Origin of the sequence: Nodosilinea sp. AN01ver1 (assembly GCF_050565655.1) — a bacterium.
Classification (GTDB): Bacteria; Cyanobacteriota; Cyanobacteriia; order Phormidesmidales; family Phormidesmidaceae; genus Nodosilinea.
The window spans coordinates 1-56,480 of the sequence record NZ_JBNXVS010000034.1; the positions used below are offsets into that span (position 1 = coordinate 1).

The 56,480-nt window shown below is 58.3% G+C and carries 52 protein-coding genes, 1 tRNA gene and 1 riboswitch (1 of these 54 running past the window's edge); of the genes, 31 read left to right on the plus strand and 22 right to left on the minus strand.

Annotated features, from left to right (window positions below):
* Positions 1–186, plus strand: a 186-nt coding sequence (locus ACQ4N7_RS21290) for a hypothetical protein (RefSeq protein ID WP_430713563.1), incomplete at its 5' end; no start/stop codon positions are given.
* 232 nt (positions 187–418) lie between these two features.
* On the plus strand, positions 419–958 hold the full coding sequence (locus ACQ4N7_RS21295; RefSeq protein ID WP_430713500.1) for a RidA family protein: 540 nt from the start codon (positions 419–421) through the stop codon (positions 956–958).
* Between the two features lie 4 nt (positions 959–962).
* On the opposite strand, the gene ACQ4N7_RS21300 is transcribed toward ACQ4N7_RS21295, so the two are convergent.
* A complete protein-coding gene (locus ACQ4N7_RS21300; RefSeq protein ID WP_430713501.1) occupies positions 963–1,673 on the minus strand; it encodes a GDSL-type esterase/lipase family protein in 711 nt (236 codons plus the stop codon).
* Positions 1,674–1,978: 305 nt separating this feature from the next.
* Here ACQ4N7_RS21300 and ACQ4N7_RS21305 point away from each other — a divergent pair, with 305 nt between their 5' ends.
* Positions 1,979–3,178, plus strand: a complete 1,200-nt coding sequence (locus tag ACQ4N7_RS21305) for an AI-2E family transporter (protein WP_430713502.1) — start codon at positions 1,979–1,981, stop codon at positions 3,176–3,178.
* A 75-nt stretch (positions 3,179–3,253) separates the two neighbouring features.
* Here the strand turns inward: ACQ4N7_RS21305 and ACQ4N7_RS21310 are convergent, their stop codons facing one another.
* Positions 3,254–4,843 (minus strand): protein kinase domain-containing protein, encoded by a 1,590-nt coding sequence (locus ACQ4N7_RS21310; RefSeq protein ID WP_430713503.1) that lies wholly within the window; start codon positions 4,841–4,843, stop codon positions 3,254–3,256.
* 455 nt (positions 4,844–5,298) lie between these two features.
* On the opposite strand from ACQ4N7_RS21310, the gene pheT reads away from it, so the two are divergent.
* Complete coding sequence (pheT, locus tag ACQ4N7_RS21315) at positions 5,299–7,737, plus strand: phenylalanine--tRNA ligase subunit beta (RefSeq protein WP_430713504.1); 2,439 nt, start codon at positions 5,299–5,301, stop codon at positions 7,735–7,737.
* Positions 7,738–7,854: 117 nt separating this feature from the next.
* Here pheT and ACQ4N7_RS21320 read toward each other — a convergent pair whose 3' ends face one another.
* Positions 7,855–8,463: a HupE/UreJ family protein gene (locus tag ACQ4N7_RS21320; protein ID WP_430713505.1), complete on the minus strand. Its 609-nt coding sequence runs from the start codon at positions 8,461–8,463 to the stop codon at positions 7,855–7,857.
* 103 nt (positions 8,464–8,566) lie between these two features.
* Positions 8,567–8,741: riboswitch (cobalamin riboswitch) on the minus strand.
* 132 nt (positions 8,742–8,873) lie between these two features.
* Here ACQ4N7_RS21320 and ACQ4N7_RS21325 point away from each other — a divergent pair.
* Complete coding sequence (locus ACQ4N7_RS21325; protein WP_430713506.1) at positions 8,874–10,520, plus strand: ABC1 kinase family protein; 1,647 nt, start codon at positions 8,874–8,876, stop codon at positions 10,518–10,520.
* Positions 10,521–10,540: 20 nt separating this feature from the next.
* Here ACQ4N7_RS21325 and ACQ4N7_RS21330 read toward each other — a convergent pair whose 3' ends face one another.
* A complete protein-coding gene (locus ACQ4N7_RS21330) occupies positions 10,541–11,971 on the minus strand; it encodes an FAD-binding domain-containing protein (protein ID WP_430713507.1) in 1,431 nt (476 codons plus the stop codon).
* Between the two features lie 138 nt (positions 11,972–12,109).
* Between ACQ4N7_RS21330 and ACQ4N7_RS21335 the strand changes: the two genes are divergently transcribed.
* From ACQ4N7_RS21335 to ACQ4N7_RS21345, 3 genes are all read left to right on the plus strand, one after another.
* The gene (locus ACQ4N7_RS21335; protein WP_430713508.1) at positions 12,110–12,274 is read left to right on the plus strand and encodes a hypothetical protein; all 165 of its coding nucleotides are present in this window, start codon (positions 12,110–12,112) and stop codon (positions 12,272–12,274) included.
* 256 nt (positions 12,275–12,530) lie between these two features.
* A complete protein-coding gene (locus ACQ4N7_RS21340; RefSeq protein WP_430713509.1) occupies positions 12,531–12,716 on the plus strand; it encodes a DUF4278 domain-containing protein in 186 nt (61 codons plus the stop codon).
* Between the two features lie 337 nt (positions 12,717–13,053).
* Positions 13,054–13,353, plus strand: coding sequence for a ferredoxin (locus ACQ4N7_RS21345; protein ID WP_194051842.1), 300 nt, complete (start codon positions 13,054–13,056; stop codon positions 13,351–13,353).
* A gap of 128 nt (positions 13,354–13,481) precedes the next feature.
* Here ACQ4N7_RS21345 and ACQ4N7_RS21350 read toward each other — a convergent pair whose 3' ends face one another.
* Positions 13,482–13,991 carry an inorganic diphosphatase gene (locus ACQ4N7_RS21350; RefSeq protein WP_106920340.1) on the minus strand — a complete coding sequence of 170 codons (510 nt, stop codon included), beginning with the start codon at positions 13,989–13,991 and terminating at the stop codon, positions 13,482–13,484.
* A 793-nt stretch (positions 13,992–14,784) separates the two neighbouring features.
* On the minus strand, positions 14,785–15,201 hold the full coding sequence (locus ACQ4N7_RS21355; protein WP_430713510.1) for a resolvase: 417 nt from the start codon (positions 15,199–15,201) through the stop codon (positions 14,785–14,787).
* A 223-nt stretch (positions 15,202–15,424) separates the two neighbouring features.
* On the opposite strand from ACQ4N7_RS21355, the gene ACQ4N7_RS21360 reads away from it, so the two are divergent.
* The gene (locus ACQ4N7_RS21360) at positions 15,425–17,305 is read left to right on the plus strand and encodes an FAD-dependent oxidoreductase (protein ID WP_430713511.1); all 1,881 of its coding nucleotides are present in this window, start codon (positions 15,425–15,427) and stop codon (positions 17,303–17,305) included.
* An 89-nt stretch (positions 17,306–17,394) separates the two neighbouring features.
* Here ACQ4N7_RS21360 and ACQ4N7_RS21365 read toward each other — a convergent pair whose 3' ends face one another.
* Together ACQ4N7_RS21365 and ACQ4N7_RS21370 are read right to left on the minus strand one after the other, a co-directional pair.
* Positions 17,395–17,904 carry a hypothetical protein gene (locus tag ACQ4N7_RS21365; protein WP_430713512.1) on the minus strand — a complete coding sequence of 170 codons (510 nt, stop codon included), beginning with the start codon at positions 17,902–17,904 and terminating at the stop codon, positions 17,395–17,397.
* Between the two features lie 95 nt (positions 17,905–17,999).
* Entirely contained in the window at positions 18,000–18,566 is a 567-nt protein-coding gene (locus ACQ4N7_RS21370) for a hypothetical protein (protein WP_430713513.1), read from the minus strand.
* A gap of 519 nt (positions 18,567–19,085) precedes the next feature.
* Between ACQ4N7_RS21370 and ACQ4N7_RS21375 the strand changes: the two genes are divergently transcribed.
* Positions 19,086–20,258 (plus strand): histidine kinase, encoded by a 1,173-nt coding sequence (locus tag ACQ4N7_RS21375; protein WP_430713514.1) that lies wholly within the window; start codon positions 19,086–19,088, stop codon positions 20,256–20,258.
* Positions 20,259–20,400: 142 nt separating this feature from the next.
* Entirely contained in the window at positions 20,401–21,315 is a 915-nt protein-coding gene (locus ACQ4N7_RS21380) for a YhjD/YihY/BrkB family envelope integrity protein (protein WP_430713515.1), read from the plus strand.
* Between the two features lie 100 nt (positions 21,316–21,415).
* On the opposite strand, the gene ACQ4N7_RS21385 is transcribed toward ACQ4N7_RS21380, so the two are convergent.
* Complete coding sequence (locus ACQ4N7_RS21385; RefSeq protein WP_430713516.1) at positions 21,416–21,604, minus strand: hypothetical protein; 189 nt, start codon at positions 21,602–21,604, stop codon at positions 21,416–21,418.
* Positions 21,605–21,915: 311 nt separating this feature from the next.
* Here ACQ4N7_RS21385 and ACQ4N7_RS21390 point away from each other — a divergent pair, with 311 nt between their 5' ends.
* Positions 21,916–22,506: an SRPBCC family protein gene (locus ACQ4N7_RS21390; protein ID WP_430713517.1), complete on the plus strand. Its 591-nt coding sequence runs from the start codon at positions 21,916–21,918 to the stop codon at positions 22,504–22,506.
* Positions 22,507–22,650: 144 nt separating this feature from the next.
* Here ACQ4N7_RS21390 and ACQ4N7_RS21395 read toward each other — a convergent pair whose 3' ends face one another.
* Positions 22,651–22,842: a hypothetical protein gene (locus ACQ4N7_RS21395; RefSeq protein ID WP_035993818.1), complete on the minus strand. Its 192-nt coding sequence runs from the start codon at positions 22,840–22,842 to the stop codon at positions 22,651–22,653.
* A gap of 179 nt (positions 22,843–23,021) precedes the next feature.
* Between ACQ4N7_RS21395 and ACQ4N7_RS21400 the strand changes: the two genes are divergently transcribed.
* Positions 23,022–23,687: a class I SAM-dependent methyltransferase gene (locus tag ACQ4N7_RS21400; protein WP_430713518.1), complete on the plus strand. Its 666-nt coding sequence runs from the start codon at positions 23,022–23,024 to the stop codon at positions 23,685–23,687.
* 61 nt (positions 23,688–23,748) lie between these two features.
* On the opposite strand, the gene ACQ4N7_RS21405 is transcribed toward ACQ4N7_RS21400, so the two are convergent.
* The 3 genes from ACQ4N7_RS21405 to ACQ4N7_RS21415 are packed head-to-tail and all read right to left on the minus strand — an operon-like array spanning position 23,749 to position 30,585.
* Positions 23,749–26,316 (minus strand): C1 family peptidase, encoded by a 2,568-nt coding sequence (locus tag ACQ4N7_RS21405; protein WP_430713519.1) that lies wholly within the window; start codon positions 26,314–26,316, stop codon positions 23,749–23,751.
* A 22-nt stretch (positions 26,317–26,338) separates the two neighbouring features.
* On the minus strand, positions 26,339–30,079 hold the full coding sequence (locus ACQ4N7_RS21410; RefSeq protein WP_430713520.1) for a hypothetical protein: 3,741 nt from the start codon (positions 30,077–30,079) through the stop codon (positions 26,339–26,341).
* Positions 30,076–30,585, minus strand: coding sequence for a hypothetical protein (locus ACQ4N7_RS21415; protein ID WP_430713521.1), 510 nt, complete (start codon positions 30,583–30,585; stop codon positions 30,076–30,078). The genes ACQ4N7_RS21410 and ACQ4N7_RS21415 overlap by 4 nt, the downstream gene beginning before the upstream one ends.
* 535 nt (positions 30,586–31,120) lie before the next feature.
* Here ACQ4N7_RS21415 and ACQ4N7_RS21420 point away from each other — a divergent pair.
* Positions 31,121–31,312: a hypothetical protein gene (locus ACQ4N7_RS21420; RefSeq protein WP_430713522.1), complete on the plus strand. Its 192-nt coding sequence runs from the start codon at positions 31,121–31,123 to the stop codon at positions 31,310–31,312.
* Positions 31,313–31,391: 79 nt separating this feature from the next.
* Here the strand turns inward: ACQ4N7_RS21420 and ACQ4N7_RS21425 are convergent, their stop codons facing one another.
* Positions 31,392–32,693 carry an ATP-binding protein gene (locus ACQ4N7_RS21425; RefSeq protein WP_430713523.1) on the minus strand — a complete coding sequence of 434 codons (1,302 nt, stop codon included), beginning with the start codon at positions 32,691–32,693 and terminating at the stop codon, positions 31,392–31,394.
* Positions 32,694–32,713: 20 nt separating this feature from the next.
* Complete coding sequence (locus ACQ4N7_RS21430; protein ID WP_430713524.1) at positions 32,714–33,031, minus strand: DUF1825 family protein; 318 nt, start codon at positions 33,029–33,031, stop codon at positions 32,714–32,716.
* 245 nt (positions 33,032–33,276) lie between these two features.
* Here ACQ4N7_RS21430 and ACQ4N7_RS21435 point away from each other — a divergent pair, with 245 nt between their 5' ends.
* The 6 genes from ACQ4N7_RS21435 (at position 33,277) to ACQ4N7_RS21460 (ending at position 38,956) form a co-directional block, all read left to right on the plus strand.
* Positions 33,277–33,621 (plus strand): YbaB/EbfC family nucleoid-associated protein, encoded by a 345-nt coding sequence (locus ACQ4N7_RS21435; RefSeq protein WP_430713525.1) that lies wholly within the window; start codon positions 33,277–33,279, stop codon positions 33,619–33,621.
* Positions 33,622–33,632: 11 nt separating this feature from the next.
* Positions 33,633–34,121 (plus strand): low molecular weight protein-tyrosine-phosphatase, encoded by a 489-nt coding sequence (locus ACQ4N7_RS21440; RefSeq protein WP_430713526.1) that lies wholly within the window; start codon positions 33,633–33,635, stop codon positions 34,119–34,121.
* 48 nt (positions 34,122–34,169) lie between these two features.
* Positions 34,170–35,897, plus strand: a complete 1,728-nt coding sequence (locus ACQ4N7_RS21445; protein ID WP_430713527.1) for an alpha/beta hydrolase — start codon at positions 34,170–34,172, stop codon at positions 35,895–35,897.
* A 71-nt stretch (positions 35,898–35,968) separates the two neighbouring features.
* The gene (locus tag ACQ4N7_RS21450) at positions 35,969–36,424 is read left to right on the plus strand and encodes an ATP-dependent zinc protease family protein (RefSeq protein ID WP_430713528.1); all 456 of its coding nucleotides are present in this window, start codon (positions 35,969–35,971) and stop codon (positions 36,422–36,424) included.
* Positions 36,425–36,471: 47 nt separating this feature from the next.
* Positions 36,472–37,377 (plus strand): 30S ribosomal protein S6--L-glutamate ligase, encoded by a 906-nt coding sequence (gene rimK, locus ACQ4N7_RS21455; protein WP_430713529.1) that lies wholly within the window; start codon positions 36,472–36,474, stop codon positions 37,375–37,377.
* Between the two features lie 262 nt (positions 37,378–37,639).
* On the plus strand, positions 37,640–38,956 hold the full coding sequence (locus tag ACQ4N7_RS21460) for an HhoA/HhoB/HtrA family serine endopeptidase (protein ID WP_430713530.1): 1,317 nt from the start codon (positions 37,640–37,642) through the stop codon (positions 38,954–38,956).
* Positions 38,957–39,077: 121 nt separating this feature from the next.
* Here the strand turns inward: ACQ4N7_RS21460 and ACQ4N7_RS21465 are convergent, their stop codons facing one another.
* Both ACQ4N7_RS21465 and ACQ4N7_RS21470 read right to left on the minus strand, forming a co-directional pair.
* Positions 39,078–39,479, minus strand: coding sequence for a slr1659 superfamily regulator (locus tag ACQ4N7_RS21465; RefSeq protein ID WP_430713531.1), 402 nt, complete (start codon positions 39,477–39,479; stop codon positions 39,078–39,080).
* Between the two features lie 139 nt (positions 39,480–39,618).
* On the minus strand, positions 39,619–39,780 hold the full coding sequence (locus ACQ4N7_RS21470; protein ID WP_430713532.1) for a hypothetical protein: 162 nt from the start codon (positions 39,778–39,780) through the stop codon (positions 39,619–39,621).
* Between the two features lie 257 nt (positions 39,781–40,037).
* On the opposite strand from ACQ4N7_RS21470, the gene ACQ4N7_RS21475 reads away from it, so the two are divergent.
* On the plus strand, positions 40,038–40,700 hold the full coding sequence (locus ACQ4N7_RS21475) for a TIGR04282 family arsenosugar biosynthesis glycosyltransferase (protein ID WP_430713533.1): 663 nt from the start codon (positions 40,038–40,040) through the stop codon (positions 40,698–40,700).
* Positions 40,701–40,713: 13 nt separating this feature from the next.
* On the opposite strand, the gene ACQ4N7_RS21480 is transcribed toward ACQ4N7_RS21475, so the two are convergent.
* Complete coding sequence (locus ACQ4N7_RS21480) at positions 40,714–41,238, minus strand: rhodanese-like domain-containing protein (RefSeq protein WP_430713534.1); 525 nt, start codon at positions 41,236–41,238, stop codon at positions 40,714–40,716.
* A gap of 31 nt (positions 41,239–41,269) precedes the next feature.
* Between ACQ4N7_RS21480 and ACQ4N7_RS21485 the strand changes: the two genes are divergently transcribed.
* Complete coding sequence (locus ACQ4N7_RS21485) at positions 41,270–41,965, plus strand: DUF547 domain-containing protein (RefSeq protein ID WP_430713535.1); 696 nt, start codon at positions 41,270–41,272, stop codon at positions 41,963–41,965.
* A 121-nt stretch (positions 41,966–42,086) separates the two neighbouring features.
* On the opposite strand, the gene ACQ4N7_RS21490 is transcribed toward ACQ4N7_RS21485, so the two are convergent.
* A complete protein-coding gene (locus ACQ4N7_RS21490; RefSeq protein WP_430713536.1) occupies positions 42,087–42,830 on the minus strand; it encodes a TIGR04283 family arsenosugar biosynthesis glycosyltransferase in 744 nt (247 codons plus the stop codon).
* A 230-nt stretch (positions 42,831–43,060) separates the two neighbouring features.
* On the opposite strand from ACQ4N7_RS21490, the gene ACQ4N7_RS21495 reads away from it, so the two are divergent.
* From ACQ4N7_RS21495 to ACQ4N7_RS21515, 5 genes are all read left to right on the plus strand, one after another.
* A tRNA-His gene (locus ACQ4N7_RS21495) sits at positions 43,061–43,133 on the plus strand.
* 483 nt (positions 43,134–43,616) lie between these two features.
* The gene (locus tag ACQ4N7_RS21500) at positions 43,617–46,709 is read left to right on the plus strand and encodes an ATP-binding protein (RefSeq protein WP_430713562.1); all 3,093 of its coding nucleotides are present in this window, start codon (positions 43,617–43,619) and stop codon (positions 46,707–46,709) included.
* A gap of 118 nt (positions 46,710–46,827) precedes the next feature.
* On the plus strand, positions 46,828–47,055 hold the full coding sequence (locus ACQ4N7_RS21505) for a hypothetical protein (RefSeq protein WP_430713537.1): 228 nt from the start codon (positions 46,828–46,830) through the stop codon (positions 47,053–47,055).
* Positions 47,056–47,075: 20 nt separating this feature from the next.
* Positions 47,076–47,972: an AEC family transporter gene (locus tag ACQ4N7_RS21510; protein ID WP_430713538.1), complete on the plus strand. Its 897-nt coding sequence runs from the start codon at positions 47,076–47,078 to the stop codon at positions 47,970–47,972.
* A 236-nt stretch (positions 47,973–48,208) separates the two neighbouring features.
* The gene (locus tag ACQ4N7_RS21515; protein ID WP_430713539.1) at positions 48,209–48,586 is read left to right on the plus strand and encodes a hypothetical protein; all 378 of its coding nucleotides are present in this window, start codon (positions 48,209–48,211) and stop codon (positions 48,584–48,586) included.
* A 194-nt stretch (positions 48,587–48,780) separates the two neighbouring features.
* On the opposite strand, the gene pstA is transcribed toward ACQ4N7_RS21515, so the two are convergent.
* Together pstA and pstC are read right to left on the minus strand one after the other, a co-directional pair.
* Positions 48,781–49,764: a phosphate ABC transporter permease PstA gene (gene pstA / locus ACQ4N7_RS21520; protein WP_430713540.1), complete on the minus strand. Its 984-nt coding sequence runs from the start codon at positions 49,762–49,764 to the stop codon at positions 48,781–48,783.
* A complete protein-coding gene (pstC, locus tag ACQ4N7_RS21525) occupies positions 49,764–50,894 on the minus strand; it encodes a phosphate ABC transporter permease subunit PstC (protein ID WP_430713541.1) in 1,131 nt (376 codons plus the stop codon). Before pstC ends, pstA begins: the two co-directional genes overlap by 1 nt.
* 398 nt (positions 50,895–51,292) lie before the next feature.
* On the opposite strand from pstC, the gene ACQ4N7_RS21530 reads away from it, so the two are divergent.
* Entirely contained in the window at positions 51,293–52,069 is a 777-nt protein-coding gene (locus ACQ4N7_RS21530; RefSeq protein ID WP_430713542.1) for an SDR family oxidoreductase, read from the plus strand.
* 41 nt (positions 52,070–52,110) lie between these two features.
* On the opposite strand, the gene hpnH is transcribed toward ACQ4N7_RS21530, so the two are convergent.
* Positions 52,111–53,121 (minus strand): adenosyl-hopene transferase HpnH, encoded by a 1,011-nt coding sequence (hpnH, locus tag ACQ4N7_RS21535; RefSeq protein ID WP_430713543.1) that lies wholly within the window; start codon positions 53,119–53,121, stop codon positions 52,111–52,113.
* Between the two features lie 406 nt (positions 53,122–53,527).
* Here hpnH and ACQ4N7_RS21540 point away from each other — a divergent pair, with 406 nt between their 5' ends.
* From ACQ4N7_RS21540 to ACQ4N7_RS21550, 3 genes are all read left to right on the plus strand, one after another.
* Entirely contained in the window at positions 53,528–54,373 is an 846-nt protein-coding gene (locus tag ACQ4N7_RS21540) for a squalene/phytoene synthase family protein (protein WP_430713544.1), read from the plus strand.
* A 138-nt stretch (positions 54,374–54,511) separates the two neighbouring features.
* Entirely contained in the window at positions 54,512–55,900 is a 1,389-nt protein-coding gene (locus ACQ4N7_RS21545) for an aspartate aminotransferase family protein (RefSeq protein WP_430713545.1), read from the plus strand.
* Between the two features lie 8 nt (positions 55,901–55,908).
* Positions 55,909–56,480: the 5' portion of a sulfotransferase family protein gene (locus ACQ4N7_RS21550; RefSeq protein ID WP_430713546.1), read on the plus strand. The gene runs 520 nt beyond the window's last position; 572 of the gene's 1,092 nt are visible here — the first part of the coding sequence; its start codon is at positions 55,909–55,911; its stop codon lies beyond the right edge, outside the window.

Here is a 56,480-nt window from a genome sequence, read left to right on the forward strand (position 1 = left end):
TGGCAGACGGGTGAAGATTTCAGGCGCTCAGTGGAAGGAAGACAACGTTCCTCAAGTGCTCCGACATCGCTGCGCTTATCTCAATGGTCAGTTCTCATCCTGAGTCTTGCAAGACTGGGATGCACCCTCAGCCTTGAGGAAAGAACATCATTTTCATCATATTTAAACCTGGCCGCTGAAGCCTGATGAATGGTTTACTATCGTTTTTTGGGGGCTGACTGGCCTTTGGAAGAGTGGCTGTAGAAGTGCAGAAATTGATTTCAGGCCCAGAGCTAGACCGCGATCGCTGGCTTCAGTCCAAACGTTCTACGCATTAGGATCTAATCTGCCCAGCATCTCCTCTTCAATCGTCCCATCGGTACCTACATAATTTTAGAAATAGAGGTATGCTTGGGCTGTTTTGATTGTAGGCACAGCAATGGCGCGGCAGCGGGCGTTTTCGGGTACCCCTTGGGAAGAGAAGGTCGGCTACTGTCGAGCCCTGCGGGTGGGTCAGCAGATTTTCGTCTCCGGTACCGCCCCCAGCGATGGCGAAGGCAATACTGTTGCCCCCGGCGACCCCTACGCCCAAACCCATCGCTGCTTCGAAATCATTCAGCAGGCCCTACAGGAGTTAGGGGCAAACCTCAGCGATGTGGTGCGAACCCGCGTTTATATTACCGACATGAACCACTGGCCAGAGGTAGCCCGTGCCCACCACGAGCTGTTTGCCGCTCACCCTCCAGTCAACACTACTGTCGAAATTCCGGCTCTAATGAACCCCGATATGCTGGTCGAGGTCGAGGTCGAGGCCCTGTGCGAAGCAACCCCACCGCAAAAACCCCTCGCTCGTTCCCAGAGTCAAAGCCAGGGGCGGCCTCAGAGCCGCTCCCAGAGCATGATTTTGGGCCGCCCCATTCAACCGGCTACCCTACCGCCCGTAACCGCCTCCGACCTGGACGAAGGCTGTCTCGACTAGGGACCTAGGCCAGCCCAACCGGTAAATCCACCGCAGCCTGAAAGGCGTCCCAGCTCAAAATATCGTGCAGCAGCGTCCGATAGCCCGCCACGTTGGGGTGCAGCCCATCAGCGGAGAGCAGCGGCAGCCACCAGGGTTCGCCCCGGCCCAGCCATAGGTTTAGCACGTCTAGATAAGGAATGTTGTGGCTCATGCAGGCCAGTCGGGTGGCCTCACGGTAGTGCCACTGGTCGCTGTGGGTGTAGTAGAGCACCTCCGAGAAGGGCATGGCCTGCTCGTTTACCGGGGTCATACCCACAAACAGCACCGGGCACAGTCGCCGCGCCTGGGTTAGCAGGTCGTCTATCTGCTGCTGAAACTGGTCAAAATCGGTGCGGTTGCGGCCCAGGGTGTTGCCGACTCGCGCTGAGTCGTTGATGCCAACTGACAGCACAATTAAATCAGGCACCCGGTTGCGAATTTCACCCCGATTGCGAAACTCGTGGTCAAGGCGCTGCTTTACCTGGCCAACGCCATCGCCCCGCACCCCCAGGTTGTAGAATACGGCTCCCTCGCGACCTGGGGCCATCGTCAGGCGGCGCAGGCGCTCGACCCAGCCGCCTCCCTCGGGGTCACCAAAGCCGTATACCAGGCTGTCGCCCAGCACCAGCACCTTTTGGGGGTGGGGCTGTTTAAGGGTGATGCCAGCAGTAGGACGGGGATGGGAAGCGAGCATAGGGTGACTAGCGTAAAGAATATCTAAGCTGATACCGAACTGGGTGACTTAATGGAAGCAGGCCCAGAAGACGAGCTTTGCCGGTGGCAAGACTTTAAATTCCGAGCTGAATTGAGATAGCCGGACAAGGGTTTGTTTTAAATTGTTTACATATTACCGCCTAGGGTGACTAGTGCCAGTAGCAAACCTTGACGCTCGCTTCAAAAAAGAGCGATCGCCAAGCCTGAAATCGCTACTTTGCCGTAGGCTGTAGATGGCCATAGCGGCCTCCCTCCGATTGACCCACGTCAGCAGTAAGCAAACTTATGGAGTACGGTGTAGCCCCAGGTAACGAGCCTGTCGCCAAAAGCTGGTTAGCCCGCTGGTGGGAAAAGCTCAGCCCCATTGCCCAGTCGCTGCTGGTGCTGCTGGCTACCCCGCTGGTGGTGCTCAACGTGTGGGCGGTGTCCATTATCTTTGGCTACTTTCGCTCTATTTTGGTGACGGTGCTAATCGCTGGTTTGCTGGCATTTTTGCTCAGCTACCCGATGGGCCGACTCGAAACCCTCGGTCTCAAGCGCGGGCTGGCGGCCACCCTGGTGCTGGTGCTGGCTCTAGTCGGGTTTTCGGGGTTGGCGATAATTGTGCTGCCCTTTGTGATCGACCAGGGCCAGCAGCTGGTGGTGCGCCTGCCCGACTGGTTTGACTCTGGCAAAACCCAGCTGATGATGCTCGACGGCAAGCTGGCCGACTGGGGCCTACCGATCAACTTCGACGGCATTATTACCCTTACCAGCGATCGCCTCAAGCGCGAAATTCAGTCGATCGCAGGCGAAGCCCTCAACCTCACCATCAACGTAGCGGTGTTTACCGCCAACAAGCTGCTCGATGTCGTGCTCACCGTGGTGCTGACCTTCTACCTGCTCCAGCACGGCGAAGAGGTTTGGGGCGGAGTTGTGGGCCTGCTGCCGTCTCGACTACAGCAGCCTTTCTCAGAAACACTGCGGCAGAGCTTTCGCAACTACTTTTTAGGGCAGTTCATCGTCGCCAGCTGCTTTGGCACCGCCCTGACCATCATTTTTGGTCTACTCAACGTGCCCTTTGGTTCCCTGTTTGGCCTCACCGTGGGGCTGCTGGCCCTGGTGCCCTTTGGCGGCACGGTAGGCGTTATCATCGTCACCCTGCTGGTGGCCCTGCGCGACATCAAAATTGCCATCCCCATGCTGGTCTCTGCCGTCATCGTGCAGCAGCTGGTCGAAAACGGCATTGCCCCTCGGGTGCTGGGCAGCGTTACGGGCCTCAACCCGTTTTGGGTTTTCATTGCCATTTTGTCAGGAGCCAGGGTGGGCGGCCTGCTTGGGGTAGTCGTGGCCGTCCCAGCGGCGGTCATTATCAAAGAGGCGCTGGTCGCCCTGCGCAATGCCCCTAGCAAAGTCCTGAGTCCTAAAGTCGATGCCGCTGGCGCTGGATCCCAGACGAAAGCCCCGACCCTAGGACGTGTCATCAATTCTGGCCCCAATCCCTAACCCCACAGCGCTGCTGCGCCCGTCCTCAAAACATAGGCGAGTCTGTACCCATCACTTTTCAATTGATCACAGACCTTAGAGTACACCCCGTCGACCGTTGGGCATGACCGTCGACCAGTTGGTGCGGGCCGACGCTAGCTGATCGTCTGAGATCAACGCCCCCGTGAGGTCGGCCCCGCAGAGGTTAGCCCCCCGCAGGTTGGCATTAGACAGGCAGGCATGGGCTAGATTGGCCCCTCGCATGTCGGCCCCTTCTAGATTGGCGTAGTGGAAGTAGGCCTTGATCAGCTTGGCGTTGCGCAGGTTGGCGCGGCTGAGGTTGGCGCGGCCAAAGTTGGCGTTGCTCAGATCGGCCCCCTGGAAATTGGCGCTGGGCAATTTGGACTGGTTGAAGTTGACCTCGACCAGCAGAGTGCGCTGTAAATCGAGGTCTTTGAAGGTTTGCAGCGAGAAGTCGCGCCGCCCCTTGGTGTATTTTTGCTTGACGTCGTCTGAGGTGAGCAGGGTGGCGGGTACCACCTTAGGCCGGGGCGAAGGCGTACCGTTGCGGCTGGGCACCAGGGGAGCGATGCTCTTAGCACCAGAATGCGATCGCTCGCGTCGTGCCCGAATGGCGGCCGCCATCCGCGACGAGGGCGACCCGCCAGAATTGCTGATGCCGGGATGGCTGGCAGGTCCGCTGACGGGTCCACTGCCGTTTGTAAACCCGTTGCTTGCAGGCCCCATCGCTGAGGGAAAGGCCATATTCTGGGCCAAACTCTCCATATAGGGCTCTAGATCTAAGTCTCGGTGAATGGCCTCCACGCTCTGATAGCGGTGCCTCACCGAAATTTCCAGCATTTTTTGCAGCACCCCAGCGAAGTGGTCGCTGATATGCACCTGCTCGCGCCACAGCAGTTCCCCCGTGTTGGGGTCGTAGTTGAGATCTTTAGGAGCCTTGCCCGACAGCAGATAAATACAGGTAACGCCCAGGGCATAGATATCGCTGGCGTATACCGGGCGCATGGCCATTTGCTCAGGCGGCGCGTAGCCGGGGGTGCCGATGGCGTAGGCGGTGAGGGCCGTCTGGTCAGAATTGGCGGCCTGGGTCGGGTTGACCTTGTCTTTGACCGCGCCAAAGTCAATTAGCACCAGTTTTTTATCCTGGTCGCGGCGAATGATATTGGCCGGTTTGATGTCGCGGTGAATGACGTGATTGTCGTGGACATACTGCACCATCGACAAAATTTCGCTCAAAAATTGCTTTACCCCCGCCTCGGTAAAGGGGCCGCCGCGCTTGACCTCCTGCTGTAGGGTGAGGCCATTGATGTATTCCTGCACCAGAAAGAACTCTTGCCCGCTTTCAAAATAGTCAAGCAGGCGGGGCAGCTGAGGATGGTTGCCAATCATGCCCAAAATTTTGGCTTCCCGCTTGAACAGGTCGCGGGCCATCTCAAGGATGTGGGGAGCCTCAGCCGACGGACGCAGCTGTTTAATCACGCAGGGGGGTTTGCCCGGCAGCAGCTCATCGCGGGCCAGAAAGGTAGCACCAAAGCCACCCCGACCCAGGGCGCGAATCATTCGATAACGGCCCCGCAGCAGCAGCTCTGCCCCGCAGTTTTGACAATGGCTGAGCGTGGGGGGGTTTTTGGGTTTTGAACAGTCGGGTTGAATGCAGTAGCTCATGCGGCCCAGGATGGTGGATATCTAGACGAGGCCCGAAGACCACGCCTGGGGTTGAGTTAACCAGCAGCGGGGCAGTTTAGATGGGAAGCCACAACACCCACAAAGCAGGAGTTATGAGGGCCGGTCCCATGCGGTATTGCCACATTACCCCAATTGTTCCCTCTTTCAGAGAGGGGTTATAGCATTCACCCACAGGGATATATACTTCCGGCCAAAATAGCGGTGAAATGTAAAAAATCGATGAACCCTTGATCCCCGTACGCCTTTATGGGCCAGTGGGATGTCGGACGGGGTTGCCCCTGGGTAGATGCAATGCCCACGGGGTAGAATGTTTGGGCAATATATCAAGTCCAGCTCAGGATCTGTAGTCTTCTCACCAGCAGAACTCTACTCCTGAACTTGAATGAGATTTACACTACAGCGTTAGCTTTTTTAACGGTCAAACCAGCCCCACCATGCGCATATCTCTCAACTGGCTCAACGAATACGTCACTATCCAGCTTTCTCCCCAAGCGCTAGCCGATGCCCTGACGATGGCAGGCTTTGAGGTAGAAGACATTGAAGATAGACGCACCTGGGCCGATGGTGTGGTGGTCGGTCGAGTGGTAGATCGCACCCCGCACCCCGATGCCGATAAGCTCAGCGTTTGTGTGGTGGATATTGGCCAGGCCGATAGGTCAACTATAGTGTGCGGAGCCGCCAATGTGCGCGCCGATATCTATGTGGCGGTGGCGACGGTGGACACGCATCTGCCGGTGGTCGATCTCACCATTAAACCTCGCAAGCTGCGCGGGGTGCCCTCAGAGGGCATGATCTGCTCCCTGGCCGAGCTGGGCCTGGCGAAGGATTCGGAGGGCATTCATATTTTTGAGGTCGATGGGCTGGAGCTGGGGCAGGATGTACGCCCTCTGCTGGGTCTCGACGACGTTATTTTAGATGTCACCTCCACCGCCAACCGGGCCGATGCCCTGAGTATGGTCGGCATTGCCCGCGAAGTGGCGGCCATTACGGGGGCAACCCTGCGGCTGCCCGTTATCCAACCGCCGACGGTGCCCAAGAGTAAGGCGGCTCCGGCGATCGCGCTGACCGATGAGAAAGCCTGCCCGATCTACATCGGTACGATGCTGGAGAATATTCAGCTGGGGCCGTCTCCCCAGTGGCTGCAGCAGCGCCTGGTGGCGGCGGGCACCCGCCCGATTAATAACGTGGTGGATATCACCAACTACGTGCTGCTGGAGTGGGGGCAACCGCTGCACGCCTTCGATCGCGATCGCCTACCCACTACCGATGCTGGGCTAGCTCTAGGGGTTCGCTACGCCCAGCCCGGCGAAACCCTGGTGACGCTGGACAGCCAAAAGCGCCAGCTGCAGCCCGAAACGCTGCTGATTACCGCCAGCGATCAGCCCGTCGCCCTGGCCGGGGTGATGGGTGGTGAAGCCACCGAAGTCCACGACGGCACCCAGGCCGTTCTGCTAGAGGCCGCCTTTTTTGACGCGGCGGCGATCCGCAAATCGGCCCGCAGTCAGGGGTTGCGCACCGAGGCCTCGGCTCGCTACGAGCGCGGCGTTAACCCGGCTGAGCTGGGGCTGGCCTGCGATCGCGCCCTGCAGCTGCTTCAGGAGCTGGCCGGGGCCACCGTGGTCGCCCAAACGGTAGCTACCACGGCCCTTGGGGCCACGATTCCCGAGCGGGTGCTGACCCTGCGGCTGAGCCGGGTGACTCAGCTGCTGGGTCAGGTGGTCAATTTGGGTCAAGCGCCTCAAGACTTGCCGCCAGGAACGATTCAGCAGCTGCTGGAGACGCTGGGCTGTCAGGTGTTTCCAACCGACAACGCAGGCGTGTGGGCCGTGACGGTGCCCGCCTACCGCTACCGCGATCTGGAGCGCGAGATCGATTTAATTGAAGAGATTGCTCGCCTCTACGGCTACAACCACTTCGCCGACACCCTGCCCCAAAAGGCGGTAGGCGGCTACCTCTCGGTAGAGGCCGCCCTGCGTCGACGGCTGCGGGAGGCCTTTCGGGCGGCGGGGCTGACCGAGCTGCTGCACTACTCGTTGACCAAGCCCACCAGCGATCGCCAGGTCACCCTGGCCAACCCCCTCTTTCCTGAATATTCGGCTCTGCGGCAGGATTTAATTGACGGTCTGATCGAGGCCTACGCCTTTAACCTCAACCAGAGCAACGGCCCCCTCAACGGCTTTGAGATCGGCCACATTTTCTGGCAGGACGAGGCGGGCATTCACGAAGCCGAGGCGGTGGGCGGCATTGTTGGCGGCGACGGGCGATCGAGCCAGTGGCCTACCAGTGGACAAGAGCAGCCCCTCACCTGGTACGAAGCCAAGGGCCGGTTAGACAGCGTATTTCGTCGACTGGGGCTGGCGGTTGACTATCGCCCCGACAGCACCGACCCGCGCTTTCACCCCGGTCGCACCGCATCGCTGTGGGTGCGGGGACGGCTAGAGCTGGGCCGCTTTGGTCAGCTCCACCCCCAGCTGCGCCAGCAGCGTCAGCTGCCCGCTGAGGTGTATGTGTTTCAGCTCAACTGGTCGGCCCTGGAGACCTGCCTGGTGCCAGTGCTGCAAAAGTCGGTCAAGTATGCGGCCTACTCTACCTTTCCGGCCAGCGATCGCGACCTCGCCTTCTATGCCCCTCTAGGGGTAGCGGTAGCCGAGCTGACCAGCGCCATGACCAAAGCCGGAGGCAAACTGCTGGAGTCGGTGGATCTGTTCGACGAGTACCGGGGCACAAGCGTGCCCGAGGGCCAGCGCAGTCTTGCCTTTCGCCTGGTCTATCGCTCCCCAGAGAAAACGCTCACCGACGATGCGGTCGACCCGGTTCACCAAAAAGTGCGCGCCGCCCTAGAAAAGCAGTTCGGCGTCACCCTGCGGAGCTAGACAGCAGGGATTTGCGCCAGATCCGCATTTTGTAAGACGGCATTCTGCCTGACGAACGTTGGCTGGGGCAAACGGTGTTTGCCCCAGATGGCTAGAGATGGACCCACAGGGGGGAATCTACACGGGCAAGACGGTTTCTAGCAGCGTTGTGGCTAAAAACGCAGCGCCAATACCGCAAATTACCAGGCCAGCGCGCTGCACAAAGACGGGGTTCGTGCGCTGGGTCAGCTGTCGGCCAATCCAAAAGGCCGCGATCGCGATCGTCAGCTGAATTGTCGTGAAACCCGCTAAATAGGCCACCAGCGGCATGGTTTGAGCGCCAAAAATGGCCTCACCGTAGGCAAAGCCGTGGAACAGCCCGGCGATCGCCGCCAGTCCGGCAATTACCGCGCTCTGGGGTCGATTTTTGAGCGCCAGCAGCAGGCCAAACCCCAGCACCGAGCCAGCGATCGCCAGTTCCGCCGCCGGTAGCGTGACTTCGGCCAGGTGCAGCCCCGTGCCGACCATAGCCGTCAGCACAAAAACTACGGGGATCGCGATGCCCCAGGCGCTGACCGCCGCCAGTAAACCTAGCGCCACCACAAAAGCCAGGTGGTCAAGCCCAATCACGGGGTGCCCCAGGCCCGACAAAAAGCCCTCGGCAAAGGTGACGGGCACCCGTCCACCCAGCGGGTGGTGGGCCAGACTGGGCAGCGGCAGCAGCAGTAGGGCCGCAATTGCCCCCACAGTGCCACGACCGACCAGATTCGACCGTAAACCAGCCCCGACTGATCTCAGGGCAGCAAAGCAATAATTCATCCGTACCTCGCAGACGAAAGAAGAACGACGAAAAACAGAGATGCGATCGGCGGGCGTTCTGGCTCGGTCGTTTTTGTGTTTAACGGAATATTTCGCCAAATGCAAAAACGACCTCACAGCTGCGGGACAGCGGCAGGCTTACACTGCACTTTCCCCGTTGCCTCCGGTGGCTGATCCCCACCGGAACCGATAGCGCCCAAGCATCATAGCACCGGGGGCAGGCCGTCCTGCCGCAGGTTTATCAATAGTCACCGGAACAGGCCAGCCGGGTTAAGTCGTTAGCGACAAAGCCTTAACGTGATTGCGTTAGCATCAATCCATCTGTATCTCAGTTTGCAATGGTTTCATCGTCTCGTTTGGCTCGGCAAAGAGAGATCGTCGAAGTCGTGCTGAGCCACGGCTGGGACTACATGCGACGGCTGCTGGTAGGGGGCCAAGCCGACGAGCCCGAGCTGCCCCCCCCCGCCGTGCTGCGCAACATTTTGACAGACCTGGGGCCGGTGTACGTCAAGCTGGGTCAGCTCTTGAGCACCCGCCCCGACCTCATGCCCCCGGCCTACATTGAAGAACTCAGCAGCCTCCAGAGCACGGTTCCGGCTGTAGACCCCAAAGAAATCGAAATTCACATTCGCCAGTCCCTGGCGGCTGCTCCGGAGGAGCTGTTTGAGCGGCTGGAGTACCACGCGATCGCGGCGGGTTCGATCGCCCAAACCCACAAGGCTGTACTGAAGGATGGCCGTCAGGTGGCCCTCAAGGTGCAGCGCCCCGGCATTGAGCGCCAGGTCGAGCGCGACATGACGTTAATTCGCGACATTGCTCGACTGGTGTCGGCGACCCAGTTTGGCCAGCGCTACAACGTCGTCGAGCTGGCCGAAGAATTTGCCGACGCCCTCAACGCCGAACTCGACTTCACCACTGAGGCGACCTATACCGATCAGCTGCGGCTCAACCTCTCCAAAAGCGCCTGGTACGACGCTGGCCAGCTGATTGTGCCAGAAATCTACTGGGAACTCACCAACTCCAAAATTATGGCGATGGAGTGGCTGGAGGGTGTCCCCCTGCTCAAGGCCGACCTGCGGGCCGAAGATCTCCACAGCGACAGCGTGGGGCTGCGGGCAAAAGCCACGACACTGCTGTTTCGGGCCTTCTTTAAACAGTATTTTGTCGATGGCTTCTTTCACGCCGACCCTCACCCCGGCAACATTTTTTACCTGGTGGATGGTCGCCTGGCCCTGCTGGACTGCGGCATGATGGGCCACATGGATCCGCGCACCCGCACCACCATGACCGAGATGGTGCTGGCCATTGTCAACTGCGATGCCCAGCGCTGCGCCCAGCTCACGTTGCAGCTGGCCGAACCGCTGAAGCCGGTTAACCTGGCTCGGCTGGAGAGCGACTACACCCGGCTGCTGGGCCGCTACTACGGCCTCAGCCTGGAGCAGATTAACACCGCCGAAATTTTTGGCGAAATTTTGGCGGCGGGCATTCGCAACAACCTGCGCTGGCCCGCCAATGTGGGGCTGTTTACCAAATCGCTGGCCAACCTGGAGGGGGCGGCTCGCCAGTTCAATCCGGGCGTGAACCTGATAGACGAAGTGCGCCCGCTGATGGCCGACTTGTTTCGGCAGCAGCTAGTCGGCGACGATCCACTGCTGGCGCTGCTGCGCACGGGGCTAGAATTTCGCAACCTGTCGCTGAGTTCGCCGCGCCAGGTGGGCTTTTTGCTCGATCGCCTCAGTTCAGAGCAGCTCACCTTCAACCTCAAGATTCAGGGAGTTGACGACCTGCGCCGCAGCCTCGACGAGGCCTCTACGCGGCAGTCGTTTAGCATTGTGGTGGCCGCTTTAATCGTGGGAGCAGCGATCGTGGCCACGGGCCGTCAGTCGCCCCAGGGGCAAATTCTCAGCATTGTTTTATTCGCGGCGGCCAGCTTCTTTGGCCTGTGGCTGTTGTTTAGCATTGTGCGCCCCAGGCGGCGGCGATAGGCGATCGCCCCGGCACAGGCTCAGGCCTTTTGGGCTTTGTACTTGTCTTTGAATAGGGCCTGCTGGGTCTTGTGGTCGACAATGGGGGCCGGGTAGTCACCGCGATCGCGCTCCGCAATCTTCCCCGTCACCAGGGCTCCGGTATCCAGCGATCTGAGTTCGGGCACCCACTGGCGAATGTATTCGGCCTCCGCGTCATACTTCTGGGCCTGGCTGGCCGGGTTGAAAATTCGCAGCGGTTTAGGATCCATGCCGCTGGAGGCGCTCCACTGCCAGCCGCCGTTGTTGGCCGACAGATCGCCATCTACCAGGTGCTGCATAAAATATTTCTCGCCCCACTGCCAGTTGACAATCAGGTCTTTGGTCAAAAAGCTGGCCACAATCATGCGGCAGCGGTTGTGCATCCAGCCGATCTCGTTGAGCTGGCGCATGGCGGCATCCACAATCGGGTAGCCGGTGCGCCCCTCGCACCAGGCGGCAAAGTGGTCTTCGTTGTTGATCCAGGGAAAATCTTTGAGGGGCGCTCGGTAGGGGCCGTCAGCCAGCTCCGGAAAAAAGTACATGACGTGCTGATAAAACTCGCGCCAGGCCAGCTCCTGCTGCCAGGTGCGCACGTTGTCGCGGGTTTCGTCGCTGCGGCAGCGGCTGTAGGCGGCATCGGCGGTGGCCCACACGGTGCGAATGCCCACCGCCCCAAACTTCAGCGCCGCGCTCAGACGCGAGGTGCCATCAACAAAGGGAAAGTCGCGCTGCTCGTCGTAGGCGGCAACGGCGCGATCGTCGTCGCAAAAAGCCTCCAGCCGCTCCAGCGCCCCTTGCTCTCCCGGCTCTACCGGAAACCCGTTCTGCCAGCCAAAGCCCAGATCGGCGGCGCTGGGCAGCTCCGTACAGCCTACTTTTTGCGCCGCCTCTTTTTGCTTGGCGCTGAGGGGTTGCAGCCCTGGGGGAGCCGGCAGCGGCTCGGCCTTCGGCTGCTTGATCCAGTTGCGCCAGAAGGGCGTGTAAACGCTGTAGGGCTCGCCCGCCCCGGTGCGCACGTCTCCCGGCGCGTGCAGCAGCTGATCCCAAAAGGTGGTGTGAAATTCAATGCCCGCGTCCTTAAGCGCCTGGGCCACACAGGTGTCGCGCTGGCGCGAGTAGGGCTCTACATCGCGGTTCCAGTAGATGGCATCGACCCCCAGCGCCTGGGCTAGAGCCGGAATTTTCTGACGGGGATCGCCCTGAAGAATCAGGAGCTGTCCGCCCGCTTCGGCGTAGGCGGTTTGTAGCGCCTCCAGGCAGCCAACCATGTAGGCCACTCGCGCCGGGGCCACGTCACCATTTTGCAAAATGCCGGGGTCAAGGCAAAAGACGCCAGTGACATGGGGGGTGCGATCGCGCGCCGCACTCAAGCCCACGTTGTCGCCTAAGCGCAGGTCACGGCGGTGCCAAAACAACACTAAATCGGCCATAGCTGCAGCCCCAACATCCTTTGCAAACGGCTCCCATCAACGAATATTCAGTATAACGACATTAGCAATCGGGGTTAGGCAGCTTCTATCATGGGGCAGATTCGGTCTGCAAGCTCAGCCTTTTTGAGGAGATCAACCATGCTGCAAAACAAGCAAATCATTATGCGCACCTTCAATGGCTACCTTGATTTTTTATCGGAGAGCCAGCCTGCCCTTTCCCCCGATGCCGCCTGCCAGGTGGCGGCTCTGCTCACCCAGGCCGAGTTCAACCTGCAAGTAGCCGAAAACAGCCGTAAGTCTTAGCCTTAAGGAAAAAGCGGGAAAGGGCGGCATGGGGTTCGGGGTTGAGGCGCTTTCCTCACCCCTGAACCTGGTATCTAGCCCTGTATTGAGAACTGATAACAATCGTGTCGGGGCGATCGCAAAGCTTGAAACCCAGATCTTGGCAAACTAAACTGTAAATATAGCTACAGTTTACTCAGCGAGTTTGCTCACTATTCGCGCAACCAGGCTGGGGGTAACGCTGCTGTATCGATACCCTTAACGTGGAGTTTTTGACATGAAGCTGTCCTATCGTGGTGCTCAGTACGACGTACAACTGCCCCAGGTGCAGAGCGATGGCGTAGAAACCGCTGGCACCTACCGGGGAGCCCCGGCCACCTGGCGGCATGTTCATCGCCAGAAGAGTCATTACCATCAGGTTGAAATGACCTACCGAGGCGTCAAGTACAACCAGTCGGTGTAAGCTACGCTTTTTCTACCTACGAATGGGGCAGGCTGAGTATCAGCCTGCCCCATTTTTATAGGCCCTCTAGGTCCAATTGCTGCGTATCGCTCATGCCTATGGCCACTACCTATCGTTTAGGATCCTGAAACCCATAAGTAAACCAATCCATTACCAATCGGTTTGATTACGAATCCCGTTCAGCCAAGCCGCAAAAAGACAAGACAGGCTTCAGGTTTTCCCGTAGTATCAAGATTGTGTTAGATCTGCTCAGAGCAAATCCTGGAAACCTTATCCTAAGGCTGTTCTGTAGTTTATAGATCGACGTGGAATCTGTATTTGACGAGAGGATAGCACCATGGCAACCTTCAAGGTTACGCTGATCAACGAAGCTGAAGGGCTCAACCAAACCATCGACGTTGACGACGATACCTATATTCTTGATGCCGCCGAAGAGCAGGGCCTAGATCTGCCCTACTCCTGCCGGGCTGGGGCTTGCTCCACCTGCGCCGGTAAAATCACCGCTGGTAGCGTTGATCAATCCGATCAGTCCTTCCTGGATGATGACCAGATTGGCGCTGGGTACGTGCTGACCTGCGTTGCCTACCCCACCTCCGACTGCACCATCCTGACCCACCAAGAAGAAGAACTCTACTAAATTTGATCGGCTTATTTCTGCCGCTTTGGCGGGTGGAGATAGGCCCTCAAATGAGTTTTTTGAATTGACAAAAAGGCGCTGCTTAAAATTCTAAGCAGCGCCTTTTTGTCGTTTGAGGAAGTTTAGTGCTATTTGGCTGCGGCCACGCACTGCTCTACCAGAGCCGCGACCTTGTCCACGTTCTGCCAGCCCAAGATTTCGGTGACCTTCTTCTCCAGATTTTTGTAGGAGCGGAAGAATTCAGCGATCTCATCTAGCCGGTGGGGGGCAACATCATCTAGCGACTTTACGCTGGCATAGCGGGGGTCTTCGGCCGGTACGCAGAGAATTTTCTCGTCGCGATCGCCGCCGTCGATCATTTCCAGCATGCCGATAGGCCGCGCCGCAATTACACAGCCTGGAAACGTTGGCTCATCCATCAGCACCATGCCATCGAGGGGATCGCCATCGTCGGCCAGGGTGTTGGGCACAAAGCCGTAGTCGTAGGGATATTTGACCGACGAAAACAGCACCCGATCAAGAATAAAGGCGTTTAGATCTTTATCGAATTCATACTTATTTTTGCTGCCGCCGGTAATCTCCACCAGCACATTGATCAGTCCAGGCTCAGGCTGAGCTGGAATACGGGATAGGTCCACAACGATACTCCAATGGATAACGAATTAACATCACAGAGGCGGCAGCAAGCCTGGATCCTCGCGCTGCAAAAACAACCGCCAGGCTCCAGCAAGTGCCCTTCCGCATAGTATTCTACGGGGCGATGACTCATTTTCCGCAAGGTTTAGGTCACAGCCCCGCCGTTTATGGCGATCGCGGAGAAGAGGCTGAAGCGTTGCCTACGCTCTATATCCGCTTTATGGCAATAGATTTATCACTGGGTTACCAATAGATGAGGTGATCTCCTAACGTCCTGTCGAAGCAGGTGTCGCAAAGGCAGGAGGCCGTTCAAGATTAGCTGTAGCTGATGAGAAGTGGGCGACTATAAACAGCGGCAGCGTTAGCGTCAGTACCGCAATTAACACGCCCAACACACTGGATGAAGGACTAGGAGGTTCCCCCGCAGGGGTGTCAGGTTGACTAGCAGAATCCATACATGCATTCACAGAAATCAACAAGGGATAGCTGTCTGAGGTTGGGGCAGAGCCACAGAAGCCCAGACAATCCCAATATCCAACCGTCATCGGTGGGTCTCAGCTGAGGCCACCGCTATCGTGCGCTCTTCATGGACGAGATTATCGACGACATTGAGGTGGAAAACGGTTCCATTGCGACCATAATGCAAGGTTATAGCAATCAATCCATGACATTGATCACCCCCAAGACTTAACTTATGGCCGTCGTATCTAAATGTAACCTACAGGTTTAAACCAGCTCTAAATCTATCATTCCCGACGGTTTGCAGGAATTACGGATATTACGCTGCCTCATCCCCTATCTCCCCTGCTGCTCCAGTAGCTCACGAATCGCTCGCAGTTCTTGCAGCATCTGCCGCATCAGGTCGTGGGTGAGGGTTTCTTCGGGCGGCTGCACCTGAATGGTGGGGTGCAGGCCCAGCACTTCTTCAGCAAACCGACGCACCTCCTGGGGGCGAAACTCCAGGGGGGCGTCTTTATCGCGACGCACTTCCGGATTGAGCTTAGTTTGGTCGTAGGGAGGGTTGAGTACGTCGGGATCGGTGTTGGCGTAGCGGTACACCGAGGCCCGCGATCGATTCAGGTACTTCTGCACCGCTTCGACCGATAAGAGCGGCGTTGTCTCTGCCGCCGCTGCGCTGCCAGCGTAGGACACCGAATCGGCCGCAGAGGAAGGAGGAGCAAAGGTCGGGTCGGGGATCATAGGGCCAGCCATAGCAAATCTGTGGCTACTTTACCAGGTTCATCTAGCTCGGGCGTGGCCTGTAACAGAGCGTGCCAAAGGGCGATCGCAAGTTGAGAAGGTGTGCTAAAACCTTGGCAGTGTCAACTCGATTGGGGCAGGACTGGGCGTGAAGGGCGATCGCAGGCAGATGCAGCGACACAGTCGAGGGCAACGGCGCTACCCATGGCGCTATCTATCAGTGCTAACCGTTGCCATGTTTAGCATAGGAGCCATAGCCGGGCTCAGCGCCTCTCGCTGGTCGCCCACCCCCTCGCCAGGGGCAGGCGGCGAAATTACCCCAGCCCTCAAGCTGCGGCGTGTGCCCCAGCCCCTGGCCTTTAATGGCCGCCCTCAGATCGACCCAATGCCCCAGTTTGAGGAAGTTTGGGAATGCCAGGTCGCCGTGGTGGGAGGGTCGCTGGGAGGCGTAGCCGCCGCCGCCCACGCTATGGCCACTGGCGCTACCACCTGTCTGATTGAAGTTGCCCCCTGGTTGGGAGGCCAGATCAGCGCCCAGGGAGTGTCAGCGTTAGACGAGTCGCTGAGAATGCGCCAGGCCAACAACCTTTCTCCCAGCTGGCAGCGGTTTCGTCAGATCATTAAACAGCAGGTGGCCGAACTGCCCGCCTGGAGCCCCAGCGGTACCTCGCGATCGGTTGCCGATATCAACAGCTGCTGGGTTGGTACCCTGTGCTTTACACCCCAGGTGGGAGCTAAGGCCGCTGAGCAGTTTTTGAGCGACACCCAGCCTAGCGCTCCCGCCAGCCGCTGGGCTACCATGACCGCCTTTAAGGGGGCCGAGTTCGACGCTACAGGTCGCCGCATTACGGCGATATACGGGGTGCGGCGAGTTCCCAAAGATCCTGGTTATAGGCCCAAGGGGCGGCTGTCTGAGGAACTGGCCCACTGGTACAGCTGGTCGCCCACTCCCGAGTTCGAGCGGGTGCCGGTAAAGCTACAGGCTCCTCCCGGACAGCGCATGATTGTGATTGACGCCACCGACACTGGGGAGCTGGTGGCCTGGGCTAAGGTGCCCTACCGCTTGGGATCGGAATCGAAGGCTACCACTGGCGAACCCAATGCCGCCGCCTTCGACAACCCCGACTGCACCCAGGCCTTCACCTACCCGTTTGCGATCGGTATTCACAACGACGGGGGCGATAGCCTGGCGGCGCTGTCGCGGCTTCAGCCCACCTACGGCCGCCACGAACACCAGGCCTCGTTTGATTTAGAGGGGTTCCCGTTTTTCACGGGCAAGAGCGTGTTCAACTACCGGCGCATCGTCAGCCAGACGCGTGGCAACCCCTACACCAGCGCCCCGGCCCCCGGCGACATCACGATGGTTAACTGGAACCGGGGCAACGACTGGAACTGGATGGATCCACCCCTGGTGATGAATGCCGCTGCACTGGAGGCCTCTGGGCAATACCAGAACTGGATGGGGGGGCTGTCGCAGTCGGCCCTCAAGTTTGGCGAAGAAAATGCGCTGACCTTTGCCCACTGGCTGCTCGAAACTCAGTCTGGGCCAAACCATCCTCTAGCCTACCTCTACGGAGATGACAGCCCGATGGGTACGCTGTCGGGGCTGAGTATGGTGCCTTACTTTCGCGAAGGACGACGGATTGTGGGTCGCGCGGCCTACGGCCAAGATGAGTTTATGATTCGCGAAAACGACCTTCGCTACAACTTTCCCGGTCAGCGCAACTTTAGCCCTACGGCTGTGGGCCTCACCCACTACGCGATCGATATTCACGGCTGCCGCTACCGCAACTGGCTGCCCTCTGGAGAGGCAATCAGTGCTCCGGCCCAAGAGCCTCGCGTCAAGCCGATACAAATTCCGCTAGAGAGCCTGATTCCCCAGGGCGTTGACAACCTGATCATGGGCGGCAAGGCTATGGCCACAACCCACATCGCCAATGCGTCAACCCGCATTCACTACGGAGAGTGGCAGGCGGGGGCCGCAGCCGGGGTAACGGCTGGCTGGCTGATGTCTGCCAATACCCCCGTCAGCGACCCAGCAGAGGTAATCCCCAGCGGTTATATGGGGGTGCTGCAAGAGGCAATGAGGCTTCAGGGGCTCAAAACCAGCTGGTAGCCATGAGATGGCGGCTGATCCCCGAACCCGGCGTTGGCCACCCCAACCGACCGTCAGAAACTCAAGGTTGCAAGCCGCCGGTTGAATGGCTAGCCTACTCCTGAAGGCGAATTAAATAAGACAAAGACCTGGCGGCAGCAGCGGCGCAGTCGTTCGCGGCAGGTCGGGTCGGGGGTGACCTCGCCAGAGAAGGCCCAGTTATCGATGGTAGATAGAGTCCAGCGCTTGCCGCGATGATCGAAGCCGGCCAGATCAAGGCCAATGACGCGACGGTTCACAGAGCGCCCAGGAACTGACTCGGATCGAGTATCTCTTTGGGAGGGATCGCCTCTCTGGCAGGTTTGGCTATCCACCGCCTCTGGATCGGTGTACAGGCGAATCTGCACCAGCAAACTGCGGCACTGAAACAGCCGACTGACCCCAGGAAAATGAAACCCTAGATCGATCGAGTCAGGATCAACTAGATCGCGAGTATCGGGGTCATTGGCCCAGGGTTTGAGATCGGCCCGCAGGTCGGGCAACTCTGCCTTAAATAGACCCACCACGGCGGCTATTTTGCTGGCGAACTCGATACTGTTAGCCTGTTCTGCTGCGTTCACGCGACCTGTAACGTTAATGAAGGAGCTATAAGCATAGACTAGCGCTCCTGGCTGAACCGTCAACTGGGTAACGCCTAACCCAAGTCGGCAGGCGGCTACTGCTGTGAGGCCACGGCCGCGCGGCAGGTGTCAAGCATGCGGTGGTCGTTATCGCTGACGGTATCGATGGCAAAGAAGCCGTCTAGCCCAAAGGGAGCCATATCGCCTGTTGCGTCGGTGGTGGCCACAGCGGGGCCATCGGCTAGGGCCAGGCTGTAGGGATAGGCTTGCTGGTCGTAGCTGTTGATGATGGTCATGGCCAGCTCGGTGCCCTCTACCTCACCGTAGAAGCAGTCGAAGGATGAGCTGGGGTAATACAGAGCGCCGTAGACGCGATCGCCCGTGCGCTCAAGCACTACATAGCCCTGGCCAATTTGATCGGGCTGGGGCACCTGGCCAAATAGATAGCGACCCGCCTCGGGCAGCGCCGCAGCAGTCTGAGCTACCGCCACCTCTGGGAGTACGCTTTGGGTAGCACTTTGGGCCTGAACTGGAGCAGTGGCTCCTAGGGCCGCAGCCGCAGCCGTACCGATCAATAGGTAGGACAGGGAGTGGCGATCGCGATTTCGACCCTGGTTTGAAGATAGTTTTACCAGGGAGGAAAACAGCTTGGATTGCAACATTTTGATACCCATTCTTTACCCCCTTTCATCCAATTCTTTTGACGTCCTAAACGGTCCAAAGAAGACCATACAGCGGCAGCAACACAAGGCTGCCTCGGCATTCTTCTAGCCTTGCCTCAATGCTCTAAGAGCCTGCTCTATGGCCCTTTCAAAGCTCTCAGCCTATTTTTAAATGTAGTAGACTGCGGTAACCGAGCCCATTGTTCTGGCGTGAACCGTAACAACTCTTTTTAGTGGTGGAACCTGGGTTACTAAGTCGTTTACTAATAGGTCGGCAAGCCGCCATTCTGCGCTTAAGCTGGTAGGCAATTGCGCTTACTTAGTAGTATTTGACCGTTGTACATAGTTTCAGGCCAATGCCCAAGAACTACATCCTCCTATGGGCCAGCTTGGCAACTGGTTGCGATCGCGCCGATTTCTCCTCAGCCTCAAAAGAAGTGCTTAGATTGGGCTGTAGAGAGTCTGGTAGTCAAGGTAAAATCGAGTAGAAACTGGTTTTCAGACTTTTAGGAGACAGTAATGGAGGGTCCCTCCACTTCCCTTGATGACGTTCGGGTACCCCTCAAGCTGCTGCTATTTATCGATAAGCGGCCCAGTCTGGCGCGGCAGATGCGCCAGATCAGGCAGTATCTAAAAACCCTAGAAGATCACTTTGACTTCAACCTAGATGTGGTTGACATTGGCGAGCAGCCCTACCTGGCCGAGCACTACAAGCTGGTGGCCAGCCCCGCACTGATTAAAATTGCGCCAGCTCCGCAGCAAATGCTGGCCGGTAGCGACATCATCAACCAGCTCGAACGGTGGTGGCCCAAGTGGCAGCAAGAGCACCTCGATGCCATTAAGCTGGCCGACTCCGATCCCAACCAGTCGGCCAACCTGCTGGTCGAGCAGGACGATTCTCTCAGCTATTCTGCCGAGCTGATGAAGCTCTCTGACGAAATCTTTCGGCTCAACCAAACGCGCGAAGAACTTGAGGCCCAGCTGCGCTTCAAAGACCGCATCATCGCCATGATGGCCCACGACCTGCGCAACCCGCTGACCGCCGCCTCTATTGCGATCGAAACTCTGGAGCTGGGCTATGCCCCCAACCAGGCCCGCACCCTTACCCTTAAGCCAGAGCTGACCGGCCAGTTGCTCAAGCATGCGAAGACTCAAATTCGAGCTATCAACCGCATGATCACCGACATTCTCAAGGCGGCCCGAGGGGCCTCAATGGAGCTTCAGCTGGTGCCCCAGGAGCTCGATCTATCCGCCCTCTGTCTAGAGGTGGTAGACGCGTTTCAAAACCGGCTGCACGAGAAGCAGCAGGTGATAACGACTGAAATTCCGCAAGATTTACCGACGGTGTATGCTGACGGTACCCAGGTCAAGCGGGTGATTACCAATCTGCTCGACAACGCCATTAAGTACACGCCCCAGCGGGGTAAAGTTGCCATCGTCGCGCTCCACCGCACGACTCAAAAGGTGCAGGTCTCGGTTGCCGATACCGGCCCTGGTATTCCAGCCGAGAACTGCGACAAGATTTTTGAGGAAAGCTATCGCCTTCAGCGGGATGTGACCCAGGAGGGCTATGGGCTGGGGCTAGCCCTCTGCCAGCGCATTGTTCGCGCTCACTACGGTCAAATTTGGGTTGATTCATCCCCCGGCGAGGGCAGCTCTTTCTACTTTACCCTGCCCGTTTACCGCGCCTAGTTTATCGCTCCGGTTATCAAAACGTTTTGATGTTGCTGCATCGAAGCATAAATTTCGGCATCCCACTTCCCACCTACCCACCCACCCATCTACGCACCCACGCCCTGCACCAAACCCCAAAGGCTATGGCAAGATAAGGGCCATGAACAAGCGGTTTCTGCATCACCTTAGTCCTGCCGTTTGGGCCAGCAGGCTGGCCATTTACAGCAGCGGTCGTCTGTGGCGAGAGGTGTGGCTACAGGCGGCCCGATCGCGCTGGGCTGAGGTGGCGGCGGCGATCGCTTTCCTCTGGCTGCTGGGGCTGCTGGGGCTGAGCTTTGTCCTGCTGCACATCGAGCAACATCGAGCCCTGCCGCTGCCAATGGGGGCAGGGCAGCTGGCCTACAGTGTGCAGACCAGCCTTGCGATCGCCCCTGCAGAGGCCAACCCCAACCTTCTGGGTCGCTGGGAGCTGGGTCTATTGGGCCTAGGAGCCTGGCTGTGCCTGGTGGCCGGTAGTCACAAGCTGATGCAGCTGGTGGCCATCGTTTATGACGCTGGCTCCCCCCATCCTGCGACCTGGCGCACCCGGCTTTTGCCCTGGGGGGTTACGCTCCTGGCTCTGGCCCTAGCGGGGCTGGTGCTGGGTCTGACTGAAGGGGCGGCTGGGCCTCAGCCGGGCCTGATGGCCCAGGTTTGGCGGCTGGGTCGATGGGCGATCGCGCTGGTCAGTATCGCCATTGGGCTGGCCGTCGTCTATCGTCTTGCCCCCCGGCGCTGGGCACCGGGGCTACCCCTGTGGCCGGGCGTTCGGCTGGTCTTGCTGCTGGGGATCGCTGGGCTAGGGCTGCGGTACTGGGGAGTGACCTGGCTGGCTGGCCAAACGCTAGCCTATGGGCTGCTGCCGGCCCTGGGCCTCAATCTGGGGGCGCTATACGGGCTAATTTTGCTGGTGCCCCTGGGGGCACAGGTCAACCTCAGCGCCCTGCGTCACCGAGGCACCGTCAGCCGTTCCTGGGGAATGCCGCCCCCAACGCCCCCATCGTTCGAATCGTTTAAGATTAATCGCCGCAGTTAGGGGCTGCCGCTGGTGGCGGCAGCGGCGGCAATGGAGGGTGTGGCTCAGGGCTGCGGCTGGGTCCGACATTCAGGCCTGCAGCTGGCCCGTGGTTAACCTGCTAGCGAATTCGCTGCAGGCTGCTGACAATGCCCAAGCCAAAGCAGACCAAGATGAGCAGCCAGATCACCAGACCCGGCAAAAAAGCCAGCACCGACAAACCCCGTAAAACCCACACGATGGCCGTAAGCCCCAGAGCCCCTAAAAATAACTTGGTCAGTGGTTGCAGCGGGTAGCGACGACGACCCATGGCAGCGATGTCTCCATTTGTAAAGCTTTCACCAGGCTACGGGAGAATACTGATGCCCTTAGTAAAAGCACCGTAATGATACTACCGCTTTCCCCCGGCTCAGAACGGTCTGGCATTTAATAGAAAAACCAGCGACACAGCGGTAGCATTGGCCCACTAGCCCAGCGTTACTACGGTAGCAAGCCATGCCGCCGATGGTGTTGGGGTTGCGATCGCCTGAGGGAACCCGGCTTTCAGTCTTGTCTTCAATAGACTGGTCGTCACGGTCCCCAGCATCGAGATCAGGTCGCGTCCTTAGGAGGAGTAGAGCGGTGGTAGTCAGCAAAGCCCAGGCAATCTGCGAATTTAGACCCGTAAACGGTTTTTTGGCCCAGTTTTCTCCCGGTGACCAGGTCGCCCTACTGCGGGGGGATGTATTGCTCAAATCTCAGACTAACCGCGATGGTGGAGCGGTAACAGCCCACATCTACGTGCCCCTAGCGCGGCCGCAAATTTGGCCCCAGGTGACCAACTACAGCTGCTGGACCCAGTATTTTCCCAATATTGTTCATAGCGAAGTACTCGAAACGGTAAAAACGGCGACCCAGCGCTACCGCCGTCTCTACCAGGTCGGGCGCAAGGGGTTCATGCTGCTCACGGCCCAGGTCGAGATCTATCTCAAGGTGGTCGAGACCACCTGCGAGGCGATTCAGTTTCGCCTGGAGCAGGGCACCTTTTCTCACTTTGCCGCCGACCTGCATCTGCAAGACTTCAGCCAGGGCACCCTGCTGAGCTACTCTGTTCAGGCCGCTCCCACCATTCCAGTGCCGTCTTTTCTCATTGAGCAGGCGATGAAGACCGACCTACCCGGCAACATGAAGCAGATGAGACGGGTGCTGTGCGAGCGGTATGGTGTGGCGTGAGTGTGGCGCAACAGCGACCAGCGATCGCGCGCACAGCTGACTAGCCCTGCGGCTGAAACCGCGATCGCTGCGGGCCTGGTCAATTTGTCTACTTAAAGCTTTGCGGCTGAGTCTGCTTCTGCCTGAGTTGCGGGCGGAAGCGCACTAGCTATAGCGCTCGACAAAAGCCCGCCCCGCCGACATAGCGGCGCTGCTAGTGGTGTAAAACGTACCATCGCTCAGCACGTCTAAATCGGGATTGACGATCCAGCACTGATAACCTCGATCTTTGCTGTGGCTGACGCCAATAATCCACCCCGTCATGGCCGAAATTTGCACTACTGAGTCTGTGTCCATGGCCATATTCTCCCCTGGGCCTAAGACTTAGCCTCACCCAGGCCCCCATGCTGGCTGAGTCCAGTGGCCGAGTCAGGTTCAATTCCTGCGGTGCTATGGTAAGGCAAATCTAGTTTAACTCCGGCAAAACCGCTAACTTTCTTTCTATTTGCCTCGGCCTTCTACCTACTCTTGCGGCAATGAGCAACCAAACCCTCAACCTCGACGATCGCCTGTACCGCTACCTGGTCAGCCACTCGGTGCACGAACCAGAGGTGCTGGTCGCCCTGCGCCACGAAACCGCCCAGCACCCGATGGCGCAAATGCAGATTGCTCCTGAGCAGGGGCAGTTTATGGCGCTGCTGGTACAGCTTTTAGGCGTCACCAAAGCGTTAGAAGTCGGCGTGTTTACCGGCTATAGTGCCCTGCGGGTAGCGCTGGCGATGCCGCCCGAGGGCAGGCTGGTGGCCTGCGATGTGAGTGAAGACTATACGGCGATCGCCCGCCGCTACTGGGAAAAAGCTGGAGTCGCCCACAAAATTGACCTGCGCATTGCCCCAGCCACCGATACCCTGACCCAGCTAATCGAAGCTGGAGAAGCCAACAGCTTTGACTTTGCCTTTATCGACGCCGACAAAAGCGGTTACCCCACCTACTATGAGCAAACGCTACAGCTAGTGCGACCGGGGGGATTGATTGCCTTAGATAACGTACTTTGGTCGGGACAGGTGGCCGATCCAGCTGTAACTGATAATCGCACCAACACGCTGCGTCGCCTAAATGAGGCAATCTACAACGACGATCGCGTCGTCGCTAGCCTAGTGCCCATCGCCGACGGCCTGACGCTGGTAATGAAAAAAAGATAAGCCTTTGGCAACGTCTGCCGCCGTGTCACGCACTCATTCGATTGGTGCTTTCGCGTCTTTTTTACTTTATCTCTGTTTTATCGGGGGGAGTACCGGGATCGACTGCTCCTAGCCCAAAGGCTCCCCCATCAAACCATTCCGATTTCAGAAGTGACCACCAATCAGCGGTCAACCCATCCAAAACATAATCATAGGGCAGCCAGCCATAGCCTCCATCGCCCCAGGCGGTTCCCCAAGAATTGCGGATTAAGATTGCCCCTTTCTTGGCAGGTTCCCCATCTACACGGTCAATGGCTTTGTAGTCGTTGTAACCGACAGCTACAGCCGCATGACCACCAACGACCTGATCACGAGAGCCAGGGTAAGCAATATAGCCTCGCCGAATATTTTTTTCTTTATAGAAGGAGCTATAGACTGTGAACCCAAACATGCAGGGCATACCTGCGGCCAGCACAGCTTTGATTTGAAATAGCAACAGCTCCCGAGAGTCCATTTGTCCGTCTTGAGGAGCCAGATTGGCAGCGTCTAAACGAAAGTATTTTAGAGATTGAAAACTTTGGGCATAGGCATAGCAGAAGGCTGGAGGTTCTTCGTTAAAATCCTCTGCTTTCCAGGGCCAAACCTCTTCAGGTGGAACGCCAAACAACACTAGCACTTTCATGGTTTGACGCACAGATGCTCCTAGATCGCCAGCTCGGCTCATTAGATTACGGGATACCTTGTATAAAAAACGAGGTGAAAGGCCAATGTATCTTCCATATCGTCGTTGAGCAAAATACTCTAGCAAAGCAATGCCTGCGAAAGCCGTACAAGCATTTAATCTGCCTTGATCTTTGACCGGGGGACACCAATAGCTCAAGTCAATGCTACCCGGCAAGAAAAAGTGGAAGGTAGCTTCAGGATCACTATCATAGGGAATTTCTTTCAACAATCTGGCGTGAATTGGCAGCTGAAGAGTTACTGGCTCTAAGAAGAGAACACTGTCATCTCGGGAACTCTGTTTTGTCGAGTCCTTTTGCCTTTCACTAAAGGAACGGTTATCAATCTCAAATATTTCTTTTTTGGCAGTAATCAGAGATTCTAAATTTGATTTTTCTTTGAGATGAGAGCCTAAGCTGTGTTCGTAATCTTGAAGCGAAATACCATATTGACAGTGTAAAATATCCTCAAGAAAATCAAAGAAAGAAAAAGATTCAAAATCCTCACTCTTTCTTCTTAACGCTTCCTTCCTGGTCCGATCAATTTTTATGAGTGCCTCTAAAAACAGCTCGGAAACGCTTACCCTGAGCTCATCAAGCACCTCAATCTGGTCAGAGAGATAGTCAGGAGAGTAACTTGAGAAAAGAGTTTTATAAGCTGTTACTTTAGAGAAGTTCTCGAGCTTATGCAGTTGGGAAAAATTTTCTAATCGCATAAACCCAGCTTCGACAGCTTGTTTAAAGTTGTCAAACTTGGCCAAGGGAGACAAAATCTGTAGGAAGGCAGATGCTAAAGGCTCAATTACATAAAACCATTTTCCAAATTGTTCGATAAATTTACTGCTGGAGTTCACAATGAAACTTGACTGGAATCCTGCTTTGCCACCAGCCAGCATTTCTTTTAATCTCTTCTCATCTCCGGCCAGAGTTTCTTTTAATCTTTTCTCATCCCCGGCCAGCATCGCTTCTAATTCATCTCGCATCGGCACCGATAGGGAGGCATCAAAGTCCTCACTTTTTTGAATGAGCCTATCCTTAACAGCATCTAACGCCTCAAGGAGATTTTGATGCTCACCTTGCTTGAAGCCGAAATTTTTATCTCGCCTGATCTTAGCCAGTTCTTTTTGAGAAAAATCTTCTAGTTCAAGTTGAGCAGTCTGAATTACTTCAGATTGTATATATTGCAGCTGATTCAATCTAGACCTACAGAAGGCTTTGAAGGCTTCCTTAATGGCCAGCCTGAATTTTCCACAAATCCATAAATCAACTAAATGATCAAAGATTTCTTCTAAAACCTCATTAGGAATTAGTGTAGACGGACACAGCAGATGAACGTTGATGGACCTGTTTTTCTTGCCAGAAAGAAATAGCCTAAGCTTTGCATAGGTTTTAGGACCAACAATACCATCGTCAAGCTCATTTGCTTCCCGCTGAAAAGTTTTCACGAGTTCTTCAAGTTGATTGTCAAAGTTTGGTTCCTGAAGCCATTGAATAAACCTTACGCTCGTGGCAGCAGCACCTTCATCTCCAGAAAAACCATAGGCTTTTCTGAGCTTTTCCTTGAACTCATATTCTGCTGTTGAATAAATAAAATAAAGAGCCTGTTTAAGCTGTAGAAGTTGCTTGGAAGGTGGCACTCCTTTTCTAAGATTTTTGTAAACTCTTATTGACGGGAAAAATGTTTCACCTAGCAATTTTTGCCTAATTTTTTCAATCTGAGTAATTTGATCTTCCTTAAGCAAATCACCATTTTGAATTAAGTCAATTACGTCGTTAGTAATCTCCTCTATATGGCTGACACCCTCTTGAGTTAAAACTCGTATTTCATTGTTTAGTGCGGTCGGAAGGCTAGGATCGGTAATATCCGGCAGGTCTGGAATCCATCCAAACCCTTTCTCTTTCCAGTTTGGCTCCTGGTTCGGGATAGGCATGCCACTTCTCCAAGAAATATCTCTAAATCTTTAGGTTTTTGCAGGGATTAATCGTTTCAGTCTGATTTTGCAAGTATTGTTCTGCCCAAGCGCATCCTTCTCTCAACATGCTTGTCAAGCTGAGCAAATCAGTGTTCCACAGAATTATTTCACCATCGGCGCTACCAGATATAAGCGTAGAGTTCTTTAGGCTGAGAGCATTAATTCCTTCGCTATGACCGACTAGGGTGGCCATAAGTTGTCCATCACGCCAGACCTTGATCGTTCTATCTTCACTGGCGCTAAAGAGAAGTGAGTCGTCATTGCTGAATTGAACATCCGTGACGATATTGCTATGGCCTCTGAGGGTTTTAAGCGGTCTTCCGTCGCTACTCCACAGGTTTACGGTGCGATCGGCACTGGCCGTTGCGATCGCATTCCCTTGCCGATTAAATGCAACGCCCCATATAGGAGCCGTATGGGCGATTAACTCAGCGATCGGTTTACCCGTTTCTACATTCCAAAGAATGGCTTTGCTGTCTTCACCAACACTAATTAGCTGCTCGCCACTAGGGCTAAACTGCACTCGATTCACCGAATCTTGATGGCCCGTGAGAACCTTAGGTGCCTTGCTGAGGTTTGAGCTATCCCAAATCTTGACTAATTGATCGCCGCCCGCAGAGGCAAACAAGCTGCCCTGGGGGCTAAAGCTTACGCCATAGACACCGTCGCTGTGGGCATCAGAAATGAGCTGAGGAGGTCGCTCGGCAGATCCAGGGGTTGGGTTACCCAAGGACCAGAGGCTAATGCTGTTATCTAAATCTGCACTGACAAGGTATTGACCATCAGGACTAAAGCTGACGCTAGTGCCGTACTTGCCAAAATGCTCTAAATAGGTTGGAGCTAGTCGGTTAGAGCCGTCAAGCGGCCACAGGGCAACCTTACTATCGTATCTAGAGGCTGCTAACCAGGGCTGGGCTGCACTCACGTCTAAGTTGCTGACTCCGCTCAGATCAGCTGGCGATGGCTCAAGGACGGTAAGCCTAGAACCATAGTCAAACTGCCATAGCTTGACGGTTTGATCAGCGCTGGCGGAGGCAAGAAAACGACCATCGGGGCTAAAGTCAATGCCTTTAACCCTAGCAGTATGGCCTTTTAGCGTAGCTAATCGATCGCCGCTGGTGGCATCCCAAATCTCAACTGCGCCGCTGTCGAGGGCTGTAGCAATGTATTGACTGTCGGGGCTAAAGGCCACCCGCCAAACTCCCGCACCATCGCTGGAGGTTAGGGCTCTGACGAATTCTCCGGCGGCGGTCCACAGCCGCACGCTGCCGTCATCGCTGCCGGAAGCCAGCCATTGCCGATCAGGGCTGAACCGGACGCTGTTAACGCCAGCCTGATGCCCGGTTAAGGGACTACCTGCCTTAGCTTTGCCAAAGAGATCCCAAAGACCTACCGTGCCATCGTCACTAGCGGTGGCAATGGTGAGACCGTCAGCGCTAAAGTCTACTTCGCGGATGTCGTCTTGGTGAGCAGTAAAGAAGCGTTTGCGCTCCCCCTGAAATGTCCAAAGCTTAACCTCGCCATCTGCGCCAGCTGAAGCCAAAATATCAATGACTGGATTGAATCGCACACTATAGGCAAAGTCACCGTGGGCAGGAATCGGTGCGCCGATCGGCTGACCTTCCTTTGTCCAAAGTTTGACAACTCCATCGGCACTAGAGCTAGCTATCATCTGGCCATCATGGCTAAAGGCCACACCTAGCACGCGATCGTCGTGGCCTAGCTCTGCGGGCAAGGGCTGCCCACTGCTGCTCCACAGCTTTACGCTGCCATCGTGACTAGCGGTAGCCAGGGTGTTGTCCTCTGGGTTGAAGGCAACCGCATCTACCAAGTCTCCGTGGCCTTGTAGGCGGTTTTTTTCGCGCACCCAGTAGACGCCCTGGGCTAGGGCGGTCATGACATCGGCTTGAAGGACGGGGGGGCGCAGAAAGGCCGGTATGCGCTGTAGGCGAGTGCCAGCGTCTAACGCCGTCAAAAGCGGAGTTAGCGTATCGCGGTTGACGGTAAATTCGGCTTTGGTGGTTTGGGTCAGGGCTTTGATCTGGCCCTGCTCAGCTCGAATCCACTGGGTTAGGGCGAGAAAGGCCAGGCCGCTGACGGTAGCCAGGGCGATGCCAACCCCGGCAATGGTGCGGCGCAGGCGCTGCACTTCGCGGCGGTGCTCGCGATCGGCGAGGGCTTCGCTAGCCTGAATAAAGGCGGTTTCTTCGGCACAGAAATTGCCAAAGCGATCGCGCAACTCCTGCTTTTGAGCCATCAACCACTGCAGTTTGCTGCCCTGCCACAGTTCGGCCTCTGCCTGGGCTGAGGTTTGCTGGTGCAGATCGTGCCAGCGAATAGCGTCGTCCTTGAGCTGGTTGCGCAGGCGAATGAGAGGTTTGCTTTCTTCGATCCAGCGCTTGAGGGTATCCCAGGAGTCGATCAGGGTTTCGTGGGCCAGCTCGACTACGGCACTGCTGTCGGGGCTGGGGCGATCGCTGACCAGCAGACTCGCGTTAATCAGCTGCTGCAGCACCTTTTGCTCGGTCGGGTCGCGAAACTCGGTGAGGGTAGCGCGGCGGCTGACGGCTTTGCCCACGGCGGTGGTGCCCACATCGGCGGTGGTGGTGTCAACGAGCTGTAAAAAGATGTGCTTGGCGACCTGTTGCTCATCGACAGAAAAGCCGTTGTAAATCTCGTCAACCCGCCGCTGGAGGGCACCGCGCACGCCGCCGATCTGGCGGTAGGTGCTGGTGCGCAGAATGCGATCGCCCAGATCGCCGCTGCTCTCCCACAGCAGCTTGAGGGTGTACTGCAACAGCGGCAGCGAAATTCGCTCGGCTTCGCCAGTGGCGTTTCGCCCCTTTAACCCCTGGATAATTTCTGCTACCAGGTCAGGCTCAAAGATTACCCCGTGGTGGGCGGCGGGCTGCTCAATAGCCAGGCGCAGTTCGTCGTCGCCCAGGTCAGTAATCAGCTCCGATCGCTGCAAAATGCCGCTGAGGCTGGGGTAGGCGCTGAGGCGATCGAGGAAATCGGCCCGCATGGCCACCACGAGATCGACCGCAGGCAACCTGGCCCCGACCAAGGTCACCAGCGCGTCAATAAAGCGCTGGCGAATCAGCCCGTCGGAGCAGAGGGTAAACAGTTCCTCAAACTGGTCGATAAAAATCAGCCATTCGTCGTCGTCAGCCCTAACCGTTTGAGCGGCCTTCAGCAGGCTGTCGGGCCGACCTGCCAGTAAAAACTCCGTCTCCGACTGGCGGTAGCCAGCGCTGGTCAGGCTGGCCCGAAACGACTCGAAGGGATTGCGATCGGGGGTGCAGATCAGCTCTCGAAAGCCACCGCCCCGCTGCTGGGCCAGTTGGGGTATCAGCCCGGCTCGAATTAGCGAGGATTTGCCGCTGCCCGAGGCCCCTAGCACCAGTAAAAAGTGGTCTTGCAGGCGCTCTTGCAGGTGGGCAATGATGCGATCGCGGCCAAAGAACAGATCGCGATCGCGCACCTCAAACTTGCGCAGGCCAATGTAGGGCGATCGCGGGTTTAGGGGCCGGGCTTTGACTTGGTCAAAGGCCACCTGGGTGATGTGGGTAATCTGCGCGTGGGACTGATCGATGGTGGTCTGCGAAAAATCGACCCGGTTGCCCGCGCCATCGACCTGAAAATTGCCCCCAATCGCCACATCCTGGGCCTGGGACGAGGACGCCGGTTTGCGCTCCGGTTCGGCCTCGGGCGTGCTCACAGCAGCACCACGGCTTTGGCCACCAGACCCGCTACCCGCATGACCGGCTCAGCCAGGGTTTCTACCCCAGCCAGCCCCTTGCGCAGGGCCTCTACCGACTGATCGATCAAATCTTTGTCGGGTTTTTCTTTGTCTAGCTCGGTGGCCAGCGTGGTGATAGGCACCTTAGCGGTCGCCTTCTCAATTTGGTTTAGGTGGGCAGAATTGATGACCTGCTGTTGCAGAGCAGCTAGGGCCTGTAGCAAAGCCTGGGTAGTCTCGGCATCACCGGGGGGGGAGCCTGTGGTGCGATTGCCCACGGTCTGCTGCTGGCTCATGTCGACGGTGACGCCGCTGCCGCCCACCTGAAAGTTGCCGCCCACGGTCATCGATCGGCTTTGCTGGGTGCTGGCCACTGGCGTCGCCGTGTCTAGTACGGTACTCAGCCGCGATTTGAGGGCTGCCTTTTCTTCGACACTCAGACTGCCGACAATCTCAAGAACGTCATCAACGGTGTATTTAGGCATGGTGATCACCCCAGTTTGGGAAAGCACTTAGAGCGTTCCATTTCAGTAAACCTGCCCTTTAAGGTTGCAAACCCAGCCCGTCAGGCCCGTTGTCATACAACCTGGGCTCAAGGTTCAGCTGAAACACGTCAGTAGGAACACTCTTGGGCTGCTTTGCCGATGGAAACAAGCATAGCGGCAGTCTTAGCAAAGGGGATTAAGTCTCAGAAATACTTAATCCCCTTTGCCAATTTCTGTCCTCATCCTGGGATCTACTTGTCGATGCAGAACTATTGATACAGAACCAGCTGATGTCACCTGGTCCGAGTTGAGCGATCGCATCGCCAGTAACGCCGCTGAGAGCAGCGGCCATTTGCCAAAAATCACGGGTGCCGCTCTAGGCCTTGGTTCTGATGCCCCCTTCTGGTGCCTGAGGTAGAGGAAAAAAGAAAACGTCTGCCTTTTGGGTTAGGGCTACGCCCTTCTAGAGAGGGATTAAGAAAACCAGCGATCGCCCTAGCCTGATAAAAGCAACCTTAATGAGAGGTCAACCATTATGTCAGACGATAAAAGCAAGGCTAAGAGCAGCAGTGAAGAGCAAGATGGGTACAACACCCCCATCGACCCCATGCAGCGCCACACCGGCATGTACGAAGCTGGCGATGGTAAAGACGAAGCGCAGCCCGAAGGCGGCAGCAGCAACACTGGGGTAGAGGGTGCCCCTAACCAGGGTACCGAAAAGCGCTAAACCCCCCAGCGGCCTGAGGCTTGACTGGTAGTGGTGTTTTGAAGCGATCGCACAGGCTGCGATCGCTTTTTTAATGCCCCTACAGTGGCCTGGTAGTCAAGCCCAGTTCTGCCGTCAGCCAGTCGATAAACTGGCGCGCGGCGCGGCCCGATCGCCCGTTGTGGCGGGTGGCCCACTGCAGGGCGCGGGCGGTCAGATCCTCATCGGCCAGGGGAATGCTGGCCTGCTGGGCCAGGTGCCGCACGATGGTCAGGTAGGTGGGCTGGTCGGCGGGCTCAAAGGTAAGGGTGAGGCCAAAGCGATCGCTAAACGACAGCTTTTCCTGCATCGTATCCCAGGCCTGCACGTCGTCCTGGTCGCTGGGGCGGGGGCGATCGCTAAAGAACTCCCGCACCAGGTGGCGACGGTTGGAGGTGGCGTAGACCACCACGTTGGCGGGGCGAGCGGTGGTGCTGCCCTCCAGTACCACCTTGAGCGCTTTAAACGTGTCGTCGTCCTCCTCAAAGGAGAGGTCGTCGACGAAGATAATGAATTTCTGAGGGCGCGATCGCAAATCGCCCACAATTTCGGGCAGGGCCTGCAAGTCGCCCTTAGCTACCTCCACCAGGCGCAGGCCCTGGGGCGCATACTCATTTACCAACGCCTTCACCAGCGACGATTTGCCCGAGCCCCGACTGCCGTAGAGCAGCACGTTGAGGGCCGGGTAGCCTTTGAGTAAGGCCAGGGTGTTCTGCACCAGCTGCTGACGCGGGTGCTCGTAGGCGGTGAGCTGAGCGAGGCGGATCGGGTCGGGTTCAGCAATGCCTTGAAGTGCCCCACCGCGCCAGCTGAAGGCGCGGTACTGGGCAAACAAACCCGCACCGTGGCGGCGGTAGTGCGCGGCCAGCGCGGCGACAGTCTCAGCCCAGGCAGTCTCTGTGGACAGCGGCAGCGACGGCGATGGCGAGGATTTTTCGGCTATAGACCAGGCTACCGGGGGTTCGGGGAGGCGCGCGATCGCCTGCACCCACCCGGCCACCCGATCACCGCTGAGCTGGTAAAGGGCCTGGAGCTGCTCCAGGTCATGGGCAGCGGCGGCGACTAGGGCCGGGGGCAAATCGCCATAGTCCCAGCGCTGGGCCTGGGCCGTAAACGGATTTTCTGCGTAGGCAATTTGTCGCAGTAGGTAGGTACCCCAGCTGCCGCCCGTATCGGCCAGCGCCTGAAACCAGGCGGCGTAGCCTCTCAGGCTGAGCGCCGCATCCTCCGTTTGCAGAGCCTCCAGCAGCGCCCTAAACGCTGCGCCAACAGAGGTCTGAAACGCGCCGCCGTAGAGCAACAGGCCGTCTAAGCGCTGGCGGTAGCGCTGCACCTCGCCCTGGGCGGCGGCTATCTCTGGCATGCCATTGTTGGGCAAAATCTCTACGCCTCAATTTCAGCCTTCATGCGCTCCAGGGTCTGGTGCATCTGCTGAAACATCATATCGGGAGTCATGCCAAACTGACCCAGCTGGGTTTTGAGCTGCTCCACGGTCATTTTGGCCTGAAAGTCTTCTGAAAGCTCAAACCGCTTCATAAAAATGTGGTAGCGATCCATCATCGCTTCCATTTGGGCAATGTACATTTTCTTGCCCTCGCGGTCGAACTTGCCGTAATTGCCCCCGAGCTGCACCAGCGATTGATAATCCTGAAACAGCTGCATGGCCTCTTGCTGGACAATTTCTGAATCAAAAAATCCCATGATGTTACGCGGTCTATGCCGAGAGCTATTGTGGTTGACCTCGCCAGGCTCCGGCAGGCAGTCCGAAGCTAAGGGTGTAGCGAGTCGTCTAATATTAAAAGCGTAAGGTTCAGCTTAGCTCCCGGCCAAGGGTAGATAACCCTACTTAGTCTCTTCGATTTTGTCGCTTGGCGTTAGAATCGTATAGCTGATTGACGCCACCCGCTGGGCCGCCACCAGCACGCTGTACGTTCGAGAGAAACTCCATGTCACAAGGTCAAGGGTTTGGGTTTGGGTTAGGCAAGATGAAGGAGCTGACCGAAGCCTTCAAAAAAGCCCAGCAGATTCAAGAGGGGGCCAAGCAGCTTCAGGAAGAACTGGAGCAAATGGAGATTGAAGGCGAGTCGGGTGGTGGGCTGGTTAAAGTAACCATGAGCGGCAACCAGGAGCCCAAGGGCGTGACGATCGCCCCCGAGGCGCTGAACGAAGGGGCCGAGGTGCTCTCTGACCTGGTGGCAGCGGCGATGAAAGACGCCTACGAAAAATCGACGGCCACTATGCGCGATCGCATGGAAGTGCTCACGGGCGGCCTTAACCTGCCCGGCATGTAGGCTCCAGTTCTATGACCATCCGCCTTTTGTTTGTCTGCCTGGGCAACATCTGCCGGTCACCCTCGGCCGAAAACATCATGAACCACCTGATCGCGCAGCGGCAGCTAGGTGAGCAGGTGGTGTGCGACTCGGCAGGTACCGCTAGCTACCACGTAGGGAACGGCCCCGATCGCCGCATGACCCAGGCTGCCAAAGCCAGAGGCATCGATCTGGTCGGGCAAGCACGGCAGTTTGAGGTCGCTGACTTCGATCGCTTTGACTACATTCTGGCCATGGACCGCCAGAACTATCGCGACATTTTGGCCCTCGACCCCGCCCGGCAGCACGCCGATAAGGTGCGGCTGATGTGCGACTTTTGCCGCACCCACCCCGATCGCGAGGTGCCCGACCCCTACTACGGTGGCCCCGAAGGGTTTACCTACGTGATTGAGCTTTTGCTCGATGCCTGTGAAGGGTTTCTCGACCACATTCTCGATCACCCTGTAGCGACCCTCCGCTAGCCACCTGGTACCCCTGTGACCCTCAACGGCCCTGTCCCTAGGCACCCCTTGATACCCTCTTCAGCGCGGATCTCGCGATCCTGGCGGCGGCGCGGTTTGGCGTGGGCGCTAGGGGTGCTGGGTGCGCTGGCAGCGGCGACCCCGGCATCGGCGGCTGAAGCACTGCTGGTGTCCTACGGCATTCTGGAGCGATCGATTCCGATCGCCGACCTGGAGCGGTTTGCCACTACCGGAGAACTCACCCCCCAGCTCCGCATCTACAGTCGGCAGCTGCGGCTCTCCGATGAGCAGCTCGCTCAGGTGCGGGAAGTGCTGACGACTCCGGCGTCCATCAGCCCGGTGGGCGTGGCCCAGTTTCTCTACACCGAGCAGGGCGTGCTGCTGCTAGAGCAGATTAGCCGGGTGGTACAAACCCCGGTGCGCCAGGCCAACGTACAGGCCCTGCGGGGGGCGCTGATTTTGGCTGCCGCCAACCCCGAGTCGGGCTTTACGCTGCTCAACGTGCTCAAAACCTATCCCACCGTCGCCATCCGGATTGATTTGGCCGCAGGCCTGGCGATCGCCCGCGAGATCAACGAGGCTATTTTGCAGTCCGAGGCAGCCTTTGAGCAGGTGCAGACCCTGGCTCGGCAGGAGGCCGAAGCCAACCCGGTCGATGTCGAGGCGCTGCTACAGCTGGTGCAGAGCGAGCGTCAGTACGATCTCGATCTAATTCAAGTGATAGTGCCGGGTTTGCCCCGGCCAGTACAGCTTTACCTACCCCAGGTGCGATCGGGCCAGCGGGGGAGACCAGCCCAGGGCTTTCCGCTGGTGGTGATCTCCCACGGGCTGGGGGGCACCCGCGATAGCTATACCTACCTGGCCGAGTACCTGGCCAGCGGCGGCATTGCTGTCGCCACCCTAGAGCACCCCGGCAGCAACGATCAGCAGCTCTACGCCCTGCTGACGGGGCAGTCAGACGCGGTGGTACAAACCGAGGAGTTTTTGCGGCGTCCCCGCGATGTGTCACTAACGCTCAACACCCTCGCTCGCCTCAACCAGAGCCCTTCACCCCTGCGTCGGCAGCTCGACCTAGACCGGGTGGGGGTAGTAGGCCAGTCGTTTGGGGGCTATACGGCCCTGGCCCTGGCCGGGGCCAGCTTTGACCTGGCGGGTCTGAGCGAGGTGTGCCCTCCCGGCACGTTGTCCTTCAACCCATCGCTGCTGCTGCAGTGTCAGGCCCTGAACCTGGGCAACCCGAGCAGCCTGGTCGATCGCCGAGTGAAGTCGATATTTATCATGAACCCAGTGGGCAGCGTCCTGTTTGGGCCCGTCGGCTACGGCCAGATCGACGTGCCGGTGATGATGGTAGCGGGCACCGCCGACACCGTTGCTCCGGCCTTTCCAGAGCAGCTCGTGCCCTTTACCTGGCTCACCACGCCCGATCGCTACCTGCTGCTGATTAGCCAGGGCACTCACTTCTCCACCATTGGCGATATCGCGACGGGCAACCAGCCCCTGCCCATTCCGCCCGAGCTGATTGGGTCGCGTCCCGAGCTGGTGTGGACCTACATGCAGGTGCTGGGCCTGGCCTACTTTAAGCTCACCCTGGAGGGTGACCAGCGGTTTCAGCCCGCCCTGCAGCCCGCCTTTGCCGCCGCGCTGGGGGTAGAGCCCTACCTGCTCAGCCTGCTCAGCGCTCCCAACGCCGATATCAGTCCTGCTGCCCCCGATGCTGCCCCTGAACCGGCTCCCACCCCCGTCGAGGCCGGGCTAAATGATTCCCCGGCTCCCTAGGAGCAAACCCTCTTTCGCCCTGGTATGCTCCCTGCTATGGTGTCAGAGCCAACTGTAGTCTCAAAGATGGTATGAGTTCTGGTGCTGCATCGGCTGCGATCATCGGCTGGCGAGAATGGGTAGCCCTGCCGGGACTGGGGGTTCAGGCCATCAAGGCTAAGATTGATACTGGGGCGCGATCGTCGGCGCTTCACGCCTTTGCGGTGGAGCGGTTTGAGCAGGGCGGCAGAGCGATGGTGCGCTTTCAGGCCCATCCTCTCCAGCGTAACGACGACGTTACGGTCACCGCCGAAGCCGTGCTTTTGGAAGAGCGCGAGGTGCGCAACTCGGGGGGGCAGGCGGAGCTGCGTCCGGTAATCGAAACTCAGGTGCAGGTGGGCCGCGCCGTGTGGACCATTGAGCTGACCCTGACCAATCGCGATGAAATGGGCTTTCGTATGCTGCTGGGGCGGCAGGCGGTGCGGCGGCGCTACCTGGTCGATCCGGGGCGATCGTACCTGCAACCCCTGCCCAAACCGCCCGATTGACCCCTGATTACCGCTAAACTAACCCCCGAGGATGACTCCTGAGGCCCATGAAGATTGCGATTTTATCCAGGGATGCCACCCTCTACTCAACCCGGCGACTGGTGCAGGCAGGGGAAGAGCGTGGCCACGAGATGCAGGTGATCGACCATCTGCGCTGCTACATGAACATCACCTCCCACCAGCCTAAGGTGATGTACCAAAGCCAGCCAATAGTAGATATTGACGCGGTGATCCCTCGGATTGGGGCGTCGAACACCTTTTATGGCACGGCGGTGGTGCGCCAGTTTGAAATTATGGGGGTGTTTACGGCCAATACCTCGATGGCGATTTCCAGGTCGCGCGACAAACTCAGGTCGCTCCAGATCATGGCCCGCCGCGGCATTGGCCTGCCGGTGACGGGCTTTGCCCACTCCACCAAAGATATCGACGGCCTGGTGGATATCGTCGGCGGTGCCCCCCTGGTGATCAAGCTGCTCGAAGGCACCCAGGGCATCGGCGTGGTGCTGGCCGAAACTCAGCAGGCGGCCAAGTCGGTAATCGAGGCCTTTCGCGGCCTCGACGCCAACATTCTGGTGCAGGAGTTCATTAAAGAAGCGGGCGGCATGGACATTCGCTGCTTTGTGATTGGCGACAAGGTGGTCGCCGCTATGAAGCGCCAGGGTGCCCCCGGCGAGTTTCGCTCCAACCTGCACCGGGGCGGCTCGGCCAGCCGGGTACGCCTCACCCCCGAAGAGCGCAGCACCGCCATTCGGGCCGCCAAGGCGATGGGCCTGCGGGTGGCCGGGGTCGATCTGCTGCGCTCTAACCACGGCCCGGTGGTGATGGAGGTCAACTCGTCACCGGGGTTAGAGGGCATTGAAACGGCCACCGATATCGATGTGGCGGGCAAAATTATCGACTTTGTGGTCAAGCACGCAGCACCGGGCAAAGACCGCGATCGCATCAAATATTAGGTATTAAGAGAGCAAACTGTAGGAGACTGCCATGCAGGGTGTACGGTGCAAGATTTCGGGTTCTGAGCAAACCGTAAACCGTTCACCCTGAACCGTTCACCCTGAACGCTACACCCTGAACATTGACCGCCAGTCTGGCTATCAAATTGTCACAGCCAACGGCGGCAAAGTGTCACAGCTTTGCCATGGACCTGCCACCCTTGCGCAATACCATGACTTTATTGTTGTAAACATCATGCGAGATTCAAACGAGGTAACAGCAATGAATAGGGATGGTTCTAGACAGGGCTCTAGGCAGAATGCTGAGCGCGATTCTGGGCGCGGGTCTGGGCGCAATCTGCGGCCTGCCGCTAAGTCGCTGGCCCTGGTGCTGATGGGCGCAGGCATCGCCACTGCCGGAGGCCAGGCCCTGAATTCCCTGGGGCAGTCCACGGGTGCCAGTGCCCCTACCGCCACCGATGTCTTTTGGGACAACGGCTTCTGGAACAACAGTGAGGAGCAGGCTACCCCAGAGGCCGAGGCCCAAGCGCCCCAGCCCAGCGGCATTCAAAATAATCTGGCCGTGGCCCCCTCGGTGTCTAGCCCCAACCTGATTGCCGACATTGTGCGGGAGGTCGAGCCTTCGGTGGTGCGCATCGATGCTTCTCGCACGGTGCAGACTAGCCTGCCACCCATATTTCGCCAGTTCTTTGGCGAAAACGCGCCTGTACCCCAGCAGCAGCAGGTACAGCGGGGCGTGGGCTCAGGCTTTATCATCTCCGCCGATGGACGCATTATTACCAATGCCCACGTAGTCACCGGGGCCGACGAGGTTCAGGTGACGTTGACCGATGGTCGCAGTTTCACAGGCGAGGTCATAGGAGCCGACTCGGTGACCGATGTTGCGGTGATTAAGATCGACGCCCAAAATTTGCCCGCCGTCGCCATAAGTAACTCAGACCAGATTCAGCCCGGCGAGTGGGCGATCGCGATTGGCAACCCCCTGGGCCTCGACAGCACTGTAACCGCCGGGATCATCAGCGCCACCAGCCGCTCTAGCCGCGAGGTGGGCGTGCCCGACAAGCGGGTTGACTTCATTCAAACCGATGCCGCCATTAACCCCGGCAACTCTGGCGGGCCGCTGCTCAACCTCAACGGCGAGGTGATTGGCGTCAACACCGCCATTATTCAGGGGGCGCAGGGCTTGGGCTTTGCCATCCCGATCAACACCGTGCAGCGCATCAGCTCACAGCTCATTGAAACTGGCCGAGTTGAGCATGCCTACCTGGGCATTCAAATGGTGAATCTGACGCCGGAGCTAAAGCAGAACATCAACAGCGATCCCAACCGTCCTTTCTCGGTTGAAGCCGACTCAGGGGTGCTGATTGGTCGCGTTTTGCCCAACTCTCCAGCGGCCCAGGGGGGGCTGCGAGAGGGCGATGTGATTGTGGCCATCGAGGGCCAGCCCGTAACTGAGAGCGCTGCGGTACAGCAGGCCGTAGAGCGTTCTCGAGTAGGGCAAAACCTCTCCCTCACTCTGCAGCGCGATGGCCGCGAGCAAACCGTTACGGTGCGTCCCGGCAACGTGCCAAACCAGTAATGCATCTACCCGGTGCCCCCTCAGCGGGGGTGCTGATGCAGGGGCGCAGCCGTCCGGCTGCGCCCATTTCTTTTACCCCTCTAGTGTCAACGAGCCTGGGGTTAGACAGTAGGGGAAGAGCCTACTCACCATTGCCCTGAGGTCGCAGCATTTCGATGGGCAGGTCGGGCATGAGACGCTTCAAGTTTTTGCGCGATCGCGTTTGCCAGAGAATCGCCTCAGACCCGCGAAAGCTCAGGCGGGTGGTGCCGCGATCGCGCACTTTGACCACAAACATCGACAGCATACTGATGCCAGAGCTATTCAGAAACTCTAGCTGGTGTAGGTCAACGGTGCAGGGGTCGTGGGCCGCCGCCGTCATCAGCAAATCCATCACGGGCTGGTAGGCCTCGATGCCGTTTAGCCGCAGAAATCCCTCCATCACTACGGTGGCCGTATCTGCCGGGTAGTAAACGCGATAGTCGTCGGTTTCAATCATGGCAGAGTCAGGCGTCACGGCAGGGATCGAGATCAAGCTACGCATAGGAGGGCACGCGATAGAAACTGAGCCTAGGGCTCCTACAGCGCCTGTGGGTACCTTGGCGGGCTCGCCGGGGGTGCGCCAGAATGTGGAGGAGGTGGGCAGGTCATAGCGAGAACGAGCTCAGGAGATAAGGGAAGGGCTAGACGCGACCCTTAAGTACAACCAGAGTAATGTCATCGTGAATGGCGTGATCTGGGAGGTGCGATCGCACCTCGTCAACCACCGCTGCCTGAATCTCCTGGACGGCCCTCCCAGGCTCGCTGCACAACCGCCACCAGGCGACTGCGGACCACCATATCATCTCCTCAGGCCTAGCCGCTAATGGTGGGAGTACCCCTGTAGTAGTTAATTAGCGCTAGTGAGAGATGGCGCTCAGACCTCGTACACAGTCGATTTTAGTGGAGCACCCTGTTGATAACTTGAAGGGCCTGGGCTGAGCTAACGCTGGCGCGACTGGCCCCCAAAATCTGTAGGAAAGTCTGTAGGGTGCACCTTCGGCAGTGCCCAGGTATAGTGACACCGTCAACAACCCTCAAAAACATAAGACATGGGTTCGCCGTGAATCAATTAGAGACTGAGGCTACCGAGCAGCCAGAGGGCAACCGCTTTGGCCTGATGCTATTTACCCGCTTTCCTGAACCAGGCCGCACGAAAACTCGACTGATTCCGCACCTGGGGCCAGCGGGGGCAGCGGCTCTACAGCGACAAATGACGGAGCATGTGCTGGCTCAGGTCCAGGGGGCGGCTCAGCGACTGCCCCTGGCGCTGGAGGTGCATTTTGCGGGCGGCAGCCAGGGGCAGATGCAGGCATGGCTGGGGAATACGGTTAGCTACTATCCCCAGGCCGAGGGGGGGCTGGGCGATCGCCTGGTGGCCGCCTTTAGCCAAAGTTTTGCGCTGGGCCGACCGGGGGCGATCGCCATTGGCAGCGACTGCCCCGCCCTGACTTGCGACCATCTGGCTGCCGCCATCGCCGCGCTGCACCGAGTCGATGTGGTGCTTGGCCCCGCCACCGACGGCGGCTACTACCTGATTGGTCTGCGGCAGCTAGAGCCAGCCCTGTTTGAGGCGATCGCCTGGGGCACCGACCAGGTGCTGACCCAGACCCTTGCCACCGCCACGGCTCAGGGCCTCACCGTGGAGCTGCTGCCTCCCCTCACCGATGTCGATCGCCCCGAAGATTTGCCCCAGTGGGAATCGATTGTGGCTGGCTCTAGCTGAATTCCTTCACGTCTTAGACCTTTTCCTCGGCCGTAGGTGCAGGTTTCTCTGGCAGGCAGGCTAACCCCGGCTTGAGCAATAGCTCCCAACGAGAGTTGTAGGGATGTACATTTGTCGTGGGCTGGCCGGATTGGACGAGCGATCGCCCTTCGTTCGCCCACTGAAATATTGAGCCGGCCAGGTTATACACCTGGGTGTAGCCCGCCGCCTGCAGCTGGGCGGCCAGCCGGGCCGATCGATACCCCACCGAGCAGTAGGCCACAATGGGCTGATCGGGGTCTAGCCCCAGCGCCAGCGCCGCCGCCAGATCCGGGGCGATGTAGGACTCAGGCAGATGGCTAACCGCAAATTCATCGTCTCGGCGTACATCGAGCAGAATGGGTAAAGGATCTTTGCCCTGACTCAACCAATTTGCGAGACTTTGGGGAGAAAGGGTAGGCACCCCAGGAAACGCCCACCGCACCCAGTGGTTGACCATCCACCAGGCCACAGGCTGCGCTACGGCTCGTAGCGGCATCGGGGTTCGCATCGGGGACATAGGCATTATGCGCAGGCGCAGGAGATAGGTTGTGCTAGATTTTACCTTCTGGAATACCTTGCTTCAGACCTACGTCGACGACCAGGGCCGGGTCGACTACGCCCGCTGGCAGCAGCAGGCCCTGCCTGACCTGGATGTCTGGCTGGCCTCTTTGCCCAACACCCTCGACGGCCTGGCCGCAGAAGACTCTTTAGCGCTATTGCTCAACCTCTACAACGCCCTCACCATTCAGCAGGTGCTGAAGCGCTACCCCATCGACTCAATTTTGCCGAAGGTGCTGGGGCTGCCCAACTGGCTGGCGTTCCGTCAATTCTTTAACCGCTCTCTCTACCCGCTCGACGAAAAATCTGTCAGTTTAGACCATTTGGAACATGACCTGCTGAGGCCCCAATTTAAAGAGCCGCGCATTCACTTTGCCCTGGTGTGCGCCTCGGAGGGCTGCCCCATTCTGCGCAACGAAGCCTACTGGCCCGATATCGTCGAGGCCCAGCTTGAAACCGACGCCCATCGCTTTATTCACAACCCCGCTAAGGTGCGCTACGACTCCGACGCCGGGGTGCTCTACTGCAGCAAAATTTTTAAGTGGTATAGCACAGACTTTTTGCGGGTTGCCCCCTCCATACCCGACTACATCGGCACCTACCTCAACCTCAGCCCGCCGCCGTCGGCCCTGACCGAGGTGCGTTACCTACCTTACGACTGGAGCCTGAATCGGCAGCCGGGGTGAGTGAGTGGGTGCGTGGGTGCGTGAGTGGGTGCGTGAGTGAGTGACCATGCCCCATCCGCCTATCCACCCTCCACTTGACTACCCACCTACCCATCTACCCATTTACCCATCCACCTACCCCTCACCTCACCTCCTCATAAAACCGCTTTAAAGCCGTAGCGGGTACCCCCAGGCCCCAGAGCAAGCCAATCATTAAGTAGATGGCGTTGGCCTTGAGCGCTCCCCAGGCGGCCACCCGCCGGTCTGACGATTGCACAACTCGGCTGAGCTGGCGCAGGCGACCGCGACGGCACAGCTTTAGGCACAGATCGGCTTCTTCCATAATCGGCAGGGCCGGGTCGAAACCGCCGCAGGCAATAAAGTCGGCGCGGCGGCAAAACATCACCTGGTCGCCAAACAGCAGCCGTAGCCCACGGGCAAAGAATAGATGGGGCCGAAACAGCAGCGGAGCGTAGTAGGTTTTGAGCGCGTTGTGCAGCGAGATGCCCCAGCGGGTCGCCTTTGGCCCCGCCATCAGCGAGATAAAGCCGCCCCCAGCCACAGTCGGGTTGGCCAGGGTGCTCTCGACTACGGTCACCAGGTCGTCGGGCACCAGGGTATCGGCGTGGAGAAAGCACAGAATATTGCCCTGAGCCGCCTGCGCCCCCAGATTCATCTGCACCGATCGCCCCGCAACCGAGGCCTGAATTACCGTTAGGGGCAGGCGATCGCTCCAGGCAGCAGCGATCGCCACGGTGCGATCGCTGCTGCCGCCGTCGACCAGCACAATCTCACGCGGCGGCGGGTTGAGGTTTTGCAGCACGCCCAGGGTGCGGCCCAGGCAGGCGGCCTCGTTCCAGGTGGGGATGATGATCGAAACCGGCATGGGCAAAAGAGCATAGATTCACAGCCGCAGTACGGCCTAACTGACCGCATTGGATGAGTTGGCGGCGGCCGGATGACAGGCGGCAGGTAGGGGGCGATCGCCCCCCAGCGTGTTCAGCTCGTCGCGTTCTGATTGTAAGGTCTGATATCTCGACTCTGCCGCGACCAAAAAGTTGAAGATTTCTCGGGTAAAGGCCCCTCTTCGGTGCTATATTAAAAAACGCGATTACGGCGGGTGTAGCCAAGTGGTTACGGCAGTGGATTGTGGTTCCACCATTCGCGGGTTCGAATCCCGTCACTCGCCCTGTTCGGTTCAAAACGGTATCGTGGGCTCTGGCTCTGTAGTCCGTATTGATTATGCAGGGCTTTCTGCTGGCTCGGATGCCGCCCCGCAGGCGCAGCCGATGCCGCTTGAGTTGGGGCACGGGGGGCCAGGAGCACTTGAGCGATCGCCCCTCCAGGCGCTGGCGCGGCTACCAGGCCCTACTTCAAATGAGCCATGCATCACTCCTAGGGTAGATCCTGCCTGGGGCTGGATCTCCTTTAATTGATTTACCATCAATAGACGTTCACTTCCCGCGATTAGACCGCTGGCTAATAAGTTGTGGCCCGTTTGGTGTCGGTATGACCCCTAGCTAACATCGCGCACGGGCCGTACTCTGCTAGATGTCGCTCGTCGTATTCTGCTTTACTCACAAGGAACGTTCGCCTGAACAACCCCCACTCAAACGATTCAAATTCCCAAGGCCAGGCATTAAATCTGTCCCAATCCGAGAGACAGGCTGCGCTGCGTCAGGGTGAAGCGCAGCTGAGCAGCGTGTTTGAGACCATCCCCGATGGAATTATCATTCTCAGTGCGGCGGGAAGTATTGTGGCGGCCAACAACGCGGCAGAAGAGCTGCTGCGGTTAGACCAAAATCACCTGGCCGACCGTACCTACAACGACTTGACCTGGGCGATTAGCACCGTTGACGGCCAGCCTTTTCCTGAGGAGGAGCTGCCTTTTGCACGGGTAATGCGAACCGGACAGCCGGTCTATGGGGTGGAGCACACCGTTAGGCTTGACGATGGCACTCGCGCCATCCTCTCTGTCAATGCCTCGCCCCTGTTCGATGCAGCCGGGCAGATTACCCACGTCGTGGCGGCCCTCTGTGACATTACCGATCGCGTGCAGAGCGAGGCAGAGCGTCAGCAGGCTGAGCAGGCGCTGCGGCAGTCGGAGCAGCTCTATCGTTCGGTGATTGAAACAGCGGCGGAGGGCATTGTTCTCCAAAAAGCCAATGGCGACATCTATACCTGCAATGCCAATGCAGAGCGCCTATTGGGCTTAACAGCGGCCCAGATGGCGGGCCGCAGCCCCCTGAACCCAAACTGGCGGGCGATTCAAGAAGATGGGATGCCGTTTCCGTGCGACCAGTACCCGGCAATGGTGACCCTGCGCACCGGGCAGCCCCAGAGCAACGTGATTATGGGGGTTCATAAGCCCGATGACAGCCTGATCTGGATTTCAATTAACACCCGACCGCTGTTCGAGCAGCCTGGGCCGCAGCCGAGTTTGGTGGTAGTTACGTTTTTTGAAATTACCGATCGCAAGCAGGCGGAAGAAGCCTATCGACAGCGACTTCAGGCGCAGTCGGCCCACGCCGTGGCCGAGGCCAAGCAAATGCAGGCGGCTTTTTTAGCCGATGTCAGCGCGGTGCTGTCGTCTTCGCTGGAGTACGCGCAGACGCTGCAACAGGCCGCCGATCTGGCAGTGCCCTACTTTGCCGACTGGTGCAGCATCGACCTGCTGAACCCGGACAACAGCATCAATCGAGTGGCAGTGGCCCACTGCGACCCGGCCCAGGTCGAGCGAGCCTGGGCGGTCACGCAGCGGTTTCCCCGCCGACTGGAACAGGGTTTTGGCATTTCTCGGGTAATCCAGACGGGGCAGCCGCAGCTGGTGCCTGAAATTACCGACCAGATGATGGCCGCGGCGGTCAAAGACCCCGACTACCTGGCGATCCTGCGCCAGTTTGACCTCAAATCTTGTATCGTGATGCCCCTGCAGGCCCGCGATCGCGTGCTGGGCAGTATTTCATTTATATTTGCCGAGTCAGACCGCCGCTATGCCGCCTCAGACCTGGCCCTGGCCCATGATCTGGCCCAGCGGATTGCCACGGCGATCGATAATGCTAGCCTGTACCAGGCCGCCCAGCAGTCTCGCCAGCTGGCCGAGGCGGCGGCCGATCGCACCGCCCGGCTCCAGAGCGTGACTGCCGCTCTCTCAGAGGTGCTGAGCCCGCCGCAGCTGGCCGATGTCATTGTCGAACAGAGTATGGCGGCCCTCGATGCCGATGCCGCCATGGTGGCCCTGGTTACCTCAGACCAAAAGCACCTGGAGATCGTCAAGGCCGAAGGTTATAACGTGGGGGCCGATTTGGTCGCCGCCTGGCAGCGCTTTGCGATCGATGCCCCAGCGCCCCTGGCCGAGGCGGTGCGCACGGGGCAGCCGGTGTGGCTGGGCAGCCCTGACGAGCGGGCCGAGCGCTACCCTCACCTGGCCGAGTACTACAGCCGCTACGATTTTAGCGCCTGGCTGTCGCTGCCTTTGGCCGCTGAGGGCCGCGTCGTGGGGGGCATATCCCTTAGCTTTAAGCAGCTGAGGCCGCTCAGCCAGGCCGACCAAGACTTTATCCTGGCCCTCAGCCGCCAGTGTGCCCAGGCCATTCTGCGCGCCCAGCTCTACGAAGCCGAGCGGCTGGCTCGCACCGAAGCCGAACGAGCCAACCGCGTCAAAGATGAGTTTTTAGCGATTCTCTCCCACGAGCTCAGGTCGCCGCTCAACCCCATTTTGGGTTGGTCGCAGCTGTTGCAGACCCACAAACTCAACGACACCCAGACCAAAGAGGCGCTGAACACCATTGAGCGCAACGCCAAGCTGCAGACCCAGCTGATCGATGACCTGCTGGATATCGCCAAAATTCTGCGCGGCAAGCTGCATCTAGACCATTCCCCCATCGATCTGGCTCCGGTCATCGACGCCGCGCTAGAAACGGTTAAGACAGCCGCCCTGGCCAAGTCAATTGCCGTAAACCCAGTTCTGGCAGAGAGCGGCAAGGTCTATGGCGATGCGGCCCGGCTGCAGCAAATTGTCTGGAACCTGCTGTCGAACGCCATCAAGTTTACGCCTCAGGGAGGGCTGGTCGAGGTGCGGCTAGAGCAGGTCAATGACCAGGCCCAAATTACCGTGACCGATACCGGCAAGGGCATTCATCCCGATTTTTTGCCCCATCTCTTTCAGTCGTTTCGTCAGGAAGATGTCTCAATTACCCGCCAGTACGGTGGGCTGGGGCTGGGGCTGGCCATTGTGCGCCACCTGGTTGAGGCCCACGGCGGTACGATCAGCGCCAGCAGCCCCGGTGAAGGACAGGGGGCAACCTTTACCGTGCGGCTGCCGACGGTTAAAACCCTGTCGAAGATGGCACCAGTCAGCCGGGCCGTCCCCTCCCAGCTCAACCTCACCGGGGTGCGAGTGCTCGCCGTAGACGACGACCCCGATGCCCGCGAGCTGGTAGCCGTCATGCTGACGCAGTATGGGGCAGAGGTGATGTCGGCAACCTCTGCGGCTGAAGCCTTAGTCGCCTTAGCCACCTATCGGCCCCACGTGATCATCAGCGACATTGGCATGCCCAGTATGGATGGCTACATGTTTATAAAGCAGGTGCGTACCCTGCCGCCAGACCAGGGCGGCCAGGTTCCGGCGATCGCCCTCACCGCCTACACCCGCGAAGCCGACCAGCAGCAGGCGTTGGCCAGTGGCTACCAGCGGCATCTGAGTAAACCCTTTGAAATAGAACCGCTGGTCAAAGCCGTACTGGCCCTGGCCTTTGCTGATTAGTAATGTCTCGTTTGCAATGTCCCCGCTTTCACCTGCTAGGTAAGTAAACCTGCTCGTAGGGGTATTTTAAGCCTGTGAACAGGCGATCGCAGTTGTCGTATACCAATAGGTAAAAACCGTGCGTGGACTCTCTTTAGTTGGGTTGCTGGTGGGGCTTGGGGTGGTCGGGGTGCTAATGGTGAACCAGCTCAAGCCGTCGCCAAATGCCGAGCAGGCGCTCCCCACCCAGGCGATTGAAAAAGCTAACGATGCCGCTGCAACAATGGAGCAACAGCAGAGTGAAGCGGCTACAGCCATTGAGCAACAAGCCGAGCAGCTTCAGCAAGACATGCCAAAGCTGCCCTAGCGGCGGTCTAAAACTTGATTATGCTGGTTCAACTTTTGCCGATGGTTTTGGTCTGCTGCCTGGGCTACGGGCTCAAGCGGGCCGGGGTGCTGGGGCCGGGGGAGGCCAAAACCATCGGCCTATTGCTCACGCGGCTGGTGCTGCCTGCGGTCATTCTCAAAGCCCTGGCGACCGCTACCCTCACCCCTGAGCTGATCTACCTGCCCCTGTCGGCCCTGGTGGTGGTGCTGGGTCTGACGCTCGTGGCCCTGGTTGCCCTGCGCTGGCTGGGTTGGGAGAAAGCCAGGGCGGGCGCGCTGATCACCACATTCCCCACCTTTGAGGGCGGTGCGGTGGGCTACCCGCTGATGCTGCTGGCCTTTGGCGAGACGGGGCTCAGCCGCATTGTGCTGTTTGACCTGGCCCAGGCCATCTACCTGCTGACGGTGGTGTATGGCCTCTCGGCCTGGTTTGGCCAGGCGGGGGTAACGGCGCGGGCGGTGGCGACCAAGCTAGCGCAGACGCCGTTCTTTTGGGCCATTTTGCTGGGGCTGGTGATGAATGCCCTGGGCCTCAACCACGGGGTGGTGCTGAGTCTGCTGGATATAGTCGCGAACAGCTTTTTGCTGCTGGTGCTGCTGGTCGTGGGCATGGAGTTTGAGCTACAGCTGGCGGGCAGCTGGGTGTACCTGCTGGTGGCGATCGCCAAAATTGGCGGCGGTCTGGGGTTGGGTTGGGTCGTCGTAACGGCTTTTGGGCTAGATGGGGTAGAGCGGGCGGCGGTGCTGGTGGGGGCGGCGCTACCGCCCAGTCTGCTGACGCTGTTCTTTACTCAGGAAAATGGCCTCGATACGCGCTTTGCCATCAGCCTGATTTCGGTGGCGATACCGCTCTATTTGGTGGTGATGGTGCCGCTGCTGGCGCAGCTAACCCCCTAGCCCGTTTGGGGGCGAGCGTGGCAACGCTCGCCGTAAGAGGCCTTGGCCAACATTGATCACACGCCACCAGGCGGGTGACGGCGTTCTCAGGCTGCCATCAAGCGGCACTCAGATTTCTCAGACAACGCTTAAGCATGACTCAGATAGAGGTCAGCTGCCTCTCAGCTGCTCCCAGCACTATAGAACTCAAGTTGATTCATTCAACACACCACCTATTTTTCAAAGGAGCTGAACTCATGAAACGCACCGTCCTCTTCATTCTGACCGCTGCGATCGCCACCGCTACTGTTTCTCCCGCCGTTGCCGCCGTCAACTTCGATCAGCTGCGCGACGAAAACCTCAGCAAAGTTGACTTCGACCGGCTGCGTGAAGAAAACCTCGACAAAGACGCCGTCAACTTCGACCAGCTACGCGACGAAAACCTCAGCAAAGTTGACTTCGACCGGCTGCGCGAAGAAAACCTCGACAAAGACGCCGTCAACTTTGACCAGCTGCGCGACGAAAACCTTAGCAAAGTTGACTTCGATCAGCTGCGCGAAGAAAACCTCGACAAAGACGCCGTCAACTTCGACCAGCTGCGCGAAGAAAACCTCAGCAAGGCTAACGAAGTCTAGGGCGGCCACTCTCTAGTCAAACACCGCCTCTGCGGCTCATTTCAAAATTGACGGATGTTCTTTACGGAACGGCTGTCGTCTAGGGTGTAGTCTTTCTCGGCAAAGTTAAAGTTGAGTCACCCCGCCCTCCGGTATGTTCATACTGAGGGGGCGGGGCTTTTTAGTTGAGCGATCGCGCCGCCACGCAGACCCAGCTACAATCGCCCCCGTTGAAACCGACCGCGCAGGGCGATCGCAACGCTATTCATCATCACCAGCATTACCAGCAGCACAATAATAGCGGCGGCCCCATTTTCGTGAAACTCCTGCTGGGGACGGCTGATCCAGTTAAAGATTTGAATCGGCATGACCGTAAACGGGCTTTGCGCCACAGCAGTGGGGCAGCGCACCAGATCTACGGGGTTGAAGTAGGGGAACTCTTCGGTGCAGCCGGGGGTAAAGGGCACAAAGGTCAGCGCCCCAATGGTGATTAGCGGCGCAGTTTCGCCAATGGCGCGGGAGAGCGCCAAAATTACCCCGGTCAGAATGCCCGAGATTGCGGCGGGCAGCACGTGATCGCGCACAACCTGCCAACGGCTGCCCCCCATGGCTAGCCCCGCCAGGCGAATGCCCTCGGGCACAGCGCGCAGAGCCTCGCGGGTGGCGACAATAATGATAGGCAGCACCAGCAGCGCCAGCGTGAGGGCTCCAGCCAGCACCGTTCGCCCGCCAGTGATCGGTTCCATAATGCGCACAAAAGCAGCCAGTCCCAGCAGCCCGTAGATAATGGAGGGCACGCCGGCCAGGTTGTTGATGTTGATCTCGATCAGGCGTGAAAACCAGGTGTCGTCAGAGAATTCTTCTAGGTATAGCCCGGCTCCAACCCCAATCGGAAACGCCACAATGGGAACGATAATCATCACCCAGAAGGTGCCAGCTAAGGCTCCGATAATGCCCGCGTTTTCGGGTTTGCGGGAGGGAAAGCTGGTGAGAAACGGCCAGTTCAGGCGACCCAAACCCTGACTTAGAACATCAATCAGCAGCCAGCCCAGAACCGCGATCGCGATCGCGGTCGCAACCCAGGTGGCCAGACTAAAGGCGCGATCGACAAGGTAGCGCTGGGGCAGGTTGCCTGCAAACTCTGAGACGGTAGCGACCGTAGGTTGAGGCGCTGAAAACTGCGATTGGGACGAGGCCATTAGTCGTATTTCTCCCGAAAGCGACGGACAAACCAGTAGCTAACAATGTTTAGCGTCAGGGTAATTAGAAAGAGCGCCATACCAACGGCAAAAATGGTTTTATAGGCCAGCGAGCCAAAGGGGGCATCGCCCAGGCTGACCTGCACAATAAACGCGGTCATCGTCATCACGGGAATCAACGGATTCATAAAACCCAGATCGCCGTCGATGGGCTGGGGGTTTTGCCCCGCCGCCAGGGTCACAATCATGGTTTCGCCAATGGCCCGCGACATGGCCAGAATGATCGACGCCACAATCCCCGACAGCGCCGCCGGTATGACTACCGCCTGAATGGTTTCGCGCTTGGTTGCCCCCATGGCAAAGGCTCCCTGGCGCAGATCCTGGGGCACGGCGTTGATGGCATCTTCGCTGAGCGATGCCACCAGCGGCAGGATGCTCACCCCCAGCACCATGCCAGCGCTGAGGGCGTTGAACCCCTGCAGCGAGGGAATGAGCCGCTGCAGGAATGGGGTCACGGTCAGCAGCGCAAAATAGCCAAACACCACCGAAGGCACCCCAGCCAGCAGCTCTAGAATGGGCTTGAGCACCTGGCGCAGCTTGGGTGTGGCGTACTCGCTCAAGAAAATTGCGATCAGCAGCCCCAGGGGCACCGCTACGATTAGAGCGATGGTGGTGGTCATCAGCGTGGCGCTAATCAGCACAAAAATGCCGAAGTCGGTGTCGTTGGCAAACAGCGGCGTCCAGCGGCGATCGCTAAAAAAGCGCGTGATGGCATAGAAAAAACCGGCGATCGGGCTGGGTGGCTCTAGCCCAACGGCCTGAGTGGCTGAGCTGAGCTGCGTGGGGTCAAGGGCCTGAATTTGCTCGCCCACCGCTTGAATTTGGGCCTCAGAGGCGTCGGGCAGCAGGTCAGGCAGCCGATCGATCCAGAGCGCCTGGCGAAAGAACGGGTCTGAGAAAAAGTCAGCGGTTTCAAAGATTAGCGACAGCACAATGCCCAGGGTAGTCAGAATGGAGATGCCCGCAAATATGAGGCACACAATTCGCACAATGCGTTCTACTCGACGACTGCTGCTGCGGTTGGGCCGCCATAGAGAAGATTTATCAGGGGGAGATGAATCGGATGACATCGAGGTTAGAGCCTCCGCAGTAAGCTAGGGCAGCAACGGTACATTAAAGTACGCTAAACCGCGATCGCACCATTTGCTTACGTCTTTTTAGAATTTAGCTAGCTCTTAAATTGTGATTAATCAAAGCATCTTTATCGATTAATCTTTCCTTAATCCAAAATCCAGATTGTGCTTCGGCTGTGCCTTTCTGCCAAGGTTTTTTGCCAGTAGTTTTGACTGAGGCGCTACGAATAAAAACCTCACCGGCCTAATCATTCTCAGCTGACTCAGTTTGCTGAAGCAGGCATTTTGAGGCCGTGCTCAAGCTCTGCCAGTGCGATCGCGCCGCAACCCCCCAAGCGAAACCATTGCCACAAACTGTGAAACGATAGGGGTGTGTAGCAACAACTCAACACCTTATGACCACTCCCCTCCATGTTTTAGTCACTGGCGCAACCGGGCGCACGGGGGCTCTTGTTGTGCAGAAGCTCCGGCAGCAGCCGGAGCAATTCGTCGCCAGGGGCTTCGCCCGCTCGGAGGCGAAGGTGAGAGAGGTTTTTGGCACCACGGAAGGAATTTATCTGGGCGACATCGGTGACCGCGATCGCCTCAGGGCCGCCCTAGAGGGCTGCGAGGCGCTGGTCATTCTCACCAGTGCTGTACCGCAAATGAAGGCCCCGCCAGAGCCAGGGCAGCGGCCCGAGTTTACCTACGCCGAGGGCGGTACGCCGGAGCAGGTTGACTACCGGGGGCAGATCAACCAAATCGAGGCGGCGCGGGCGGCTGGAGTCAAGCACATTGTGCTGGTGGGCTCCATGGGCGGCACCAATGAGCAGCATCCGCTCAACCGTATGGCCAACGGCAACATCTTGATCTGGAAACGCAAGGCAGAGGCCTATTTGATCGACTCAGGCATCGACTACACCATCATTCGCGCCGGAGGGCTACAGGATCAGCCCGGAGGGCAGCGCGAGCTAGTGGTCGGCAAAGACGACGCACTGCTGACCAACCCGCCCGATGGCATTCCCACCTCTATTCCTCGCGCCGATGTGGCCGAGGTGGTGGTGCAGGCATTGGTAGCCCCCGCTGCTCGCAACAAAGCGTTTGACGTCATCTCCAAGCCAGCGGGCACCCCAGGGGCCGTGGTGACAACCGATTTTGCCGCCCTGTTTGAGCAAACGACCCCAGGGCTGTAGCCAGAGGGAATTTTAGCCAGGACGGCGGCCAACCAAACCCTCTAGAAGAGGCTCCCCATGGCTCGCAGCATATTTTGCGGCTGGAGGGCGGCTTCTGCGGCGGTGGGCTCATAGCCACAGTGCACCATGCAGTCGGCGCACTGCGGGTTGCCGCTGTTGTGGCCGTACTCGTCCCAGTTGGTATTGTCGAGCAGCTCTTGGAAGGTTTCGTAATGGCCTTCGTTGAGCAGGTAGCAGGGTTTCTGCCAGCCCAGCACGCTATAGCTGGGGCTGCCCCAGGGCGTGCAGTCGTAGTCTTTTTGGCCGGTTAGAAAATCTAAAAAGAGCGGATTGTGGTTGAACTCCCATTTCTTTTTACCGGCGGTAAAGGGGGCCAGAATCTCGCGGAACAGGGCCTTGGTTTGCTCGCGCTTGAGGAAGTGCTCCTGGTTGGGAGCCCACTCATAGCTGTAGCCCGGCGACACCATCATGCCGTCAACTTTTAGCTCGGTGAGATAGTCGAAGAGCGACTGAATCTCTTTGGGGTCGGTGCCTTCAAACACGGTGGTATTGGTGGTGACGCGAAAGCCCCGTGCTTTGGCGGCTCGAATGGCGCTAATGGCAATATCGAACACGCCGGAGCGATCGACGCATTGGTCGTGCAGCTCTTTCATGCCGTCGAGGTGAACGCTGAAGGAGAGGTAGGGCGACGGCGTAAATTTATCGAGGCTTTTTTCGAGCAGCAGGCCGTTGGTGCAGAGGTAGACAAACTTTCTGCGATCGACCAGCCCCTGCACAATTTCGTCAATCTGAGGATGCAGCAGCGGCTCTCCACCAGGGATTGAAACTACCGGAGCGCCGCATTCTTCGACCGCAGCGAAGCAGTCTTCGGGCGACAGGTTCTGCTTCAAAATCTCTTTGGGATGCTGAATTTTGCCGCAGCCCGAACAGGCCAGATTACAGCGAAACAGCGGTTCTAGCATCAATACCAGGGGATACTGCTTGCGGCCTTTGAGGCGCTGAGTGACCAAATATTGCCCCACACCCAGGGCCTGCTGTAGACTAATTGCCATTTCTCTTCACTCCTCGGTTGGGGAGGATCCGATCGCAGAGCCGCTGAGCCGGGCACGGTTGTGCCGAGTCATGGCTGATGCCGATGATTCGAACCCTGATCATGAATATCCAACTACCGTAATTCATTTTGGCAAAAACGGTTGTCTCCACCGAACCATAGGCCTCTTGCCCGGTGCCGCCGCTGTCTACGGTTCTGGCTCTCGGCCCCCGTTTTGGTTTGACGTTGCTAAGATGCGGTTGCCCCGCGTCTGCCACTGGCCAGGGGCAGTTCACAGATGCCTCAGGTATTGGTAATCTCAGATACCATCTATCCGAGTCTATTCATTGTTAATGCTCTATTAATGCTTATTGGATGAAATTCAACCAGTATGGTTGAAAACTCAAGTCGTGTGAGGAGATTGCTCAATGCCGTCTATTAAATCTGCGTTGGACTTGCTGAGGGAGACTAGCCGAACGTTTTTTATCCCGATCAGCTTGCTGCCAGCCAAGCTCCAGGAAGCGGTTGCATCTGCATACCTGTGCATGAGGGCGATCGACCAAATTGAGGATCATCCAACCCTGGATAGCAGCACTAAGGCCAGGCTGCTGCGCCAAATTAGCCTCAACCTGCAGGCGGGGACTGAATTTTCAGCGGTGGACGATTTTGCGGTGGGGTTGGCGGGCTATGAGCACCAGCTGGACGAGGTGACCCTGCGCATTGGTGAATGGGCGCTGCTGGCCCCCGAATCGATCGCCCCTCGCATCTGGGATGCCACCGCCACGATGGCCGATCGCATGGCCTACTGGGCCGAGCAGAACTGGACCATCAAAACTGAAGCCGACCTCGATCGCTACACCTTCAGCGTGGCCGGGGCCGTGGGCCTGATGCTGTCGGATCTGTGGGCCTGGTATGACGGCACCGAAACCAGCCGCATGGAGGCAATTGGCTTTGGGCGAGGCCTGCAATCGGTCAACATTTTGCGCAATCACCTGGAAGACAAGGATCGCGGCGTCGACTTTTTCCCGGAAGGGTGGACAGCGGAGGACATGCAGCGCTACGCCCGCCGCAACCTCAAAATGGCCGACTCCTACACCCACGCCCTGCCCAACGGGCCAGCCCTGCTGTTTTGCCGCATTCCCCTGGCCCTGGCCACGGCCACCATTGATGCGATCGCTCAGGGCCGCGAGAAGCTCAGCCGGGCCGATGTGATGGCGATTGTGACGCCGCTGCTCGGCGTTGGCAAATCGATCGAACTTATGACTAAAGTCTAGTTAGGGGTCAGGATTTGATTAAATCGCGCTTTGTAGGCTAAGGCATCTGGCCTGATTATGGACAGCCGAGACGGCTATCCTGCGTGATCAAATCCTTATTCCTTAGATTGAACACGGCTCCCCTTTACTCCCAGGTTAATGAACATTCTGGAACAGATCCACCAGCGGCAGCGCGACAATTTCTCGCTGCACAGCCAGTATCTCAACCCGCAAATGGTCAACGTGCTCAAGACGATTGGGTTCGATCGCCACTATGTGCGGGCAGAGGGGCCTTATTTGTTTGACGACCAGGGCGATCGCTACCTCGACCTGCTGGCCGGGTTTGGCGTGTTTGCCCTGGGCCGCAACCATCCTAAAATCGTGCAGGCTTTGCAGGATGTGCTGAGCGCCGAACTGCCCAACCTGGTGCAGCTGGATGTGTCGATTTTGTCGGGGCTTTTAGCGGAAAAGCTGCAGCAGATTACGCCACCGGGGCTCGATCGCCTCTTTTTTGCCAACTCCGGTACCGAGAGCGTGGAGGCGGCGATTAAGTTCAGCCGCTACGCCACCGGGCGCAGCAAAATTGTCTACTGCGCAGGCGGCTACCACGGCCTCACGCTAGGGTCGCTGTCCGCTACGGGCGATCCCCATTTTCGGGAGGGCTTTGGTCCCTTTTTGCCCGACTTTATCGAGGTGCCCTTCGGCGACCTGGCCGCGCTAGAAAAGGCTCTATCCCGCAAAGACGTGGCTGCCTTTATCACAGAACCCATTCAGGGACACGGGGTTTGGATCCCTGAGGCCAGTTACCTACCAGGGGCAGCGGCGCTCTGTCGCCAATACGGCAGCCTGTTCATCGCTGACGAGGTGCAGACCGGGCTGGGCCGCACGGGCAAGTGGTGGGCCGTCGAGCACTTCGGCGTGGAGCCCGATTTGCTCTGTATGGCCAAGGCCCTGTCGGGTGGATTCGTCCCTGTCGGTGCCGTCGCCTGTCGGTCCTGGATCTTCGATAAAGTCTTCAACCGGATGGATCGCGCCGTGGTCCACGGCAGCACCTTCGGCAAAAACAACCTGGCGATGGCCGCCGGATTGGCCACCCTGGATGTGCTCGAAACCGAGGGCTGGATCGACCACGCGGCCCAGATGGGACAGCAGATTGTGGCTGACTTGCAGCCCTTGGTTGACCAGTATGACTGTCTGAAAGCAGTGCGGGGCCTGGGCATGATGATGGCCCTGGAGTTTGGCGAGCCCAAGAGCCTGAAGCTGAAGCTGTCGTGGAAGATGCTGGAGACGGCTAACCGGGGCCTGTTCTCGCAAATTATTACGGTGCCGCTGTTCACCCGCCACCGAATTTTGTCGCAGGTGGCGGGGTACGGCATGAACGTGGTCAAGTTTATACCGCCTCTGACCCTACAGGAGAGCGATCGCCGCTGGATTGTCGAGGCCGTGACCGACGTGGTGGCCGATGCCCACCGCATACCAGGGGCCGCCTGGGACTTTGGCAAAACCCTGGCCACCCAGGCGATGAAAACCAAAGCCGGAGCCCGGTAGCCGTACCTATGGCAAGCCTCTTTCATCCGCTCTGCGGCAGCAACCCGCCCACTTTGCTAAAGCTGTTTTTAGAGAATGGCCCTCCCGCCCTGAATCGCTGCCCTCAGGCGGCTCTGGCCCTGGCGGTATCGCTGGCGCGCTGGCCCTTTTCGACGGCGGAGCGAGTCGCCTTTGCGCTGGCCCAGAAGCCGCCCATGCCCGACCCGATCTTTATCGTTGGCTACTGGCGATCGGGCACCACGCATTTGCACAATCTCCTGGCCCAGTACCCGGCCTTTGGCTACATTACCCCGCTGGCTACAGGAATGCCGTGGGATATTTTGGGGATTGTGCGATCGCTGGAACCGCTGCTAGAGCAGGCCCTACCCCAAGACCGCTATGTGGACAATGTGGCGGTGACCCCCACTTCCCCCCAGGAAGACTCGATTCCCTTGGCAACAATGGGGGCAACGTCGTACTACCACGGGATGTACTTTCCCAAACACTTTGAGGCTCACTTTCGGCGAGATGTGTTTGGGGCAGAAACTCAGGCTGATATTGAGCGGTGGAAACGCCTGCATCGCCACCTGCTGCAAAAAGT

Coding starts and splice junctions, on each gene's coding strand:
- ACQ4N7_RS21295 (WP_430713500.1), top strand. CDS start 419: ATGGCGCGGCAGCGGGCGTTTTCGGGTACCCCTTGGGAAGAGAAGGTC.
- ACQ4N7_RS21300 (WP_430713501.1), bottom strand. CDS start 1,673: ATGCTCGCTTCCCATCCCCGTCCTACTGCTGGCATCACCCTTAAACAG.
- ACQ4N7_RS21305 (WP_430713502.1), top strand. CDS start 1,979: ATGGAGTACGGTGTAGCCCCAGGTAACGAGCCTGTCGCCAAAAGCTGG.
- ACQ4N7_RS21310 (WP_430713503.1), bottom strand. CDS start 4,843: ATGAGCTACTGCATTCAACCCGACTGTTCAAAACCCAAAAACCCCCCC.
- pheT (WP_430713504.1), top strand. CDS start 5,299: ATGCGCATATCTCTCAACTGGCTCAACGAATACGTCACTATCCAGCTT.
- ACQ4N7_RS21325 (WP_430713506.1), top strand. CDS start 8,874: ATGGTTTCATCGTCTCGTTTGGCTCGGCAAAGAGAGATCGTCGAAGTC.
- ACQ4N7_RS21330 (WP_430713507.1), bottom strand. CDS start 11,971: ATGGCCGATTTAGTGTTGTTTTGGCACCGCCGTGACCTGCGCTTAGGC.
- ACQ4N7_RS21335 (WP_430713508.1), top strand. CDS start 12,110: ATGCTGCAAAACAAGCAAATCATTATGCGCACCTTCAATGGCTACCTT.
- ACQ4N7_RS21340 (WP_430713509.1), top strand. CDS start 12,531: ATGAAGCTGTCCTATCGTGGTGCTCAGTACGACGTACAACTGCCCCAG.
- ACQ4N7_RS21345 (WP_194051842.1), top strand. CDS start 13,054: ATGGCAACCTTCAAGGTTACGCTGATCAACGAAGCTGAAGGGCTCAAC.
- ACQ4N7_RS21355 (WP_430713510.1), bottom strand. CDS start 15,201: ATGGCTGGCCCTATGATCCCCGACCCGACCTTTGCTCCTCCTTCCTCT.
- ACQ4N7_RS21360 (WP_430713511.1), top strand. CDS start 15,425: ATGTTTAGCATAGGAGCCATAGCCGGGCTCAGCGCCTCTCGCTGGTCG.
- ACQ4N7_RS21370 (WP_430713513.1), bottom strand. CDS start 18,566: ATGTTGCAATCCAAGCTGTTTTCCTCCCTGGTAAAACTATCTTCAAAC.
- ACQ4N7_RS21375 (WP_430713514.1), top strand. CDS start 19,086: ATGGAGGGTCCCTCCACTTCCCTTGATGACGTTCGGGTACCCCTCAAG.
- ACQ4N7_RS21380 (WP_430713515.1), top strand. CDS start 20,401: ATGAACAAGCGGTTTCTGCATCACCTTAGTCCTGCCGTTTGGGCCAGC.
- ACQ4N7_RS21385 (WP_430713516.1), bottom strand. CDS start 21,604: ATGGGTCGTCGTCGCTACCCGCTGCAACCACTGACCAAGTTATTTTTA.
- ACQ4N7_RS21395 (WP_035993818.1), bottom strand. CDS start 22,842: ATGGACACAGACTCAGTAGTGCAAATTTCGGCCATGACGGGGTGGATT.
- ACQ4N7_RS21400 (WP_430713518.1), top strand. CDS start 23,022: ATGAGCAACCAAACCCTCAACCTCGACGATCGCCTGTACCGCTACCTG.
- ACQ4N7_RS21405 (WP_430713519.1), bottom strand. CDS start 26,316: ATGCCTATCCCGAACCAGGAGCCAAACTGGAAAGAGAAAGGGTTTGGA.
- ACQ4N7_RS21415 (WP_430713521.1), bottom strand. CDS start 30,585: ATGCCTAAATACACCGTTGATGACGTTCTTGAGATTGTCGGCAGTCTG.
- ACQ4N7_RS21420 (WP_430713522.1), top strand. CDS start 31,121: ATGTCAGACGATAAAAGCAAGGCTAAGAGCAGCAGTGAAGAGCAAGAT.
- ACQ4N7_RS21425 (WP_430713523.1), bottom strand. CDS start 32,693: ATGCCAGAGATAGCCGCCGCCCAGGGCGAGGTGCAGCGCTACCGCCAG.
- ACQ4N7_RS21430 (WP_430713524.1), bottom strand. CDS start 33,031: ATGGGATTTTTTGATTCAGAAATTGTCCAGCAAGAGGCCATGCAGCTG.
- ACQ4N7_RS21435 (WP_430713525.1), top strand. CDS start 33,277: ATGTCACAAGGTCAAGGGTTTGGGTTTGGGTTAGGCAAGATGAAGGAG.
- ACQ4N7_RS21440 (WP_430713526.1), top strand. CDS start 33,633: ATGACCATCCGCCTTTTGTTTGTCTGCCTGGGCAACATCTGCCGGTCA.
- ACQ4N7_RS21450 (WP_430713528.1), top strand. CDS start 35,969: ATGAGTTCTGGTGCTGCATCGGCTGCGATCATCGGCTGGCGAGAATGG.
- rimK (WP_430713529.1), top strand. CDS start 36,472: ATGAAGATTGCGATTTTATCCAGGGATGCCACCCTCTACTCAACCCGG.
- ACQ4N7_RS21460 (WP_430713530.1), top strand. CDS start 37,640: ATGAATAGGGATGGTTCTAGACAGGGCTCTAGGCAGAATGCTGAGCGC.
- ACQ4N7_RS21465 (WP_430713531.1), bottom strand. CDS start 39,479: ATGCGTAGCTTGATCTCGATCCCTGCCGTGACGCCTGACTCTGCCATG.
- ACQ4N7_RS21470 (WP_430713532.1), bottom strand. CDS start 39,780: ATGATATGGTGGTCCGCAGTCGCCTGGTGGCGGTTGTGCAGCGAGCCT.
- ACQ4N7_RS21480 (WP_430713534.1), bottom strand. CDS start 41,238: ATGTCCCCGATGCGAACCCCGATGCCGCTACGAGCCGTAGCGCAGCCT.
- ACQ4N7_RS21490 (WP_430713536.1), bottom strand. CDS start 42,830: ATGCCGGTTTCGATCATCATCCCCACCTGGAACGAGGCCGCCTGCCTG.
- ACQ4N7_RS21510 (WP_430713538.1), top strand. CDS start 47,076: ATGCTGGTTCAACTTTTGCCGATGGTTTTGGTCTGCTGCCTGGGCTAC.
- ACQ4N7_RS21515 (WP_430713539.1), top strand. CDS start 48,209: ATGAAACGCACCGTCCTCTTCATTCTGACCGCTGCGATCGCCACCGCT.
- pstA (WP_430713540.1), bottom strand. CDS start 49,764: ATGGCCTCGTCCCAATCGCAGTTTTCAGCGCCTCAACCTACGGTCGCT.
- pstC (WP_430713541.1), bottom strand. CDS start 50,894: ATGTCATCCGATTCATCTCCCCCTGATAAATCTTCTCTATGGCGGCCC.
- ACQ4N7_RS21530 (WP_430713542.1), top strand. CDS start 51,293: ATGACCACTCCCCTCCATGTTTTAGTCACTGGCGCAACCGGGCGCACG.
- hpnH (WP_430713543.1), bottom strand. CDS start 53,121: ATGGCAATTAGTCTACAGCAGGCCCTGGGTGTGGGGCAATATTTGGTC.
- ACQ4N7_RS21540 (WP_430713544.1), top strand. CDS start 53,528: ATGCCGTCTATTAAATCTGCGTTGGACTTGCTGAGGGAGACTAGCCGA.
- ACQ4N7_RS21545 (WP_430713545.1), top strand. CDS start 54,512: ATGAACATTCTGGAACAGATCCACCAGCGGCAGCGCGACAATTTCTCG.